At 75.7% G+C, this 55,575-nt stretch carries 57 protein-coding genes and 4 tRNA genes (2 of these 61 only partly in view); 15 read left to right on the top strand and 46 right to left on the bottom strand.

Annotation, left to right across the window (positions count from 1 at the left end):
* The 11 genes from aroB to ACI8AK_RS10755 all read right to left on the bottom strand — a co-directional run.
* Positions 1-664, bottom strand: the 5' portion of a protein-coding gene (aroB, locus tag ACI8AK_RS10805) for a 3-dehydroquinate synthase (RefSeq protein WP_456956212.1). 383 nt of this gene lie to the left of the window's left edge; 664 of the gene's 1,047 nt are visible here — the first part of the coding sequence; it begins with the start codon at positions 662-664; its stop codon lies off the left edge, out of view.
* A gap of 5 nt (positions 665-669) precedes the next feature.
* Positions 670-1,203, bottom strand: a complete 534-nt coding sequence (locus ACI8AK_RS10800; protein WP_387986820.1) for a shikimate kinase — start codon at positions 1,201-1,203, stop codon at positions 670-672.
* Positions 1,200-2,378 carry a chorismate synthase gene (gene aroC / locus ACI8AK_RS10795; protein ID WP_387986817.1) on the bottom strand — a complete coding sequence of 393 codons (1,179 nt, stop codon included), beginning with the start codon at positions 2,376-2,378 and terminating at the stop codon, positions 1,200-1,202. Before aroC ends, ACI8AK_RS10800 begins: the two co-directional genes overlap by 4 nt.
* A 26-nt stretch (positions 2,379-2,404) precedes the next feature.
* Positions 2,405-2,890, bottom strand: a complete 486-nt coding sequence (locus ACI8AK_RS10790; RefSeq protein WP_456956210.1) for a prepilin peptidase — start codon at positions 2,888-2,890, stop codon at positions 2,405-2,407.
* A gap of 176 nt (positions 2,891-3,066) precedes the next feature.
* Positions 3,067-3,879 (bottom strand): shikimate dehydrogenase, encoded by an 813-nt coding sequence (locus ACI8AK_RS10785; protein WP_387986812.1) that lies wholly within the window; start codon positions 3,877-3,879, stop codon positions 3,067-3,069.
* 7 nt (positions 3,880-3,886) lie between these two features.
* The gene (gene mltG, locus ACI8AK_RS10780) at positions 3,887-5,614 is read right to left on the bottom strand and encodes an endolytic transglycosylase MltG (protein WP_456956208.1); all 1,728 of its coding nucleotides are present in this window, start codon (positions 5,612-5,614) and stop codon (positions 3,887-3,889) included.
* Positions 5,615-5,687: 73 nt separating this feature from the next.
* The gene (ruvX, locus tag ACI8AK_RS10775; RefSeq protein WP_387986806.1) at positions 5,688-6,353 is read right to left on the bottom strand and encodes a Holliday junction resolvase RuvX; all 666 of its coding nucleotides are present in this window, start codon (positions 6,351-6,353) and stop codon (positions 5,688-5,690) included.
* A 5-nt stretch (positions 6,354-6,358) separates the two neighbouring features.
* Positions 6,359-9,049: an alanine--tRNA ligase gene (gene alaS / locus ACI8AK_RS10770; RefSeq protein ID WP_456956206.1), complete on the bottom strand. Its 2,691-nt coding sequence runs from the start codon at positions 9,047-9,049 to the stop codon at positions 6,359-6,361.
* 62 nt (positions 9,050-9,111) lie between these two features.
* Positions 9,112-9,405 carry a hypothetical protein gene (locus ACI8AK_RS10765; RefSeq protein WP_387986802.1) on the bottom strand — a complete coding sequence of 98 codons (294 nt, stop codon included), beginning with the start codon at positions 9,403-9,405 and terminating at the stop codon, positions 9,112-9,114.
* Entirely contained in the window at positions 9,405-9,830 is a 426-nt protein-coding gene (locus tag ACI8AK_RS10760) for a DUF948 domain-containing protein (RefSeq protein ID WP_387986799.1), read from the bottom strand. Before ACI8AK_RS10760 ends, ACI8AK_RS10765 begins: the two co-directional genes overlap by 1 nt.
* A gap of 110 nt (positions 9,831-9,940) precedes the next feature.
* A complete protein-coding gene (locus tag ACI8AK_RS10755) occupies positions 9,941-11,314 on the bottom strand; it encodes a replication-associated recombination protein A (RefSeq protein ID WP_456956204.1) in 1,374 nt (457 codons plus the stop codon).
* 35 nt (positions 11,315-11,349) lie between these two features.
* Here ACI8AK_RS10755 and ACI8AK_RS10750 point away from each other — a divergent pair, with 35 nt between their 5' ends.
* Positions 11,350-12,210: an aldo/keto reductase gene (locus tag ACI8AK_RS10750; protein WP_456956203.1), complete on the top strand. Its 861-nt coding sequence runs from the start codon at positions 11,350-11,352 to the stop codon at positions 12,208-12,210.
* A gap of 82 nt (positions 12,211-12,292) precedes the next feature.
* Here the strand turns inward: ACI8AK_RS10750 and ACI8AK_RS10745 are convergent, their stop codons facing one another.
* Complete coding sequence (locus ACI8AK_RS10745) at positions 12,293-13,168, bottom strand: endonuclease domain-containing protein (RefSeq protein ID WP_456956201.1); 876 nt, start codon at positions 13,166-13,168, stop codon at positions 12,293-12,295.
* A 155-nt stretch (positions 13,169-13,323) separates the two neighbouring features.
* On the bottom strand, positions 13,324-13,722 hold the full coding sequence (locus ACI8AK_RS10740; protein WP_456956199.1) for a hypothetical protein: 399 nt from the start codon (positions 13,720-13,722) through the stop codon (positions 13,324-13,326).
* Between the two features lie 35 nt (positions 13,723-13,757).
* On the opposite strand from ACI8AK_RS10740, the gene ACI8AK_RS10735 reads away from it, so the two are divergent.
* The gene (locus ACI8AK_RS10735; RefSeq protein ID WP_456956197.1) at positions 13,758-13,961 is read left to right on the top strand and encodes a hypothetical protein; all 204 of its coding nucleotides are present in this window, start codon (positions 13,758-13,760) and stop codon (positions 13,959-13,961) included.
* 80 nt (positions 13,962-14,041) lie between these two features.
* On the opposite strand, the gene ACI8AK_RS10730 is transcribed toward ACI8AK_RS10735, so the two are convergent.
* Positions 14,042-15,133, bottom strand: coding sequence for a pyridoxal-phosphate-dependent aminotransferase family protein (locus ACI8AK_RS10730; protein ID WP_456902773.1), 1,092 nt, complete (start codon positions 15,131-15,133; stop codon positions 14,042-14,044).
* Positions 15,134-15,143: 10 nt separating this feature from the next.
* Positions 15,144-16,469 carry a glycosyltransferase gene (locus ACI8AK_RS10725; protein ID WP_456956195.1) on the bottom strand — a complete coding sequence of 442 codons (1,326 nt, stop codon included), beginning with the start codon at positions 16,467-16,469 and terminating at the stop codon, positions 15,144-15,146.
* 65 nt (positions 16,470-16,534) lie between these two features.
* Between ACI8AK_RS10725 and ACI8AK_RS10720 the strand changes: the two genes are divergently transcribed.
* Complete coding sequence (locus ACI8AK_RS10720; protein WP_456902771.1) at positions 16,535-17,050, top strand: ASCH domain-containing protein; 516 nt, start codon at positions 16,535-16,537, stop codon at positions 17,048-17,050.
* A 21-nt stretch (positions 17,051-17,071) separates the two neighbouring features.
* On the opposite strand, the gene aspS is transcribed toward ACI8AK_RS10720, so the two are convergent.
* Genes aspS through ACI8AK_RS10700 form a run of 4 tightly spaced genes read right to left on the bottom strand, consistent with a single transcriptional unit; the run spans position 17,072 to position 21,813 of the window.
* Positions 17,072-18,847 carry an aspartate--tRNA ligase gene (aspS, locus tag ACI8AK_RS10715; protein ID WP_456956193.1) on the bottom strand — a complete coding sequence of 592 codons (1,776 nt, stop codon included), beginning with the start codon at positions 18,845-18,847 and terminating at the stop codon, positions 17,072-17,074.
* Positions 18,848-18,875: 28 nt separating this feature from the next.
* Positions 18,876-19,856 (bottom strand): aldo/keto reductase, encoded by a 981-nt coding sequence (locus ACI8AK_RS10710; protein ID WP_456902769.1) that lies wholly within the window; start codon positions 19,854-19,856, stop codon positions 18,876-18,878.
* The gene (gene hisS, locus ACI8AK_RS10705; protein ID WP_387986773.1) at positions 19,856-21,133 is read right to left on the bottom strand and encodes a histidine--tRNA ligase; all 1,278 of its coding nucleotides are present in this window, start codon (positions 21,131-21,133) and stop codon (positions 19,856-19,858) included. Before hisS ends, ACI8AK_RS10710 begins: the two co-directional genes overlap by 1 nt.
* Positions 21,130-21,813: an MBL fold metallo-hydrolase gene (locus tag ACI8AK_RS10700; protein WP_456956191.1), complete on the bottom strand. Its 684-nt coding sequence runs from the start codon at positions 21,811-21,813 to the stop codon at positions 21,130-21,132. Before ACI8AK_RS10700 ends, hisS begins: the two co-directional genes overlap by 4 nt.
* Positions 21,814-21,980: 167 nt before the next feature.
* Between ACI8AK_RS10700 and ACI8AK_RS10695 the strand changes: the two genes are divergently transcribed.
* The 3 genes from ACI8AK_RS10695 to ACI8AK_RS10685 all read left to right on the top strand — a co-directional run bounded on the left by ACI8AK_RS10695 (position 21,981) and on the right by ACI8AK_RS10685 (position 24,283).
* Positions 21,981-22,841, top strand: coding sequence for a peptidylprolyl isomerase (locus ACI8AK_RS10695; RefSeq protein WP_387986768.1), 861 nt, complete (start codon positions 21,981-21,983; stop codon positions 22,839-22,841).
* Entirely contained in the window at positions 22,838-23,554 is a 717-nt protein-coding gene (locus ACI8AK_RS10690; RefSeq protein ID WP_456956189.1) for a peptidylprolyl isomerase, read from the top strand. The genes ACI8AK_RS10695 and ACI8AK_RS10690 overlap by 4 nt, the downstream gene beginning before the upstream one ends.
* Positions 23,555-23,635: 81 nt before the next feature.
* A complete protein-coding gene (locus ACI8AK_RS10685; RefSeq protein ID WP_387986762.1) occupies positions 23,636-24,283 on the top strand; it encodes a class I SAM-dependent methyltransferase in 648 nt (215 codons plus the stop codon).
* On the opposite strand, the gene ACI8AK_RS10680 is transcribed toward ACI8AK_RS10685, so the two are convergent.
* The 19 genes from ACI8AK_RS10680 to ACI8AK_RS10590 all read right to left on the bottom strand — a co-directional run bounded on the left by ACI8AK_RS10680 (position 24,273) and on the right by ACI8AK_RS10590 (position 43,227).
* A complete protein-coding gene (locus ACI8AK_RS10680) occupies positions 24,273-26,696 on the bottom strand; it encodes a RelA/SpoT family protein (protein WP_387986759.1) in 2,424 nt (807 codons plus the stop codon). The genes ACI8AK_RS10685 and ACI8AK_RS10680 overlap by 11 nt on opposite strands.
* 90 nt (positions 26,697-26,786) lie before the next feature.
* Positions 26,787-27,383, bottom strand: a complete 597-nt coding sequence (locus ACI8AK_RS10675) for an adenine phosphoribosyltransferase (protein WP_387986756.1) — start codon at positions 27,381-27,383, stop codon at positions 26,787-26,789.
* Positions 27,380-28,765 carry a protein translocase subunit SecF gene (secF, locus tag ACI8AK_RS10670; RefSeq protein ID WP_456956187.1) on the bottom strand — a complete coding sequence of 462 codons (1,386 nt, stop codon included), beginning with the start codon at positions 28,763-28,765 and terminating at the stop codon, positions 27,380-27,382. The genes ACI8AK_RS10675 and secF overlap by 4 nt, the downstream gene beginning before the upstream one ends.
* The gene (secD, locus tag ACI8AK_RS10665) at positions 28,762-30,447 is read right to left on the bottom strand and encodes a protein translocase subunit SecD (protein WP_456956185.1); all 1,686 of its coding nucleotides are present in this window, start codon (positions 30,445-30,447) and stop codon (positions 28,762-28,764) included. The genes secF and secD overlap by 4 nt, the downstream gene beginning before the upstream one ends.
* Before the next feature lie 10 nt (positions 30,448-30,457).
* Positions 30,458-30,823, bottom strand: a complete 366-nt coding sequence (locus tag ACI8AK_RS10660) for a preprotein translocase subunit YajC (RefSeq protein ID WP_456956184.1) — start codon at positions 30,821-30,823, stop codon at positions 30,458-30,460.
* 172 nt (positions 30,824-30,995) lie between these two features.
* Positions 30,996-32,120, bottom strand: coding sequence for a Holliday junction branch migration DNA helicase RuvB (gene ruvB / locus ACI8AK_RS10655; RefSeq protein ID WP_456902765.1), 1,125 nt, complete (start codon positions 32,118-32,120; stop codon positions 30,996-30,998).
* Complete coding sequence (ruvA, locus tag ACI8AK_RS10650; RefSeq protein ID WP_387986746.1) at positions 32,117-32,755, bottom strand: Holliday junction branch migration protein RuvA; 639 nt, start codon at positions 32,753-32,755, stop codon at positions 32,117-32,119. Before ruvA ends, ruvB begins: the two co-directional genes overlap by 4 nt.
* Entirely contained in the window at positions 32,752-33,318 is a 567-nt protein-coding gene (gene ruvC / locus ACI8AK_RS10645; RefSeq protein ID WP_387986744.1) for a crossover junction endodeoxyribonuclease RuvC, read from the bottom strand. The genes ruvA and ruvC overlap by 4 nt, the downstream gene beginning before the upstream one ends.
* A gap of 382 nt (positions 33,319-33,700) precedes the next feature.
* Entirely contained in the window at positions 33,701-34,453 is a 753-nt protein-coding gene (locus ACI8AK_RS10640) for a YebC/PmpR family DNA-binding transcriptional regulator (RefSeq protein ID WP_387986741.1), read from the bottom strand.
* 88 nt (positions 34,454-34,541) lie between these two features.
* Complete coding sequence (locus ACI8AK_RS10635) at positions 34,542-35,663, bottom strand: heparan-alpha-glucosaminide N-acetyltransferase domain-containing protein (protein ID WP_456956182.1); 1,122 nt, start codon at positions 35,661-35,663, stop codon at positions 34,542-34,544.
* Positions 35,664-35,684: 21 nt separating this feature from the next.
* Positions 35,685-36,224, bottom strand: a complete 540-nt coding sequence (locus tag ACI8AK_RS10630) for a hypothetical protein (protein ID WP_456902762.1) — start codon at positions 36,222-36,224, stop codon at positions 35,685-35,687.
* Positions 36,225-36,235: 11 nt separating this feature from the next.
* A complete protein-coding gene (locus ACI8AK_RS10625; protein ID WP_387986734.1) occupies positions 36,236-37,447 on the bottom strand; it encodes a glycosyltransferase family 4 protein in 1,212 nt (403 codons plus the stop codon).
* Positions 37,447-38,382 (bottom strand): phosphatidylinositol mannoside acyltransferase, encoded by a 936-nt coding sequence (locus tag ACI8AK_RS10620; RefSeq protein ID WP_456956180.1) that lies wholly within the window; start codon positions 38,380-38,382, stop codon positions 37,447-37,449. The genes ACI8AK_RS10625 and ACI8AK_RS10620 overlap by 1 nt, the downstream gene beginning before the upstream one ends.
* Positions 38,379-39,011 (bottom strand): phosphatidylinositol phosphate synthase, encoded by a 633-nt coding sequence (gene pgsA / locus ACI8AK_RS10615; protein ID WP_387986728.1) that lies wholly within the window; start codon positions 39,009-39,011, stop codon positions 38,379-38,381. The genes ACI8AK_RS10620 and pgsA overlap by 4 nt, the downstream gene beginning before the upstream one ends.
* A gap of 2 nt (positions 39,012-39,013) precedes the next feature.
* Positions 39,014-39,604, bottom strand: a complete 591-nt coding sequence (locus tag ACI8AK_RS10610; RefSeq protein ID WP_387986726.1) for an HIT family protein — start codon at positions 39,602-39,604, stop codon at positions 39,014-39,016.
* Entirely contained in the window at positions 39,601-41,664 is a 2,064-nt protein-coding gene (gene thrS, locus ACI8AK_RS10605) for a threonine--tRNA ligase (protein ID WP_387986723.1), read from the bottom strand. Before thrS ends, ACI8AK_RS10610 begins: the two co-directional genes overlap by 4 nt.
* A 102-nt stretch (positions 41,665-41,766) precedes the next feature.
* The gene (locus ACI8AK_RS10600) at positions 41,767-42,306 is read right to left on the bottom strand and encodes an MOSC N-terminal beta barrel domain-containing protein (RefSeq protein ID WP_456956178.1); all 540 of its coding nucleotides are present in this window, start codon (positions 42,304-42,306) and stop codon (positions 41,767-41,769) included.
* 10 nt (positions 42,307-42,316) lie between these two features.
* Positions 42,317-42,721 carry an HNH endonuclease gene (locus ACI8AK_RS10595; RefSeq protein ID WP_456902759.1) on the bottom strand — a complete coding sequence of 135 codons (405 nt, stop codon included), beginning with the start codon at positions 42,719-42,721 and terminating at the stop codon, positions 42,317-42,319.
* Between the two features lie 74 nt (positions 42,722-42,795).
* Positions 42,796-43,227: a hypothetical protein gene (locus ACI8AK_RS10590; RefSeq protein ID WP_387986715.1), complete on the bottom strand. Its 432-nt coding sequence runs from the start codon at positions 43,225-43,227 to the stop codon at positions 42,796-42,798.
* 110 nt (positions 43,228-43,337) lie between these two features.
* On the opposite strand from ACI8AK_RS10590, the gene ACI8AK_RS10585 reads away from it, so the two are divergent.
* On the top strand, positions 43,338-43,883 hold the full coding sequence (locus ACI8AK_RS10585; RefSeq protein WP_387986712.1) for a dihydrofolate reductase family protein: 546 nt from the start codon (positions 43,338-43,340) through the stop codon (positions 43,881-43,883).
* Between the two features lie 245 nt (positions 43,884-44,128).
* Here ACI8AK_RS10585 and ACI8AK_RS10580 read toward each other — a convergent pair.
* The 4 genes from ACI8AK_RS10580 to ACI8AK_RS10565 form a co-directional block, all read right to left on the bottom strand.
* Positions 44,129-44,200, bottom strand: a tRNA-Val gene (locus ACI8AK_RS10580).
* A gap of 26 nt (positions 44,201-44,226) precedes the next feature.
* Positions 44,227-44,700: a TIGR02611 family protein gene (locus ACI8AK_RS10575; RefSeq protein ID WP_387986710.1), complete on the bottom strand. Its 474-nt coding sequence runs from the start codon at positions 44,698-44,700 to the stop codon at positions 44,227-44,229.
* A 14-nt stretch (positions 44,701-44,714) separates the two neighbouring features.
* Positions 44,715-45,608 carry an anti-sigma factor domain-containing protein gene (locus ACI8AK_RS10570; RefSeq protein WP_387986708.1) on the bottom strand — a complete coding sequence of 298 codons (894 nt, stop codon included), beginning with the start codon at positions 45,606-45,608 and terminating at the stop codon, positions 44,715-44,717.
* A complete protein-coding gene (locus tag ACI8AK_RS10565) occupies positions 45,605-46,255 on the bottom strand; it encodes a sigma-70 family RNA polymerase sigma factor (RefSeq protein WP_456950713.1) in 651 nt (216 codons plus the stop codon). The genes ACI8AK_RS10570 and ACI8AK_RS10565 overlap by 4 nt, the downstream gene beginning before the upstream one ends.
* A gap of 216 nt (positions 46,256-46,471) precedes the next feature.
* Here ACI8AK_RS10565 and ACI8AK_RS10560 point away from each other — a divergent pair, with 216 nt between their 5' ends.
* The 4 genes from ACI8AK_RS10560 (at position 46,472) to ACI8AK_RS10545 (ending at position 47,317) form a co-directional block, all read left to right on the top strand.
* A complete protein-coding gene (locus tag ACI8AK_RS10560; protein ID WP_387986704.1) occupies positions 46,472-46,921 on the top strand; it encodes an SsgA family sporulation/cell division regulator in 450 nt (149 codons plus the stop codon).
* Positions 46,922-47,006: 85 nt separating this feature from the next.
* Positions 47,007-47,079 (top strand) — tRNA-Gly (locus ACI8AK_RS10555).
* A 43-nt stretch (positions 47,080-47,122) separates the two neighbouring features.
* Positions 47,123-47,193, top strand: a tRNA-Cys gene (locus ACI8AK_RS10550).
* Between the two features lie 49 nt (positions 47,194-47,242).
* A tRNA-Val gene (locus ACI8AK_RS10545) sits at positions 47,243-47,317 on the top strand.
* 84 nt (positions 47,318-47,401) lie between these two features.
* On the opposite strand, the gene coaE is transcribed toward ACI8AK_RS10545, so the two are convergent.
* A complete protein-coding gene (gene coaE, locus ACI8AK_RS10540) occupies positions 47,402-48,007 on the bottom strand; it encodes a dephospho-CoA kinase (protein ID WP_387986701.1) in 606 nt (201 codons plus the stop codon).
* Between the two features lie 158 nt (positions 48,008-48,165).
* Between coaE and ACI8AK_RS10535 the strand changes: the two genes are divergently transcribed.
* The gene (locus tag ACI8AK_RS10535; protein WP_387986699.1) at positions 48,166-48,435 is read left to right on the top strand and encodes a hypothetical protein; all 270 of its coding nucleotides are present in this window, start codon (positions 48,166-48,168) and stop codon (positions 48,433-48,435) included.
* 233 nt (positions 48,436-48,668) lie between these two features.
* On the opposite strand, the gene rpsA is transcribed toward ACI8AK_RS10535, so the two are convergent.
* Positions 48,669-50,135 (bottom strand): 30S ribosomal protein S1, encoded by a 1,467-nt coding sequence (rpsA, locus tag ACI8AK_RS10530; RefSeq protein ID WP_387986697.1) that lies wholly within the window; start codon positions 50,133-50,135, stop codon positions 48,669-48,671.
* Positions 50,136-50,349: 214 nt separating this feature from the next.
* On the opposite strand from rpsA, the gene ACI8AK_RS10525 reads away from it, so the two are divergent.
* Complete coding sequence (locus ACI8AK_RS10525; RefSeq protein ID WP_456902751.1) at positions 50,350-51,192, top strand: class I SAM-dependent methyltransferase; 843 nt, start codon at positions 50,350-50,352, stop codon at positions 51,190-51,192.
* A gap of 95 nt (positions 51,193-51,287) precedes the next feature.
* Here ACI8AK_RS10525 and polA read toward each other — a convergent pair whose 3' ends face one another.
* Positions 51,288-54,038: a DNA polymerase I gene (polA, locus tag ACI8AK_RS10520; protein WP_387986693.1), complete on the bottom strand. Its 2,751-nt coding sequence runs from the start codon at positions 54,036-54,038 to the stop codon at positions 51,288-51,290.
* 82 nt (positions 54,039-54,120) lie between these two features.
* Here polA and ACI8AK_RS10515 point away from each other — a divergent pair, with 82 nt between their 5' ends.
* Complete coding sequence (locus ACI8AK_RS10515; RefSeq protein ID WP_456956176.1) at positions 54,121-54,525, top strand: PaaI family thioesterase; 405 nt, start codon at positions 54,121-54,123, stop codon at positions 54,523-54,525.
* A 43-nt stretch (positions 54,526-54,568) separates the two neighbouring features.
* Here ACI8AK_RS10515 and ACI8AK_RS10510 read toward each other — a convergent pair whose 3' ends face one another.
* Positions 54,569-55,180 carry a GNAT family N-acetyltransferase gene (locus tag ACI8AK_RS10510; RefSeq protein ID WP_456956174.1) on the bottom strand — a complete coding sequence of 204 codons (612 nt, stop codon included), beginning with the start codon at positions 55,178-55,180 and terminating at the stop codon, positions 54,569-54,571.
* 344 nt (positions 55,181-55,524) lie between these two features.
* Between ACI8AK_RS10510 and ACI8AK_RS10505 the strand changes: the two genes are divergently transcribed.
* A protein-coding gene (locus ACI8AK_RS10505) for a branched-chain amino acid ABC transporter permease (RefSeq protein ID WP_387986685.1) crosses the window boundary here: on the top strand, positions 55,525-55,575 show its start. 1,200 nt of this gene lie beyond the right edge of the window; 51 of the gene's 1,251 nt are visible here — the first part of the coding sequence; the start codon lies at positions 55,525-55,527; its stop codon lies off the right edge, out of view.

The following is a 55,575-nucleotide window of genomic DNA, read 5'->3' as shown; positions in this document are numbered from 1 at the left end:
GGTCCTGGCCCACCGCGTCGGCCTTGACCCGCACGGCCCGCTCCACGAGCTCCCCGGTGTCGCGCCGGCCCGTGGGGTCGGCGGCGAGCAGGTCGAGGATCGTGCCGTCGGCGATGAACCCGCACTTGACCACCTCGGCCATCCCGGCGCGGAACTCCGCCTCCGGGAGCCCGGCGAGCACGTCGGTGTCGGCGAGGACGCCGGCCGGCGGGTGGAACGCGCCGACGAGGTTCTTGCCGGCGCCGGTGTTGATGCCGGTCTTGCCGCCCACCGCGGCGTCGACCATGCCGAGCACGCTGGTCGGCAGGTGCACCACGCGGACGCCGCGGGTCCACGTGGCGGCGAGGAACCCGGCGAGGTCGGTGACCGCTCCCCCGCCGACGCCGACGACGGCGTCCGAGCGGGTCAGCCCGAGCCGGCCGAACTCCTCCCAGGCGGCCGCGGCGACCGCGGCGGTCTTCGCGGCCTCGCCGTCGGGCACGACGACGGCCTCGGCGGCCACCCCGGCGGTCTGCAGCGTCTCGACGGCGGCGCCGGCGAGCGCGGCCAGCGGCGGGCTGTGCACGACCGCGGCCTTGGGCGTCCCGGCGAGCAGCAGGCCCAGCTCGGCCTGCACGCCCGGCCCGATGACGACGTCGTAGGGCTTCTCGCCCGGGACGGTCACGCGCCTCACCGGGCGCTCCCGGCGGGCAGGGCGGACAGCACGTCCGCGACGACGTCCTCCGGCGTGCGGCCGGCGGTGGGCACGACCACGGTGGCGACCTCCGCGTAGAGCGGGGCGCGCTGCTCGAGCAGGGTGCGCAGCATCGCCCGCGGGTTGACCGCCAGCAGCGGGCGGTCCCGGGACAGGCCGGCCCGGCGGGCGGCCGAGGGGACGTCGACGTCGAGGTGGACGACGGTGCCGCCGGCGCGGCCGTAGCCGACCAGCGACTCGCGGGTGGCGGCGCTGAGCACCGCGCCGCCGCCGAGCGCGAGGACGCCGTCGTGCTCGCCGAGCGCGCGGGCGACCGCCTGCTCCTCCAGCGCCCGGAAGTGCGGCTCGCCGTGCGTGACGAACAGGTCGGCGACGCTGGTGCCGGCGGCGGCCTCGACGTCGGCGTCGGTGTCCCGGAACGGCAGTCCCAGCGCGGTCGCCACCGCCGTCCCGACGGTCGTCTTGCCCGACGCCGGCGGGCCGACGAGGACGAGGACGGGCCGCGTCACCGGTACGGGAGCGCGTCGAGGTAGGCCTGCGCGTTGCGGCGGGTCTCGGCCACCGAGTCGCCGCCGAACTTCTCCAGCGCGGCGTCGGCGAGCACCAGCGCGACCATCGCCTCCATCACCACCGCCCCGCGGGGCACCGCGCAGGCGTCGCTGCGCTGGTTGATCGCGACCGCGGCGTCCCCGGTGGCGACGTCGACGGTGGCCAGCGCCCGCGGCACCGTGGAGATCGGCTTCATCGCCGCGCGCACGCGCAGCGCCTCGCCGTTGGTCATGCCGCCCTCGATGCCGCCGGCGCGGTCGGTGACCCGGCGCAGCCGGCCGTCCTCGCTGACGATCTCGTCGTGGGCCACCGAGCCCCGGCGGCGGGCGGTCTCCAGGCCGTCGCCGACCTCCACCGCCTTGACCGACTGCACGCCCATGAGCGCCGCGGCCAGCCGGGCGTCGAGGCGGCGGTCCCAGTGCACGTGGCTGCCCAGGCCCGGCGGCAGCCCGTGGACGACCACCTCGACGACGCCGCCGAGCGTGTCGCCGTTCTTCCGGGCGTCGTCGACCTCGGCGACCATCGCCTCGCTGGTGGCCGGGTCGGCGCAGCGCACCGGGTCCTCGTCGATGCGCGGGTTGTCCTGCGGGCCGGGCAGCACGCCGTCGGGGACGGTGACCGGGCCGATCGCGACGACGTGACTGACCACCTCGACGCCGAGCGCCTGCCGCAGGAACGCCTTCGCGACGGCGCCGAGCGCCACCCGGGCGGCGGTCTCCCGGGCGCTGGCCCGCTCCAGCACCGGGCGGGCGTCGTCGAAGCCGTACTTCTGCATGCCGGCGAGGTCGGCGTGGCCGGGCCGCGGCCGGGTCAGCGGCGCGTTCCGGGCCTGCCCCTCGAGCACCGCGGGGTCGACCGGGTCGGCCGACATGACCGTCGTCCACTTGGGCCACTCGGTGTTGCCCACCTGGACCGCGATCGGCCCCCCCATGGTCAGCCCGTGCCGGACGCCCCCGGTGAGGGTGACGACGTCCTGCTCGAAGGACATCCGCGCGCCCCGGCCGTGGCCCAGCCGGCGGCGGGCCAGGTCGACGTCGAGGTCGGAGGTCTGCACCCGCACGCCGGCGGGCAGGCCCTCGAGGATGGCGGTGAGCTGCTGGCCGTGCGACTCACCGGCGGTCAGCCAGCGCAACATGGCGCCGATTCTGCCAGTCGGTGTCGTCACGCCAGCGGCCCCTCGACCACCAGGGCGAGGACCGCGCCGAGCAGCAGCGGCGGACCGAACGCGACGGGCGTGTCCCAGCCGGCCCGGCCGGTCCCCACCAGGACGAGCGAGGCGGCGGCACCGGCGAGCAGGCCGAGGAACACCCCCGCGAGCAGCACGCCCCAGCCGGCCCAGCCCAGCAGCAGCCCGAGCAGCGCGAGCAGCTTGACGTCGCCGAGGCCCAGCCCCGACGGCCCGGCCAGGGCGGCGAGCAGCGCGATCCCGCCGGCCGCGGCCGCGGCGAGCAGCGCCCGCAGCAGCGCGGGCCAGGTGCCGAGCAGGGCGGCGTCGGCGAGCAGGGCCGCGGCGCACACGGCCGCGGCCGGGAGCGTGACCCGGTCGGGCAGCCGGTGGACGGCGAGGTCGACCTGGGCGAGGACGACGGCGGCGCCGGCGGCCCAGGCGTAGGCGGCGGTCGCCGGGCGGGCGCCGGTGAGCAACACCGCGCCGCACAGCAGCAGGACGAGGACGAGCGCGCTGAGCAGGGCGCGGGCGGGCGTGGCCCGCGCCGCGGGGTCCCGGTCGGCCAGCCGGACGGCGGCGCGCGCCAGCGGCGGGCCGAGCGCCGCGGCGGCCAGGACGGCGGCCGCCAGCAGCAGCTCGCGCGGGACGGGAGGGCTCAGCGGGCGTCCAGCGCGGCGCGCATGGGGCCCAGCGGCGCGGGCAGCCCGGTCATCAGCTCGACCTGCACCGTGGCCTGCCAGAACAGCATCTCGATGCCGCTGACCACCGTGGCGCCGGCCCGGTCGGCCGCGGCGGCCACCGGCGTGGGCCACGGCGCGTAGAGCACGTCGAGCACCGTCTGCCCGGCGTGCCAGCCGAGGCCCGCGAGGTCCCGGTGCGCGCCGATCGGCACGGTGCTGACGACGACCGGTGCCTCGACCGGGCCGGGCTCCAGGACCCGGACCACGGCCTCCACCCCCAGGACCCCGAGCACCCGGGTGACGTCGGCGGCGCGGGACGGGTCGCGGACCAGCACGTCGACCGACTCCGCGCCGAGCTCGGCCAGCGCGACGGCGGCGGCCGCGGCCGTCCCGCCCGCGCCGACGATCGCCGCGTGGGAGACCCGCTCGACGCCGCCGGCCTGCAGCGCCATGCCGACGCCGTGTGCGTCGGTGTTCTCCGCCCGCCAGCCGGCGTCGGTGTGCACGAGGGTGTTCGCCGCGCCCAGCAGCCGGGGCAGCGGCTCGACGGCGTCGGCGACGGCGACCGCCGCCTGCTTGCACGGCATGGTCACCGAGAACCCCCGCCACTCCGGGCCGAGGCCGGCGACCAGGTCGGGCAGGTCCTCGGCGCCCACGTCGAGCGCGTCGTAGGTCCAGCCGGTCAGGCCGAGCGCGGCGTAGGCGGCGCGGTGCAGCAGCGGGGAGAGCGAGTGCCCGACCGGGCGGCCGACGACGGCCGCCCGGCCGGGCGGGGCCGGTGCGGGCACGGGCCGGTCAGCCACCACACCCGAGGCCGGCGTCGGCGCACCGCTGGCGGGCCGCCAGGAACTCGTCGTAGCTGGCGGTGAAGAAGTGCCGCCCGTCCGGGGACTCCAGCACGTAGTACAGGAGGTCCCCGGTCGTCGGCGCCAGCGCCGCCTCCAGGCTCGCCTCACCGGGCGCCGCGATCGGCGTCGGCGGGAGGCCGGCCCGGGTCCGCGTGTTGTACGGGCTGTCGGTCTGCAGGTCGGTGACGGTGAGGTCGTTGCCGTTCTTGCCGAGCCCGTAGGCCAGCGTCGCGTCGATCCCGAGCGGGATGCCCTGCGACAGGCGGTTGTAGACGACCTGCGCCACGTCCACCCGCTCGTCGTCGACCTTGGTCTCCCGCTCGATCATCGAGGCGACGACGACGACGTCGTACACCGAGCGCCCGGCCGCGGCGGCCCGCTGCTCGAGCTGCACGTCGGCCGCCATGTCGGTGAACCGGGAGACCATCGCGCGCAGCACGTCGACGGCGGTGTCGTCGGGCTCGACGTCGTAGGTGGCCGGGAACAGGAAGCCCTCGAGCTGCCCGTTCGCGTAGGCCGGCAGGCCCAGCGCGGCCGGATCGGCGGCCGCCGCCTGGAGTTCCTCGATCGGCGTGCCCGTCGCCTCGGAGATCCGCTGCAGCGTGCCCGCGAGCGTGGAGCCCTCGGGGACGGTGACCCGCGAGACCTGCCGGGCGGCCGGGTCGAGCAGCAGGTCGAGGGCGGCCTGGCCGCTCATCTGCGACCGCAGCTCGTAGACGCCGGGCTGGATGCCGGTCGCCGCCGCGTTCGCCTCGGCGGCGTCGACGAACGGCTCGGAGGAGGCGATGACGTCGGCGTCGACGAGGGTGCGGGCGATGTCGCTGAGGGTGTCGCCCTCGCCGACGCGCACCTCGACGCTGCCGGTGCCCGCGCCGGCGTAGTCCTCGGCCTCGGGGTTGACCAGGCCGATGAGGGCCCTGCCGCCGAAGACGATGCCGGCGACGAGCCCGGCGAGGACCAGCAGCGCCAGGACGTTGGCCAGCGGGCTGCGGCGGCGGCCGGAGCGCCGGCGGGGCGCGGGTGCGGCCTCGTGGTCGTCGTAGAGGTCGCCGTCGTGCAGGTCGCCGTCGTGCAGGTCGCCGTCGTGCAGGTCGCCGTCGTGGAGGTCGGCGGAGCCGGTCTCGTCGGGGTCGTCGCCGAAGACGGCGGCGTGCCCGTGCTCCTCGGCCTCGTCGCGGGCGCGCCGGCCGCGCCGGCGGGGGCGGTCCGCGCTGCCGGCGCCGAGGACCTCGAGGCCGCCGGTGGGGTCCTCGTCGTCGGCGGGCTCGTCGTGCGGGCCGACGGCGGCCGCGGCCACGGTGGGCGCCTCGTCGGGGTCGGTGGTCTCGTTGCGGCGGGCGAGCTTCGACCACGGGCCGGACGGCCGCGGCAGGACGCCGGGCAGCGGCGGCACGGGCTGGCTGTCGCCGGGCAGCGGGCCGGTGCGGTCGTCCTCGGGCGCGCCGCCCCCGGCGCCGGCGTCCGCGTCGTCCGGGGCGGCGTGCCGGCCGGCGGTCACCGGCCGGACGTCGCGGTCCAGCAGGCCGGCGCGGGACGGGGTGCCGGGACGGGCCGGGCCGGGGCCGAGGGGCAGCCGTGTCGTCTGCGGGCCGACCGGCCAGGCACCCGCGGGGGGCGCCGGGACGTCCGGCATGCCGGGGAGGCCCCGCCCGTACGGCGGGACCGGACCGGTCACCGGCACACCTCGCTGACGCTCGGCGTACCGGTGCCCACCGGTGCTGTGCCCTTGCACGACCTCGCGAGCTCGGTCATGAGCGCCCCCGCTGGGCGTCGAGGTACGCCTGGAGGATGACCACGGCGGCGGCCTGGTCGATCACGGGACGCTGGGCGCGGCTGTCGAGCCCGTTGGCCCGCAGGGAACCGGCTGCGGTCACGGTGGAGAGCCTCTCGTCGACGAGGTGCACGGGCACGCTGCCGATGCGCCCGGCGAGTGACCGAGAGTAGGCACGCGCTTCCCGGGCGGAGGCGCCCGACGCACCCGACAGGTGCCTCGGCTCCCCCACGATCACCTCTGTCACCTCGTGTTCCTCGACGAGGGCGGCGATCCGGTCGAGGTCGCCGCCGTCGCGGCGGCGCTCCACGGTCTCCAGCGGGCTGGCCAGCGTGCCGGTGGGGTCCGACAGCGCGACGCCGATCCGCACCGTGCCGACGTCGAGCCCGAGCCGGCGGCCCTGGCGGGACCGGCGCGGCGGCAGCGGCAGCCCCGCGGGCAGCCCCTGGGACAGGTCGATCTCGGTGGTCTCGTTGCGCACCGGCGGGAAGCCGGCACGCAGGTCGATCTGCTCGGTGCGGTGGTGCACCGGCTGCTGCGCCGGGGGCGGGGTCTGCCGGGGCCGCGACGGCGGCACCGCCGGGCGGCCCTGCACGCGCCGCTCCCCCACCGGACCGGTCTCGTCGGGGCGCTGCTCGGGCACTCCGCTCACCTCCCTGTGGCGGTCGCGACCGCCTCTTCGCCGGCCTGCAGGGCGGCGGGGATGCCGCCCGGGTCCGTGCCGCCGCCCTGGGCGACGTCGGGCTTGCCACCACCGCGGCCCCCGACCGGGGCCGCCGCGGCACGCAGCACGTCGCTGGCGGACAACCCGCGCTGCTGGGCGGCGGGGGTCAGTGCTGCGACCAGAGCCACCTTGCCCCCCGACTCCGAGGCCAGCAAGACGACCGCGGGGCGCTCGCCGAGCCGCCCGCGGACGTCCAGGGCGAGGGTGCGCAGGTCACCGCCGGACAGGCCGGCCGGCGCCGCGGTGACGACGGCGACCCCGCCGACGTCCGTCGCGCCCGCCGCCAGCTGACCGGCCGCGGCCTGGGTCTGCTGGGCGCGCAGGTCGGCGACCTCCCGCTCCACGTCGCGCAGCCGGGACAGGATGCCGCCGACCCGGTCGACCAGCCCGTCGGTGGGCGACTTGAGCAGCTCGCCGAGCTGGCGCACCAGGTCGCGCTCGCGGGCCAGGTAGCGGAAGCCCTCGAGGCCGACGACGGCCTCCACGCGCCGCGCGCCCGAGCCGACCGACGACTCGCCGGTCAGCGCGAGCGTGCCGATCTGCGCCGAGCCGGCGACGTGCGTGCCACCGCACAGCTCGCGCGACCAGGGGCCGCCGATCTCGACGACGCGCACCTGCTCGCCGTAGGTCTCGCCGAACAGCGCCAGCGCGCCGATCGCCTGGGCCTCGGGCAGCGTCATGTAGGTGGCGGTGACCCGGTGGTCGGCGCGCACGGCCGCGTTGGCGACGTCCTCGATGTCGTGCCGCTGCTGCAGGGTGAGCGCCCCCTGCCAGGCGAAGTCCAGCCGCAGGTAGCCCGGGCGGTTGTAGGAGCCCGACTGCAGCGCCTGCGGGCCGAGCACCTGGCGCAGCGCGGCGTGCACCACGTGCGTGCCCGAGTGCGCCTGGCAGGCCGACAGCCGCCACTCGCGGTCCACCTCGGCGGTGAGCTCCGCGCCCTCGGCCAGCTCGCCCTCGAGGACCCGGACCTGGTGCACGACCAGGCCCTTGACCGGCCGCTGCACGTCGAGCACCTCGGCGCGGCCGCCGTCCCAGGTCAGGGTGCCGGCGTCGGCGACCTGGCCGCCGGACTCGGCGTAGAACGGCGTCCGGTCCAGGACCACGCGGGTGACCTCGCCCGGCCCGGCCGGCGCGGCCGGGGCACCCTCCTCCGCGGCGAGGTCGGCGACCAGGCCGAGCACGCGGGAGTCGGTGCGCAGGGTGGAGTAGGCCCGCCAGTCGGTGGGGCCGTGGTCGGCCAGCAGCCGGCGGTAGGCCAGGACGTCGACCGAGCCGGTGCGCTTGGCGCGGGCGTCGGCGCGGGCCCGGTCGCGCTGCTGCTGCATGAGCGCCCGGAAGCCGTCCTCGTCGACGGTCACGCCCTGCTCGGCGGCCATCTCGAGGGTGACGTCGATCGGGAAGCCGTAGGTGTCGTGCAGGGAGAACGCCTGCTCCCCCGACAGCGACGGCGTCCCGGCGGCCTTGGCCCGCGCGACGGCGGTGTCGAACAGCGCGGTGCCCGAGGCGAGGGTGCGGCGGAACGCCTCCTCCTCGGCGTAGGCGACGGCGGAGATGCGGTCGAAGTCGGTGACCAGCTCGGGGTAGCTCGCGCCCATCGCGTCGCGGGAGACCGGCAGCAGCTCGGGCAGCGTGGCGGCGTCGACGCCGAGCAGCCGCATCGAGCGGACCGCGCGGCGCAGCAGCCGGCGGAGGATGTAGCCGCGGCCCTCGTTGCCGGGGGTGACGCCGTCGCCGATGAGCATCAGGCCGCTGCGGACGTGGTCGGCGACCACGCGCAGCCGGACGTCGGCGTCGTGGTCCTTGCCGTAGGTGACGCCGGCGAGGTCGGCGGCGCGGCGCAGCACCGGCGCCACCTCGTCGATCTCGTACATGTTGTCGACGCCCTGCAGCAGGAAGGCCACCCGCTCCAGGCCCATGCCGGTGTCGATGTTCTTCTTCGGCAGCTCCCCGACGATCCGGAAGTCCTCCTTGCTCCGGACGTCGGTGAGCTCGTACTGCATGAAGACGAGGTTCCAGATCTCCAGGAACCGGTCACCGGCCGTGTCGACCAGCGGGCCGCCGTCGGGGCCGTACGCGGGGCCGCGGTCGAAGTAGATCTCCGAGCACGGGCCGCCGGGGCCGTCGGCGCCGGTGTGCCAGTAGTTGTCCTTCTTGCCCAGCCGCTGGATGCGCTCGAGCGGCAGCCCGGCGATGCGGTGCCAGGCGTCGGCGGCCTCGTCGTCGTCGAGGTAGACGGTGACCCAGATGCGGTCGGGGTCGAAGCCCAGCCCGCCGTCCTCCACCCGCCCGGTGACCAGGTCCCAGGCGTGCTGGATCGCCCCCTCCTTGAAGTAGTCCCCGAAGGAGAAGTTGCCGTTCATCTGGAAGAACGTGCCGTGGCGGGTGGTCTTGCCCACCTCCTCGATGTCGAGGGTGCGCACGCACTTCTGCACGCTGGTGGCCCGCGGGAACGGCGCGGGCTCGCGGCCGGTCAGGTACGGGATGAACGGCACCATGCCGGCGACGGTGAACAGCAGGGAGGGGTCCGGCGACACCAGCGAGGCGCTGGGGACGACGGTGTGGCCGCGCTGCTCGAAGTGCTGCAGGAAGCGGCGGCGGATCTCGGCGGTCTGCATGGCCTACTCGGTCTCCGGCGACAGGGGCAGGGTGGCGGGGGCGGCCCCCGCGGGGTGGGTGCTCAGCGGTCGGCGGCGTGGGCGCCGCGTCGCCCGGGGAGCTGGAGCTGGGTCGTGTCGCGCTCGGGCAGCGGCGCGTCGAGCCCGGTGCCGGAGCGCAGCTCCTCCTCGCGGGCCGCGGCCGCGGCGCGCACGTCGGCGCCGAACTCGCCGATCGCGTCGGCGAGGTCGCGCAGGCCCTCGACCAGCGCGCCGGCGATGCCCTGCGGGGTGAGCTTCTCCGCGGCCCGGGACAGCTTGCGGACGACGAGCGCGCCGATGGTGATGCCCATCGCCAGCCAGAACAGCCGGCGCATCAGGCGGCCCGCCGGGCGGCGCGGCGCGCGCGGCGCTCGGCCTTGTCACGGGCGGCGGCCTCGGCGATCGCCTGGCCCTCGCGGCGCTTCCTCGTCGCGCTGCGGACGCCGTAGCTGAACGCGGCGACCTTGATCAGCGGGCTGCCCACGGTGGCGGCGACGACGCTGGTCAGCGCCGCGACGTTGCTCGACACGTTCGCCGCGTTGCCGGTGATGTCGTCGACCCGCTCGAGGTTGCTGTTGACCTGGGCGATCGTCGTCTGCGCCTGGGTGAGGATCGGCCGGCTCTCCTCCCGGGTCTGCCGGATGGTCAGCGTGGCCTCGTCCAGGGTGCGTCCCAGCTTCAGCAGCGGGACGGCCAGCAGCAGCACCAGCAGCACCAGCGCCAGGGCGGCGATCAGTCCGGCCCACTCTCCTGCGGACACGCGGCGTCTCCTCTTCTCCGTCGGCGGCCGGCGTGGTCGGCAACGACCGGCGTGGCAACAGTAGTCGCGGCCTCCGGCGCCCATCGGGTGCGCCGGACGACGCCGGCCCGTCAGGCGCCGCGGCCCGCCCGGTCCGCGCCCCGGCTCTCCCGCGGGTGCCGGCGGACGATCGCCCGGAGCTTGCCCAGGCGGGCGCCGATGCCCGCCTCCGCGCCGCGGGGTGTGGGCCGGTAGTAGTCGCGGCCGACCAGCCCGTCGGGCGGGTACTGCTGCGGCACGATCCCGTCGGGCGCGTCGTGCGGGTAGACGTAGGTCGACCCGTGGCCCAGCTTCTTGGCCCCGGCGTAGTGGGCGTCGCGCAGGCCGGCCGGGACCGGCCCGCCCAGGCCCGCGCGGACGTCGGCCACCGACTCGCCGATCGCCACCGTGACCGCGTTCGACTTGGGGGCGGTGGCCAGGTGGACGACGGCGTGCGCCAGCGGGAAGTGCCCCTCGGGCATGCCGATGAGCTGCACCGCCTGCGCGGCGGCGACCGCGGTCTGCAGCGCCGTCGGGTCGGCCATGCCGATGTCCTCGCTGGCGGAGATGACCAGCCGGCGGGCGATGAACCGCGGGTCCTCCCCCGCCACCACCATGCGGGCGAGGTAGTGCAGCGCGGCGTCGACGTCGCTGCCGCGGATCGACTTGATCAGCGCGCTGGCGACGTCGTAGTGCATGTCGCCCTGGCGGTCGTAGCGCACCGCCGCCTGCGCGACGGCGGTCTCCAGGGTGACCAGGTCGATCTCGGCCGCACCCGCGGCCCGCGCGGCACCCGCGCCGGACTCCAGCGCGGTCAGCGCCTTGCGCCCGTCGCCGCCGGCCACGCGCACGAGGTGCTCCTCGGCCTCGGGGCTCAGCGTGAGCGCCCCGCCGAGCCCGCGGTCGCTGGTCAGCGCCCGGTGCAGCAGCGTGCGGACGTCGTCGTCGGACAGCGGCTGCAGCGCGAGCACGAGGCTGCGGGACAGCAGCGGGCTGACGACGGAGAAGAACGGGTTCTCGGTGGTGGCGGCGATCAGGCTGACGATGCGGTCCTCGACGGCCGACAGCAGCGAGTCCTGCTGGGTCTTGGAGAACCGGTGCACCTCGTCGATGAACAGCACGGTGCGCCGGCCGGCGTAGGTGAGCTCCCGCTTGGCCGCGGTGATGACCGCCCGGACCTCCTTGACGCCGGCGTCGAGCGCCGACAGCTGCACGAACTGCCGCTTGGTGGCCAGCGAGATGACGTGCGCCAGCGTCGTCTTGCCGGTGCCCGGCGGGCCGTAGAGGACCAGCGACATCGGCTCGTCGGCCTCCACCAGGCGGCGCAGCGGCGCCCGCGGGCCGAGCAGGTGGGACTGGCCGACGACCTCGTCGAGGGAGCGCGGGCGCATGCGCACCGCCAGCGGCGCGCCCGGGTCGACGACGTCGCTCCCGGCCTCCGCCGGCTCGTCGAACAGGCTCGTCACGGGTAGCGACGCTACCCGTGGGGCACGACAGCCCCGTGCAGCAGCGACGCATCGGAGACCGCACCGTCAGCGCGATCGGCCTGGGGGCCATGCCCCTGTCGACCAAGACCGACCGGCCGACCCGCGAGGAGGCGGTCGCCGTCGTCCACGCGGCGCTGGACGCCGGCGTGACCCTGGTCGACACCGCCGACGCCTACGCCCGCGACGAGTCCGAGTTCGGGCACAACGAGACGCTCGTGGCCGAGGCGCTGGCCTCCTGGGGTGGCGATCCCTCGCAGGTGCTCGTGGCGACCAAGGGCGGGCACACCCGGCGGGGCACCGACTGGGAGCTCGACGGGTCGCCGGCCCACCTGCGGCGGGCGTGCGAGGCCTCGCTGCGGCGGCTGGGCGTGGACGCGATCGGGCTGTACCAGTACCACCGGCCCGACCCGGACACGCCGTGGGAGGACTCGATGGGCGCGCTGCGGCAGCTCGCCGACGACGGCCTGGTGCAGATGGTCGGCATCTCCAACGCCGACGTCGCGCAGATCGACGTCGCCCGCTCCATCGTCGGCCCGGCGCTGGCGGCCGTGCAGAACCAGTTCTCGCCGGGGTGGCGGTTCTCGGCCGACGAGGTGCAGCACTGCGCGGCGCACGGGCTCGCGTTCCTGCCGTGGAGCCCGTTCGGCGGTGTGACCGCGGCCGGGTCGCTGTCGGCCACCGCGCCGGCGTTCGCGGAGGTCGCGTCCGAGCTGGGCGTGTCGGTGTACCGGGTGACGCTGGCCTGGCACCTCGCCCAGGCCGACGTCGTCGTGCCCATCCCCGGCGCGTCGCGGCCGGCGTCCATCCAGGACTCGGCCGCCGCGGCCGACCTGGAGCTCACCCGGGACCAGCTGGCCCGCCTGAACGGCTCCTGAACGGGCCGACTCTGAGTCGACCATCGGCTGGTTGCCGTACGCGCCGGCGTGTCCGCGCGTGTCAGCGGCAACATCCCGGTGATCAACTCGGTGGGCGCCACCCGCGGCTGAGCAGCGCCCGCCGCGTGCGCTCGACGACGACGGCGGGCCCGCCCAGGTGCCGTCCGGCGAAGCGCAGCACCAACCACCCGCCAGCGGCCATCAGCGAGTACCGGTCGACGTCGCGGCCGAACTGCTCCGCCTCGGCGTGCTGCCGGCCCTCGTACTCGATCACCAGCCGGTGCTCGGCGTACCCGAGGTCGGCGTGCGCGACCACTCGGCCCCACCGGTCGAGGACCGGCACCTGCACCTGCGGCTCGGGCAGGTCGCTGGTCACCAGCCAGTAGCGCAGCAGCGACTCCGGACGGGACATCGCGCCCGGGGACAGCAGCGGCGCGCACTCCCGCGCACGGACGGCGCCCCGGGTCCGGCCGGCTCGGCCGAGGCGTCGATCGAGCGCCGCCGCGTCGAGGCGCCCGGCGCGGAGGAGCGCGTCACCCACGGCGACCAGTTCAGCCGGTGGGAGCCGTGGCGCCAGGTCGAGGAAGGTCTGCGCACCGGAGGTGACCCGCAGGCCCGCGACCTCGGTGACGTCCTCCGCGCGCAGGTCCCGGACGTGCACCGCCAGCCCGCGCCGCTGCGGCAGCACCGGCCAGGGCCGCAACACGACCTCGACCTCAGGTGGAGGGTCAGTGTGCCCGCCGAGCAGGGCCGCCGCGGTGCCCAGCCCGAAGGCGGCGTCCGGGGGGAGCAGCCGGGTCCAGGCGCGGCAGCGGGCTGGAAGGCCCTGCTCCGCGGCGGCGGAGAGGTGGAGCCCGCGGGTGAGCCGTCGCCCGTCCGTGGCCACCTGCCGCCGCCGCGCCCCGGCCGCGCGTGCCTCCGACCAGGTGTGGACCAACGGGAGTTCGACGTCGTCCATGGCGGGACCGTGCCGCCGGGGCCGGCGCCGGGCGGGCGGTGACGGACGGTTGTGGACACCGCGGCGCCTGTGGACGTCCCCGCCTGGAGTCGATCATCGTCTCGTTGCCGCTCCCGCCGGCGTGCCCGCACGTGTCAGCGGCAACGACCCGATGATCAACTCACGGGGACGGATCCCGCCTGGGCGCGGCGGTGGCCGTCGAGCAGCACCGCCACGAACACCGCCAGGACCACGGCGGCGACCCACGGTCCCCGGTCCCGGCCGAGAGGGGACGCCGCCAGGCCGAAGACCTGCCACGCCCCCGCGAGCGCGTCGCCGAGCGTCCGCGGCAGGCCCGTGCCGGGACGCAGCAGCGGTTCCCACCACGCCACCGCGGTCAGCGCCGGGCCGACCAGCCACGCGACCAGCACGACGACCGGCCACAGCACCAGCCGCGCTCCCGGCCGGACGCCGACAACGACCAGCGCCGTCGCCAGCAGGAGGGCCTGCAGCCAGACCAGCGCGGTGCCGAGGCCGGACACGTACACCGACGGCGGCAGCACCGACTGCAGCACGGTGACCGCGATCCCCGGGACGGCGTCGCCACCGGGTGGCCGTCGAGTACGAGGGCCGGCAGCACGCTGACACCGGCCAGTTCGGGCGCGACGTCGACCGCTACTCGCTCATGGCGACCGACGGCTGGCTGGTGCTGCGCTTCGCCGGACGGCACCTGTCCGGGCCGGCCGTGGTGGTCGAGCGGTCCCGCGGCGCGCTGCTCAGCCGCGGCTGGCGTCCCGGCACCGCGCCGTCGTGATCGTCGGAAGCGTGCACGCGACACGCGCCGGCACACCGCCCGCGCGTGCACGCACCCGATGGTCGACTCGCGGCGCCGGCTCAGCGGCCCAGGACCTCGCGCAGCGCGGCGAGCACCAGGGCGACCGTGTCGGGGCGGGCGTTGTGGCCCATGAGCCCGATCCGCCAGACCGTGGCCGCGTACGCGCCGACGCCGCCGCCGATCTCCAGGTCGTAGCGCTCGAGCAGCTCCTTGCGGACGGCCGCGGAGTCGACGCCGTCGGGCACCCGCACGGTGGTGAGCTCCGGCAGCCGGTGCCCCTCCGCGGCGAACAGCTCCAGGCCCATCTCCTGCAAGCCCTCGTGCAGCAGCCGGCCGGCCTCGGCGTGCCGGGCGTGCACCGCGTCCAGGCCCTCGTCGAGGATCCGGCCGAGCCCGGCGTGCAGCGACACGACCATCCCGGTCGGCGCGGTGTGGTGGTAGGTGCGGCCACCCGACCCGGCCGCCTCCCCCGCGTAGCCGCCGAGCATGCCGAGGTCGAGGTACCAGCTGCGCGGCTTCTCCACCCGCCGCTCCCACGCACGGTCGGAGATGGTGAACGGCGCCAGCCCGGGCGCGACGCCCAGGCACTTCTGCGAGCCGGCGTAGGCGAGGTCGACGCCCCAGTCGTCCAGCCGCACCGGGATGCCGCCCAGCGAGGTCACGCAGTCGGCGAGCAGCAGCGCGTCGCCCTTGCCGGCCGCGAGCGGCTCCAGGTCCGACAGCACGCCCGTCGAGGTCTCCGCGTGGACGGCCGCGATCAGCTTCGGCGCGGGGTGCGCCTCCAGGACCCGGGAGGCGTCCACGGGCGAGCCCCACTCGTGGTCGACCCGCACCACCTCGGCGCCGCACCGGGACGCGACGTCGACCATCCGCTCGCCGAAGAGCCCGTTGACCGCCACGACGACGACGTCGCCCGGCCCCACGGTGTTGACGAACGCCGCCTCCATCCCCGCCGACCCGGTCGCCGACAGCGGCAGCGTGCGCCGGTTGGCCGTGCCGAAGACGGTGCGCAGCCGCTCGGAGGTCTCGTCGAGGACGCCGAGGAACACCGGGTCGAGGTGGCCGAGCAGCGGCTGCCCGAGGGCGACCGTCGCCTCCGGGTAGGGGTTGGAGGGGCCGGGACCGAGCAGGGTGCGGGCGCGCAGCGGCATGCGCCGCACCCTAGGACCGGCCTCCCGCCACCGCTCCCCCGACACCCCACGGGTCGGCGTCGGCGCGCTCCACCGGACCGCCCTCGGCGACCAGCCGTTCCAGCAGGTCGGCGGCGGCGGCCGCCCCGCCGTGCCGGGCCAGGGACGCCGCCACGGCCGCCGCCCGCGCGCGGAAGGAGGGGGCGGCGAGCACCCGCTCCACCGCGGCGGCCACCTGCCGCGGCGCGGGTCGGCCGGTGCGCAGGTCGACGCCGGCGCCGGAGGCGGCCACCCGGCGGGCGATCTCCGGCTTGTCGAGCGTGCCGCCGGCCACTACCAGCGGCACCCCGGCCCCGAGCGCCGCCAGCACACCGCCCCAGCCGCCGTTGGTGACCACCACCGCCGTCCGCGGCAGCAGCAGGTCGTACGGGAGGAGCTCCGCCTGCTGCGCGTTCGGCGGCACGGCGTCCGCCGGCAGCGCCCCGGACCCGCTGGCGGCCGCGACCACGACGTCGGCGCCTGCCAGTCCGCGCAGGGCCGGGAGGAGCAGGTCGCGCGGGTCGACGTCGTAGGTGCCCTGGGTGACGTGCACGACCGGGCGGCCGTCGGCGAGCAGCCCCGGCCACCACGACGGCGGCTCGCGTCCGGCGGGTGGCGGCGCGAGCTGCCCGACGAAGTGCACCTGACGGGGCAGGTCGCTGCGCGGGTGCTCGAGCTCGGGGACGCCGTGGGCGAGCACCAGCTGCGGCGAGGCGAACGCCTCCAGCGCCGTGGACCGCGCCGGCGGCAGGCCGGCCTCGGCGCGCACCTCGGTGAGGACGGCGTCGATGCGGCGCACCAGCGTGCGCGCCACCAGCGCCCGCAGCGCGGCGTCGCGGGCCCGCCCGAGCCGGCCGCGCCCGGGCAGCAGGCCGGTGCCGAACGGCGGGAGGTCCCGCGACGGCATCGACAGCGGCACCAGCGACACCGACGCCCACGGGGTCCCGGTGCGCTCGGCGACCAGGCTGCAGCCCAGCGCCAGCTGGTCGCTGACCAGCAGGTCCACCGGCCCCGCGGCCTCGACGTCCCGCGCCTGGCCCGCGCCGGTGCGCAGGAACACGTGCTCGAGGTTCGTGGCCACCGCGCGCATGCCGCGGCCGTCGCCCACCTGCGGGAAGGTCGCGCGCAGGTCGGTGTCGTCGAAGTCCGGCGCCCGCTCCCACGGCAGCCAGGACGCCCCGACCGCGGTGAACCGCGCGGCGTACCGCCGGCCGGTGTAGGCGACCACCTCGTGCCCACGGGCGGTCAGCTCCCCGGCCAGCGCGGCCATGGGCGCCGCGTGGCCGGCGAAGGGCATCGCGGCGACCACCACGCGCATCGCAGACCTCCGTCCGTGCGCGCGCAGTCTCCCGCCGCGGCACCCGGCGCGTCGAGGATGGGCCGGTGAGCACCGACGACGCACCGGCCGCGCCGCGCCGCGAGGAGGCCGCCGCGATGTGGCGGGAGTACACCGCGAGCCGGCCGGGGGGCGGCCCGCCCGAGGACGAGCCGCCCGTCGAGCGCTTCGGCGACAGCCGCGCGCTCGCCGACGAGCTGGTCGGGCTGGTGCTCGCCGGCACCAAGCGGGCCACCGCGGCCCTGGTCGCGGACTTCGCGTACGAGGGCGTGCCGCTGCCCCGCATCGGCGGGCACTGGATCGCCTGCGACGGCGAGGGCCGCCCGCGCGTGGTCCTGCGCAGCACCGAGCTGCGCATCGGCCGTCTCGACAGCGTCGACGACGCCTTCGCGTGGGACGAGGGCGAGGACGACCGCACCCGCGCGAGCTGGCTCGAGGGCCACCTGCGCTACTTCACCCGCACGCAGCAGGCCCGGGGGCAGACCTGGGACGACGCGCTCGAGGTCGTGTTCGAGCGCTTCCGCGTCGTCTGGCCGCCCGAGGTGGCCGACCGGGCCGGCTGAGCAGCCGGCCCGGCCGGGCCCTCACCTGGTCGGGTCGCTCGGGCCGGGGGCGCCGGGCTCGCCGGGCAGCGCGGGCTCGTCGGCGACGGCGTCGATGCCCGCCTCCTTGCGCTGCGCGTCGGTGATCGGCGTCGGCGCGCCGGTCAGCGGGTCGTAGCCGGCGCCGGTCTTCGGGAACGCGATGACCTCGCGGATCGACTCGACCCCGGCCAGCAGCGCGGTCAGCCGGTCCCAGCCGAGCGCGGCGCCGGCGTGCGGCGGCGGGCCGTAGGCGAACGCCTCGAGGAAGAACCCGAAGCGCTCGCGGGCCTCCTCGCGGGACATCCCGAGGGTCTCGAACACCCGCTCCTGCAGCTCCGGGTCCGCGATCCGGACCGACCCGCTGGCCAGCTCGTTGCCGTTGACGACGAGGTCGTAGGCGTCCGACAGCGCGTCGGCCTTGTCCTCGGCGAACCGCTCCCGCCACTCCGGGGTGGGCGAGGTGAACGGGTGGTGCATGAACGTCCAGTCGCCGTCCTCGGTCTCCTCGAACATCGGGAAGTCGACGACGAACAGGAACGACCAGGAGCCGGGCTCGACGAGCTCCAGCCGCCGGGCGATCTCGTTGCGCGCGGCGCCGAGCAGCTCCTGGGAGGACCGGCGCGGGCCCGCGGCGAAGAACACGCAGTCCCCCGGGTTCGCGCCGACGGCGGCCACGAGGCCCTCGCGCTCGGCGTCGGAGACGTTCTTGGCCACCGGGCCGCCGAGCGTGCCGTCCTCGGCGACGGTCACGTACGCCAGGCCCCGGTAGCCCCGCGAGCGGGCCCAGTCCTGCCAGGCGTCGAACGCGCGCCGCGGCTGGGAGCCGCCGCCGGGCATGACCACCGCGCCGACGTAGGGCGCCTGGAACACCCGGAACGGCGTGTCGGCGAAGAACTCCGTCAGCTCCGTGAGCTCGACGCCGAAGCGCAGGTCGGGCTTGTCCGACCCGAACCGGTCCATCGCCTCGCGGTAGGTCATCCGCGGGATCTCGGGCACGTCGTAGGAGGCCAGCTCGCGCCACAGCGCCCGGACGACGTCCTCGACCACGGCCAGGACGTCGTCGCGCTCGACGAAGCTCATCTCGAAGTCGAGCTGGGTGAACTCCGGCTGCCGGTCGGCGCGGAAGTCCTCGTCCCGGAAGCAGCGGGCGATCTGGTAGTAGCGCTCCAGCCCGCCGATCATCAGCAGCTGCTTGAACAGCTGCGGGGACTGCGGCAGGGCGTACCACTTGCCCGGCTGCAGCCGCACCGGCACGAGGAAGTCGCGCGCGCCCTCGGGGGTCGAGCGGGTGAGGTCCGGCGTCTCCACCTCGGTGAAGCCGTGGCCGGCCATGACGCCACGGGCGATCCGGTTGACCTCGCTGCGCAGCCGCAGGATCCGGGCCGGGCCCTGCCGGCGCAGGTCCAGGTAGCGGTACTTGTAGCGGACGTCGTCGCTGGCTGCCTGGTCGGTCTCGATCGGGAACGGCAGCGGCGCCGCCGGCGACAGCACCCGCAGCTCGGCGGCGGCCACCTCGATCTCGCCGGTGGGCAGCTCGGGGTTCTCGTTGCCCGCCGGCCGCTGCCGGACCTCGCCGGTCACCAGCACGCAGAACTCGTTGCGGAGGGCGTGCGCCTCCTCCTCGCGGACGACGACCTGGACGTAGCCCGAGGCGTCGCGCAGGTCGACGAAGACGACGCCGCCGTGGTCGCGCCGGCGGGCCACCCAGCCGGCGAGGGTGACGGTGGAACCGGCGTCGGACGCGCGCAGCGTGCCGGCGTCGTGGGTGCGGAGCACGGTCAGGCCTCTCTCGGGGAAGGGTGGATCACCAGCGGTCGTGGACGTGCTGCCGGATGCGCTCGTCGTAGAGCCGCTCGAGGTCGGCGAGCTCGGCGTCGGTCAGCGGCGCGAGGTCGGCGGCGGCGACGTTCGACCGCACCTGCTCCACCGAGCGGGCGCCGGGGATGACGCAGGTGACGCCCGGCTGCTGGACCACCCAGCGCAGCGCCACCTGGGCCGGCGAGCGGTCACCGCAGACGGCCGTGAACTCGCGCGCGGCGGCCACGCCGACCTCGTAGGGCACGCCGGCGAAGGTCTCGCCGACGTCGAAGGCGTCGCCGTTGCGGTTGAAGTTCCGGTGGTCGTCGGCGCCGAACGTCGTCGACTCGTCGTACTTCCCGGACAGCAGGCCGCTGGCCAGCGGCACCCGCGCCAGGATGCCGACGCCGCGCGCGGCCGCGGCCGGCAGCAGCTCCTCCAGCGGCTTGCGGCGGAAGACGTTGAGGATCACCTGGATCGTCGCCACGCCGGGGTGCTCCAGGGCGGTCAGCCCCTCGGCGACGGTCTCCACCGAGACGCCGTAGGCCGCGATCGCGCCGTCCTCGACGAGGGAGTCGAGCGCGTCGTACACCCGCTGGTCGGAGTAGACCGCGGTCGGCGGGCAGTGCAGCTGCACCAGGTCGAGGGTGTCGACGCCGAGGTTGCGCCGCGACCGGTCGACCCAGGCCCGCAGGTTCTCCGGGGTGTACTGCGCGGCCTCGAACGGGTCGGCGCGGCGGCCGGCCTTGGTGGCCACGAACGGCCGCTCCGACCGGGCGGCCAGCGCCTTGCGGATGCGCTCCTCGCTGCGGCCGTCGCCGTAGACGTCGGCGGTGTCGAGCAGGGTCACGCCGTCGTCGAGCGCCGCCTCCAGGACGGCGAGGGCGCGCTCGTCGTCGACGTCGCCCCAGTCACCGCCCAGCTGCCAGGTGCCCAGGCCGACGACGCCGACCTCCGCGCCGGTCCGTCCGAGGGGTCGGGTCTCCATCACTCGCTCACCACTCCCGTAGCAACCGCAGCTCTCAGCGCCTCGAACAGGTCACCCACGGGGACGGCGCGCTGCTCCCCCGTGCGCAGGTCCTTCAGCTGGCCGACGCCCTCGGCCAGGTCCCGCTCGCCGACGACGACCGCGTGCGAGGCACCCGACCGGTCGGCGGCCTTCATCGCGCCCTTGAGCCCGCGGTCGCCGTAGACGGTGTCCGCGGACACACCGGCCTCGCGCAGCTGCCCGACCAGCCGGACCGCCAGCCGCTTGGCGTCGGCGCCCAGCGGCACGACGAACGCCCGCACGCCGGACGCGGCGGCGACGTCGAGCCCCTCGGCCTGCACGGCCAGCAGCGTCCGGTCGACGCCGACGGCGTACCCGATGCCGCTGACGTCCGGGCCGCCGAGCGCCGCGGACAGCCCGTCGTAGCGCCCACCGCCCCCGATCGCCGACTGCGCGCCCAGCCCGTGGTGGACGAACTCGAACGTCGTCTTCGTGTAGTAGTCCAGCCCGCGCACCAGCCGGGGCGCCTCGGTCCAGGTCACGCCGAGGTCGGTCAGGTGCTGGCGGACGGCGTCGTAGTGCGCCTTCGTGGAGTCCGACAGGTGGTCGACCATCAGCGGGGCGTCGTCGAGCTGGGCCTGCACCTCGGGCCGCTTGTCGTCGAGCACCCGCAGTGGGTTGATCTCCGCCCGGCGCCGGGTCTCCTCGTCGAGGTCCAGCTTCTCCAGGTAGGCGACGAGCAGCTCGCGGTACTGCGGCCGGCAGGTGGAGTCACCGAGCGAGGTGAGCAGCAGCTCGAAGTCCCGCAGGCCGAGGTCGCGGAACCCCTGCACGCCCAGCGCCACGACCTCGGCGTCCAGCGCGGGGTCGTCGACGCCGAGGGCCTCCATGTCCACCTGCGTGAAGTGGCGGTAGCGGCCGGCCTGCGGGCGCTCGTAGCGGAACGCCGAGCCGACGGTCCACAGCTTCACCGGCAGCGGCCCGGTGTGCAGCCGGTGCTCGATGAACGCGCGCATGAGCCCGGCGGTGAGCTCGGGGCGCAGCGTGAGCGAGCGGCCGCCGCGGTCGTCGAAGGTGTACATCTCCTTCGTCACGACGTCGGTGGACTCACCCACGCCGCGGGAGAACACCGCGGTCTCCTCGAACACCGGCGTCTCGACGTAGCCGTAGCCGGCCCGCCGCAGCGGCGCGGTGAGCGTCTCGCGGACGGCGAGGAAGCGCGCCGAGTCCGGCGGCAGGACGTCGAAGGTGCCCTTGGGCGCGCTCAGCCCGCTCACAGTCCGCGTCCCCTCGGAGCCGACGCGGCCTCGGCCAGGTACGGGTTGGTCGCCCGCTCGCGCCCGATCGTCGTCGCCGGGCCGTGGCCGGGCAGCACGACGGTCTCGTCGTCCAGCGGCAGGACCACCTCGCGCAGCGAGGTGAGCATCGCCTCCCAGGAGCCGCCGGGCAGGTCCACCCGGCCGACCGACCCGGCGAACAGCACGTCGCCGGCCAGCAGGCCGGGGGCCTCCCCGAGGTCGAGGGAGAAGACCACCGATCCCCGCGTGTGGCCGGGCGCGTGGCGGACGGTCAGCTCGACGCCGGCCAGAGAGAGGACCGCGCCGTCGGCGAGCGGCTCGACCTCGGTGGGGTCGGGCAGCCGGACGCCGGTGATCAGCGGCGCCAGCGCCGGCCCGTGCCAGCGCGCGGGGTCGGCGAGCATGCCCGAGTCGTCGGGGTGCAGGTAGGCCGGGATGTCGTAGCCCTCGCAGACGGGCAGCACGGAGAAGGTGTGGTCGAGGTGGCCGTGGGTGAGGACGACGGCGACCGGCTTGAGGCCGTCGTCGGCGAGCACCCGGGCCAGCGGCTCGACCGCGTCCATGCCCGGGTCGACGACGACGCACTCCTGGCCGGGCCCGGGGGCGACGGCGTAGCAGTTGGTGCCGAAGGCGCCGGCCGGGAACGAGCGGATGAGCACCCGTGCAGGTTACGCGGGGGATCGGGGCCGCTCCGGTCCGGCAACCGAGGGTCCACAGGAGCGGCACCTACACTCGCGGATCGACCAGCGGGGAGACCGCGGAGCGCGGCCGAGGCCGGGTCCGGACCCCGCGGAACGTCTCGTCCGTCCGAGGAGTGTCCCGACCCGTGCCGACCAACAAGCAGCGGCGGGTTGCCGCCCAGCGCCGCCTGCAGCGCCAGCTCGAGCGGCGCGCCGAGCTCGCCCGCAAGCGCCGTCGCAACCTGCTCGTCGTGGTGACCGTGATGGCCGTCGTGCTCGTCGCCGGGGCGGTGGCCCTGGTGGCCGGGCTCGGCGGGGACGACGACGACAGCGCCCAGGCCGCCGCCAGCAGCAGCTCGGCCGCCGCCACCGAGGGCACCGAGGCGACCGCGGCCCCGGCGGTCACCAACGCCGACGGAACCGTCACCTGCACCTACGCGCCCGACACGTCGGGCAACCCGAACCTGACCGACGTCGGCACCCCGCCGGACCCGGCCTCCACCCCGGCCAGCGGCACCGTGCAGCTGCTCATGAGCACCGACCAGGGCGACGTCCCCCTGACCCTCGACCGCGCCAAGGCCCCCTGCGCCGCGGCGAGCTTCGCCTTCCTCGCCTCGCAGCGGTTCTTCGACGGCAGCACCTGCCACCGCGAGGTCAACCAGCCGACCTTCGGCGTCCTGCAGTGCGGCGACCCGACCGGCACCGGCTCCGGCGGCCCGACCTACAAGTTCGCCGAGGAGGTCACGCCGGAGACGACCTACCCCCGCGGCACGATCGCCATGGCCAACAGCGGCACGCCCGGCTCCACGGGCAGCCAGTTCTTCCTCTGCTTCGTCGACACCGACCTGCCCCCGGACTACACGGCGGTCGGCACCGTGGACGAGGCGGGCCTCGCGGTGCTCGACACCATCGCCGCGGCGGGCAACGACGGCTCGTTCGAGCCGAGCCCCGGCGGCGGCGCCCCGAACCTGCCGGTGACCATCACCTCGATGACCGTCGTCGCGTGAGGCCGGCGCGGGCGGGCGCCGGTGTCACCGGCGCCCTGCTGGCGCTGTCGGCCTGCACGGGCACGGTCCCCGGCTCGGCGTCGCCGGTCCCCGAGGGGACCGGCGACGCCGCGGGCGGCGGTGCGGGCGCCGCGACGGTGGCCTGCGAGTGGGTGGCCGCCCGGTCGGGCAACCCCTACGCCGTGGAGGTGGCCCCGCCCGACGACGAGGTGCCCGCCGAGGGCACCGCGGCGCTGCGGATGACCACCAGCCTGGGCGAGCTGACGCTCACCCTGGACCGGGCCGGCGCCCCGTGCGCGGCGGCGAGCATGCTCCACCTGGCCGCGCAGGGCTTCTTCGACGGCTCCTCCTGCCACCGGCAGGTCGACAGCGAGGGCCTGCAGGTGCTGCAGTGCGGCGATCCGACCGGCACCGGCGCCGGCGGGCCCACCTACGCCTTCCCCACCGACGTCGACGGTGACGAGACCTACCCCCGGGGCACGGTCGCGATGGCCAACAGCGGGCAGGGCCTCGACGGCAGCCAGTTCTTCCTCGTCTGGGGCGACAGCTCGCTGCCGCCGGACTACACCGTCGTCGGCACCGTCGACGACGGCGGCCTCGCCTTCCTCGACGTGGTCGCGGCCAACGGCAACGACGGCTCGCTGGACCCCTCGCCCGGCGGCGGCGCCCCCACCGTCGCGGTGACGGTCACCTCGATGGCCCCCGTGGGATGACGGACGAAGGGCCCCGTCCTCCCCTCCCCTCGCAGGCCCGGGGCGGGGCCCGGGACGGGGCCGGAGGGCACACTCGTGGCGGTGACCGCCCGACCTGATGCCTACGCGGGGTTCCCGCCCGGGTTCTTCGCGCGTGACGACGAGCGGCCCGACGCGGAGTTCTACGGCCCGCCGCGGCTGGTCACCCACATCGACGACGCCGCGATCGCCGCGGTCGGCGACCTCTACGCGGAGCTCGGCATCGACGGCTCGGCGCCGGTCCCCCGCCGGGTGCTGGACCTCATGTCCTCGTGGGTCTCGCACTTCCGCACCCCGCCGGCCGAGCTGGTGGTGCTCGGCATGAACGCCCGCGAGCTCGCCGCCAACCCCGCGGCCACCGGGCGGGTGGTGCAGGACCTCAACGCCGACCCGCGGCTGCCGCTGCCCGACGGCGACGTCGACGCCGCGGTGTGCTGCGTGTCGATCGACTACCTGACCCGGCCGATCGAGGTGCTCGCCGAGGCCGGGCGGGTGCTGCGCCCGGGTGGGCCGCTGGTGGTCACCTTCTCGAACCGCTGCTTCCCCACCAAGGCCGTGCACGGCTGGCTGGCGACGACCGACGAGCAGCACGGCGCGCTGGTCGCCGAGCTGGTGCGGCGCGCCGGCGCCTTCACCGAGCCGGAGGTGTCGCTGCGCACCCCGCCCGGCGCCGGGGACCCGCTGTACGCGGTGGTGGCGTTCAGGCGGTGACGCGCTCGACGTCGAAGACGCCCTCGACGTTGCGCACCGTCTGCAGCACCGCGCCCAGGTGCGCGGGGTCGGCCAGCTCGAAGGTGAACCGGCTGACCGCCACCCGGTCGCGGCTGGTCTGCACCGACGCCGACAGGATGTTGACCCGCTCGTCGGCCAGCGCCTTGGTGACGTCGGACAGCAGCCGGTGCCGGTCCAGCGCCTCGACCTGGATCGAGACGAGGAACACCGAGCCGGGCTGGCTGGCCCACTCGACCTCGACCAGCCGCTCGCTCTTGCGCCGCAGGTCCGCGGCGTTGGTGCAGTCGGTGCGGTGCACGCTCACCCCGCCGCCGCGGGTGACGAAGCCGAGGACGTCGTCGCCGGGCACCGGGGTGCAGCACTTGGCGAGCTTGGCCCAGACGTCGCTCATCCCGTGGACGACGATCCCGGGGTCGCCGCTGGCCGGCCGGCGGTGCAGCGGCCGCCGCGTGGGGATCGCGGTCTCGGCGATGTCCTCGACCGCGCCCTCGGCGCCGCCGAGCGCGGTGATCAGCTTGTCGACCACCGACGCCGCGGAGATCTGGTTCTCCCCCACCGCCGCGTACAGCGCGGTGACGTCGGCGTAGCGGAGGTCCTTGGCCAGCGTGACCAGCGCCTCGCCGCCGAGCAGCCGCTGCAGCGGCAGGCCCGCCTTGCGCATGGCGCGGGTCAGGGCCTCCTTGCCGGCCTCGACGGCGTCGTCGCGGCGCTCCTTGGTGAACCACTGGCGGATCTTGGTCCGCGCGCGGGAGGAGCCGACGAAGGACAGCCAGTCCTTCGAGGGGCCGGCCGTGGGCGAGCGGGAGGTGAAGATCTCGACGACGTCGCCGTTGGACAGCTTGCTGTCCAGGCTGACCAGCGTGCCGTTGACCCGGGCGCCGATGCAGCGGTGGCCGACCTCGGTGTGCACCGCGTAGGCGAAGTCCACCGGCGTCGACCCGCCGGGCAGGCTCATGACGTCGCCCTTGGGCGTGAAGACGAAGACCTCCTGCGGACCCAGGTCGTAGCGCAGGGTCTCGAGGAACTCGCCGGGCTCCTGGGCCTCGCGCTGCCAGTCCAGCAGCTGGCGCAGCCACAGCATGTCGTCGGGCGTGCCGGCCTTCGCGGCGCCGAACTCCCCCGGGCCGGGCTTGCCGCCCTGCCGCGCCTTCTCCTTGTACTTCCAGTGCGCGGCGATGCCGTACTCGGCGGTGCGGTGCATGTCGTGCGTGCGGATCTGCAGCTCGACCGGCTTGCCCTGCGGCCCGATGACCGTCGTGTGCAGCGACTGGTACATGTTGAACTTCGGCATCGCGACGAAGTCCTTGAAGCGCCCGGGCACCGGCTGCCAGTGCGCGTGCATGATGCCCAGCGCCGCGTAGCAGTCGCGGACGGTGTCCACCAGGATCCGGATGCCGACCAGGTCCCAGATGTCGGTGAAGTCCCGGCCGCGGACGATCATCTTCTGGTAGATCGAGTAGTAGTGCTTGGGCCGGCCGGTGACGACGGCCTGGATGCCGGCCGCCTTGAGCTGCTCGGTGACCGCCGCGGTCACCTCGGCGAGGTAGGTGTCGCGGGAGGGCGCCCGCTCGGCGACCAGCCGGACGATCTCGTCGTAGCGCTTGGGGTAGAGCGTGGCGAACGCGAGGTCCTCGAGCTCCCACTTGATCGTGTTCATGCCCAGGCGGTGGGCCAGCGGGGCGAGGATCTCCAGCGTCTCGCGCGCCTTCTTCTCCTGCTTCTCCGGCGGGAGGAAGCGCAGCGTGCGCATGTTGTGCAGCCGGTCGGCGAGCTTGATGACCAGCACCCGGGGGTCGCGGGCCATCGCGACGATCATCTTGCGGATCGTCTCGGCCTGGGCGGCGTCGCCCAGCTTCACCTTGTCGATCTTGGTGACGCCGTCGACGAGGTGGGCGACCTCGGGGCCGAAGTCCGCGCTGATGGCCTCGAGGGTCTTGCCGGTGTCCTCGACGGTGTCGTGCAGCAGCGCGGCGACCAGCGTCGTGGTGTCCATCCCGAGCCCGGCGAGCACGGTGGCCACGGCCAGCGGGTGGGTGATGTAGGGGTCGCCGCTCTTGCGCTTCTGGGTGGCGTGCGCGGCCTCGGCGACGTCGTAGGCCCGCTGCAGCAGCGCGAGGTCGGCCTTGGGGTGGCTCTGCCGGTGCAGCGCGGCCAGCGGCTCGAGCACCGGGCGGACCTCGCTGCGCTGGCCGGCGACGATGCGGCGGGCCAGCCGGTCGCGCACCCGGCGCGGGCGGGCGGGGGCGCCCTCCTCCGGCGGCTCGCTGCCGACGTCGTCGGGCCGGCGGACCAGCGGCCGGGACGGCAGCGGGGCGCGCTGGTCCTGCGGCGGGGCCGGGTCCTCCTCGGGCCGCGCGCCAGCCACGCGGGTGGCGGGCGCGTCGGGTGCCACGGCGACTCCTGCGGAGGCTGAGGAGGAACGACCGGCACCATGCTAGCCGCGCCCGCCAGGGGTGCGGCGCCACCGGGCCGGGGCTCCTCCTCAGGTGGTCCAGAGGGTGTGCACGGCGTGCGGGGCGAGGCGCTCGCGGCCGCCGAGGGCGGCCAGCTCGACGACCACCGACACCGCGGTGACCACGCCTCCGAGCTCCTCGACCAGCGCGACGGAGGCCGCCAGCGTGCCGCCGGTGGCGAGCACGTCGTCGACCAGCAGCACCCGCTGCCCGCGGCGCAGCGAGTCGGTGTGCATCTCGACGGTCGCGGTGCCGTACTCGAGCACGTACTCGGCGGCGATCCGCTCCCGGGGCAGCTTGCCGGCCTTGCGCACCGGCACGACGCCGACGCCGGCGTGCAGCGCGACCGCCGCGGCCAGCAGGAACCCGCGGGCCTCGACGCCGACGACGACGTCGAAGCCCGGGTCGCCGGGGCGGCCGTCGTCGGTGTGCGCGACCGCCGCCGCCCGCGGGTCCACCAGCACCGGCGCGGCCAGGCCCTCCACCATGCGGCGGAAGGCCGGGCCGTCGGCGAACACCGGCGTGAGGTCGCGGAAGACGACCCCGGGCTCGGGGAAGTCCGGGACGTCGACGGCCAGCGAGGCGATGAGCTCGTCGAGGGGCGGCAGCGCCTCGGCGGTGCTCACCGGCGCTTCTTCGCCCCGCCCGGCCGCTGCGGCCGGACGCCCGGGCGCGGCGCCGCGGTGGCGCCGCGCGGCCGGCCGGCGTCGGGACCGACCGAGGCCGGCGACTCGACGACGACGTCGGCCTCCGCCGGGCCCAGCGACCCGGCGTCCCGCTCGGCGAGGGCCACCCCGCCGCGGGGGGCGCCGCCGCGGGCCCGGCGGGCGCTGGCGACCGGCCCGGCCGCGGCGCGGGCGCCCTGGCGGGCGGCGGCCGAGCGGCGGGCGAGCACCCGCTTGCGCAGCGCGACCACCTCGGGCTCGCGCTCCTTGAGGTCGGCGACGATCGGCGTGGCCAGGAAGATCGACGAGTAGGCGCCCGCCGCGAGACCGACGAACAGCACCAGCGCGAGGTCCTTGAGCGTGCCGACGCCGAGCAGGCCCGCCCCGACGAACAGCAGCCCGGCCACCGGCAGCAGCGCGATCACCGAGGTGTTGATCGAGCGCATGAGGGTCTGGTTGACCGCGAGGTTGGCCGCCTCGCCCCAGGTCATGCGCGCGCTCTGCGCCAGGCCGCGGGTGTTCTCGTCGACCTTGTCGAAGACGACGACGGTGTCGTAGAGGGAGAACCCGAGGATGGTCAGCAGGCCGATGATCGTCGACGGCGTGACCTCGAAGCCGACGAGCGAGTAGACGCCCGCGGTGACCACGAGGTCGTGCAGCAGCGCGGCGATGGCGCCGACGGCCATCTTCGGCTGGAACCGGATGGCCAGGAACGCGATGACCGCGGCGAGGAACACCGCCAGCGCGATGAGCGCCTGGTCGGTGATGTCCTGGCCCCACTCGGCGCTCACCGACTCGGGGCTGACGGCACCCGCGTCGACGCCGGCGGCGTCCGCCACCGCCTCGACGACCGCCCGCTCGCCCTCGTTGTCCAGCGCGCCGGTGCGCAGCAGGATCTCGTCGCCGCCGACCACCTGCGCCGAGGCGACGTCGGCGCCGGCGTCGGTGGCGGCCTCGCGCACCTGCTCCAGCTGCTCCGTGCCGCCGGGCAGCCGGAAGCTGTTGCCGCCGGCGAAGTCGATGCCGAAGTTGAAGCCGCGGAACACCATCGAGGCGATGCAGACCAGCACGATCACCGCGGTGACCTTGTAGATGAGCCGGCTGCGGCCGACGACGTCGAGGCCGGCCTCGCCGTTGTAGAGGCGGTGCGCCAGGGAGGCCCGCCGTCCGGGGCGGCGGGCCGCGCTGCCCTCCGCCGGCAGGCCGGCGTCGGCGAGCGCGGCGTCGTCGGCGGCCGCGGCGGCGTCCTCGGCCGCCGCCGCGCCGGCCGCGCGGGCCTCGTCGGCCTCGGTGCCCACCGGCACCGGGGTGTCCTGCCCGGTGTCGTCCCTGCGGCCGGTCATGCCCTGCTCCTGTCCTGCGACGCGCGGGCACCCGACCCGGCGCCGACCAGTTCGCGCTCCGCGCGCACGGCCGGGGCGGCCGAGCGCAGGGACCGGTCGACCTGGCCGAGGCCCGAGAACCGGCTCGAGCCGAACGACCGGAACCGGGCGAGCACGGCCATCAGCGGGTGGGTGAAGAGGAAGACGACGACCAGGTCCAGGACCGTGGACAGGCCGAGGGTGAACGCGAAGCCCTTCACGTCGCCGATGGCCAGCCAGTAGAGGATGGCCGCGGCGAGGAAGCTGACCGCGTCGGCCGAGAGGATCGTGCGGCGGGCGCGGACCCAGGCGCGCGGCACCGCCGAGCGCAGCGTCCGGCCCTCGCGGATCTCGTCCTTGAGGCGCTCGAAGTAGACGACGAACGAGTCCGCCGTGATGCCGATCGAGACGATGAACCCGGCGATGCCGGCGAGGCTCAGCGTGAACCCGATCTCCCGGCCCAGCAGCACGAGGCTGGCGTAGACCACGACCGCCGACAGCAGCAGGCTGACGATCATGACCAGGCCCAGCAGCCGGTAGTAGACCAGCGCGTAGACGAACACGAGCGCGATGCCGATGGCGCCGGCGATGAGCCCGGCCTTGAGCTGCTCGGCGCCGAGCTCGGTGGAGATCGACTGGGCGGTGGCCTGCTCGAAGGTCAGCGGCAGCGCGCCGTAGCGCAGCTGGTTGGCCAGCTCCTCGGCGCCGGCCTGGTCGAACGAGCCGGTGATCGTCGTCTGGCCGTTGATGGCGCCCTGGATGGAGGGCGCGGAGACGACCCGGCCGTCGAGGGTGAAGGCGACGTTGGTGCCGACGTTGGCGGCGGTGTACTCCGCCCAGGTGGCGCGGCCCTCGGAGTTGAAGTCCAGCAGCACGACCCACTCGCCGGTGGTCTGCTGCGTGCCGGCGCTGGCGTCGGCGATCTCGGTGCCCTCGATGATCGTCGGGCCGAGCAGGTACTTCTGCGTGCCGTCCTCGCTGCACGCGGCGACGTAGTCGTCGGGGCGGGCGACCTCGCTGGTGGTGTCCTCGGGGGCGCAGGTCAGCGTCGCGTACTGCGCCGCGGCCTCCTCCTGGGTCACCGCGGGCCGGTCCGGGTCGAGCGCGGGGTCGCTCACCGCGCCGTCGCTCGGGGTGGCGGAGTCCGTCGTCGCGGCGTCGGTCGGGGTGGCCGCGTCGGTCGGGGCCGCGCTGTCGGTGGGTGCCGCGGAGTCCGTCGGCGTGGCGCCGTCGGTCGGCGTCGCGGAGTCGCTCGGCGTCGCGCCGTCGGTGCTCTCGGCGGGCGCGGCCGCCTCGGGGCCGGTGACCACCGGGCGGAAGCGCAGCTGGGCGGTCTGGCCGAGCTCGCGGGCCTGCTCGCCGTCGTCGCCGGGCACCGAGATGACGATGTTGGCCTCGCCCTCGGTGACCACCTCGGCCTCGGCCACGCCGAGGCCGTTGACCCGCTGCTCGATGATCTGGCGGGCGAGCTCGAGGTCCTCGGGTGCCGGCGCCTGCCCGTCGGGCGTGCGCGCGGTCAGCGTGACCGTGGTCCCGCCGCGCAGGTCCAGGCCGAGCTGGGGGGTGCGGTCGGAGCCGGTGAGGAAGATCAGGCCGTACATGACGGCCACGATCAGGACCAGCGCGCCGAAGTAGCGGCGTGCCGGCAGGGCGCGGTTGGCCACGGGTCCTCCGTCAGAGGGTCTTGCCGGTGGAGCCGTCGCCCGGCCGGTCGTCCCGGGGCGTGGTCTCGTCCGGGGCGGGCTCGACCACGGTCTCCCCCGACACCACCGGGCCGGGCACCTCGCCGGCCACCGGGCGGACCTGGAGGACCGCCTGCCGGGCGTAGGTCACGACGACGCCCGGGGCGATCTGGACCTGGATGGTGGCCGGGTCGTCGAGACCGGCCACCGTGCCGTACACGCCGCCGGCCATGGTGACCGGCACGCCGATCGCCAGCGCCGACTGGGTCTGGGTCTGCTGGCGCTTGCGGGCCCGCGCGGGGAGCACGACCAGCGCCACGAACGCCAGGACGAGCAGGAGCAGGGGGAACAGTCTCACGACGGGAGTGCCTCTCTACCGCGTCGGCTGCACGCGGTCGGTGCGGCCCGGGTCGGGACCGCTCGGGTACGTCGGTCGTGGCGCGCGGGGCACCGTCCGCGCCGACACGGGATCGCACGGCCGGGACCGGTCGGCCCGGGGAGGGCCGAGTTGCGCGCCAGCGCCGATGAGTCTAGGCGTCGAAGAGCGGTTCCGACGACGCGCCCGGGTCACGCGGGACGGCTGTGACACCCCCGAGGGGGATGCCGCCGCGCGGCACCGGGTGGCCGAGGTGCCGCCAGGCCGCCTCGGTGGCCACCCGCCCGCGGGGGGTGCGGGCGAGCAGGCCGGCGCGGACGAGGAAGGGCTCGCACACCTCCTCGACGGTGGTGGGCTCCTCCCCCACCGCGACCGCCAGCGTGGAGACGCCGACCGGGCCGCCGGAGAAGCGCACGACCAGCGCCTCGAGCACCGCCCGGTCCAGCCGGTCCAGCCCCAGGTCGTCGACGTCGTAGAGCGCCAGCGCGGCCTGCGCCACGGCACGGGTGACCCGGCCGTCGGCCTCGACCTCGGCGTAGTCGCGCACCCGGCGCAGCAGCCGGTTGGCGATGCGCGGCGTCCCGCGGGAGCGGCCGGCGATCTCGGCCGAGCCGTCGTCGGTGAGCTCGACGCCGAGCAGGTCGGCGCTGCGGGCGAGCACCTGCTGCAGCTCGGCCGGCTCGTAGAACTCCATCTGCCCGACGAAGCCGAACCGGTCGCGCAGCGGCCCGGTCAGCAGCCCGGCACGGGTGGTCGCGCCGACCAGGGTGAACGGGTTGATCTCCAGCGGGATCGCGGTGGCGCCGGGCCCCTTGCCGACGACGACGTCGACCCGGAAGTCCTCCATCGCCATGTACAGCAGTTCCTCGGCGGGCCGCGCGATGCGGTGGATCTCGTCGATGAACAGCACGTCGCCGGGGCCGAGGTTGGACAGCATCGCGGCGAGGTCGCCGGAGCGCTCGATCGCCGGGCCGCTGGTGATCTTGACCGAGGTGCCGAGCTCCGAGCCGATGATCAGCGCGAGGCTGGTCTTGCCGAGCCCGGGCGGGCCGGACAGCAGCACGTGGTCCGGCGGGCGGCCCCGGCGCTTGGCGCCCTCGAGGACCAGCGCGAGCTGGCGGGCGACCTTGGGCTGGCCGATGAAGTCGGTGAGCGAGTGCGGCCGCAGCGCGGACTCGACCACCCGCTCCTCGTCCCCGGCCTGCGGGGAGACGGCGAAGTCGCGGCTGATGCCGGACTCCACCTCGCCGGTCAGCGACCGGTCGAACGGGGCGCTCACGACCGGCCCAGCAGCTGCAGCGCCTGGCGCAGCAGCAGCGCGACGTCGACCCGGCCGGTGCCGGCGAGCTGCTCGTCGGCGACCGGGGCGAGGGCGGTGAGCGCGGTGTCGGCCTCCTTGGTGGACCAGCCGAGCCCGACCAGGGCCGAGGACAGCTGGTCGCGCCAGGGCGCCACCGGGGTGACCGGCGCGAGGCCGGCCGGGGCGGGGCCGTCCAGCTGGGTGTCGGTGGTGGTGGCGCCGAGCCGGTCGCGCAGCTCGAGGATCAGCCGCTCGGCGCCCTTCTTGCCGATGCCGGGCACCTGCATGAGCGCCTTGACGTCGGCCGTGGACACCGCGCGGCGGACCTCGCGCGGCGGGTGGATGGCCAGCACCGCCTGCGCCAGCCGCGGGCCGACGCCGTTGGCGGTCTGCAGCAGCTCGAACAGCTGCCGCTCGTCGTCGTCGGCGAAGCCGTAGAGGGTGAGGGAGTCCTCGCGCACGACCAGGCTGGTGGCCAGGCGGGCGTCCTCCCCCACCGCGAGCCGGGCGATGGTGCCGGGCGTGCACTGCACGGCCAGGCCGATGCCGCCGACCTCGACGACCGCGCCCTCGGGGCCGACCGCGGCGACCCGGCCGCTCACCGAGGCGATCACCGGGACACCCCCCGCCAGCGCGGCAGCGTCCGCTGCACCACCGGCGCGCCGATGCCGCCGGCGATCGCCGCGACCCGCAGCCGGTCCTGGGCCGGGCCGCGCCACACGTGGCAGACCGCCAGCGCCAGCGCGTCGGCGGCGTCGGCCGGCTTGGGGGCCGACGTCAGCCCCAGCACCCGGGTGACCATGAGGGTGACCTGCTCCTTGTCCGCGCGGCCGTTGCCGGAGATGGCCGCCTTGACCTCGCTGGGCGTGTGCCAGGCGACCGGCCGGTCTGCCTGCGCCGCGGCCAGCGCCGCGACCCCGGCCGCCTGCGCGGTCCCGGTGGCGGTGCCCTTGTTGTTCTGGGTGAAGACCCGCTCGATGGCCACGACGTCGGGCCGGTGCTCGCGCAGCAGCGCGGTGACCTGGGTGTGCAGCTCCAGCAGCCGCAGCTCCAGGTCCAGGTCCGCGGAGCTGCGGATCACGCCGACGCCCACGGCGGCCGGGCGCGCGCCGGGACGGCCGTCGACCACACCCCAGCCGCACCGGGTCAGCCCCGGGTCGATGCCGAGCACCCGCATGCCCGCTCCCCCTCTCACCGAACGCGTGTTCGACCGCAACCGTAACCGTCCCCGACGACGGCCCCGGGACGCAACACGCGGCACGGTCCGGGGAGCGACACGCGGGCGCTCAGCCGACCCCGGCGGCCACCAGCGGCGCCGCGCCCGGGTCCGGCCACCTGGGCGGAGCCGCCGGTGTCGATGTCCAGCGGCAGGGCGGCGAGCGGGCTCCGGCGCGGCGGTTCCCCGCGGCACCGGCCCCACCGGGGCGCGGCGCCCCACCGGGCCGCCGTCGGCCGGCGCGGCCCGGACCGCCGGCGGGTGGACCGTCGCCGCGGCGCCGGCGGACCGGATCGGGCCGCTGGGGTGTGGTGTCCGGGGCGGCCGGTGCGCCGGTGGCGCCTCAGCCGACCTTCTCGAGCACCTCGTCGGAGACGTCGTAGTTGGCGTAGACGTTCTGGACGTCGTCGAGGTCCTCGAGCGCGTCGATGAGGCGGAACACCTTGCCGGCGCCCTCCTCGTCGAGCTCGACGGTGACGCTGGGCACGAACCCGGCCTCGGCCGAGTCGTAGTCGATGCCGGCGTCCTGCAGCGCGGTGCGGACGGCGACCAGGTCACCGGGCTCGCAGACGACCTCGAAGGTGTCGCCGAGGTCGCGGACCTCCTCGGCGCCGGCGTCGAGGACCGCCATGAGGACGGTGTCCTCGTCGACGCCGTCGGCCTGCGGGACGACGATGACGCCCTTGCGCGTGAACAGGTAGGACACCGAGCCGGGGTCGGCCATCGAGCCGCCGTTGCGGGTCATCGCGGTGCGCACCTCGGAGGCCGACCGGTTGCGGTTGTCGGTGAGGCACTCGACGAGCACCGCGACGCCGCCGGAGGCGTAGCCCTCGTAGGTGATCGACTGGTACTCGACGCCACCGGCCTCGGCGCCCGAGCCGCGCTTGACCGCGCGGTCGATGTTGTCGTTGGGGACCGAGGACTTCTTCGCCTTCTGGATGGCGTCGTAGAGCGTCGGGTTGCCCGCCGGGTCACCGCCACCGGTCCGGGCGGCGACCTCGATGTTCTTGATCAGCTTGGCGAACAGCTTGCCGCGCTTGGCGTCGATCGCGGCCTTCTTGTGCTTGGTGGTCGCCCACTTGGAATGGCCGCTCACGACTGTCCTCCCTCGTCCCGACGCCCGGCACCGGCGCCCGGACGCACCGGTCGATCCTACCGGCGGCGCGCCGGTGCCCGTTCCCGCCTCAGGAGCCGGCCGCCCGCCGCGAGCTCCAGGCCAGCAACCCCTCCAGCGGTCCGCGACCCAGCCGGGAGCGCCACGCCGACGCCAGCAGCAGGGCGGTCAGGCTGAAGCGCGCCCACAGCCCCCAGTCCCGCCCGTACTCGACGTCGAGCACGGCGATGGCGACGATCTGGGCGGTGTAGACCGACAGCGCCAGCGCACCCACCGAGGCGACCGGGTGGGTCAGCCGCGGCAGCAGGTCGGCGACGACCAGGCACACCCCGAGGACCGCGACGGCGACCCCGCCGGACCCGACCACCTCGAACGGCGTGCTGCTGTGCGGCTCGGCGCCGGCGAACCAGGCCGGGTCCCAGCCGCCGGCGGCGCCGAAGCCCTCCTCGATCCCGGCCGGCCGCTCCCCCGGCGCGAACGCCCGGGTGGTCAGCCGGCCGCCGAGGTAGCCGAGCACCGCCGTGACCGCCCCGCCGGCGACCAGGCACGCGCGCACCCGGGCGGCGCCGAGGTCCAGCCGCCCCACCGCGAGCCCCACGAGCACGAAGGCGAGCCACACCGCCGCCGGGTAGTAGCCGGTGAACAGCAGGAAGGCGAACGCGCCGTCCTCCTCGCCCTGCCCGGTCGCGTACCGCCCGGCCGCCAGCGTGAGCGGCGGCCCGGCCAGGGCGACGACGGCCGCGGCGGCCAGCAGCCGCGCCGGGGACCAGCGCAGGAACGGCAGCGCGAGCACGAACAGGACCGCGTAGACGCCGAGGATGATCGCGACGAAGGTGTCCAGCAGCTCCAGGACGCCGCCGATCGCGAACACCCAGGCGGCGCGGACGAGGACCCGGGTCCGGGCCCGCGCGAGCTCGTCGTCCGCGGGCGGGGTGCGCCCCCCGGACAGCAGCGCGATGGACACCCCGGCCAGCGTGGCGAACAGGATCGACGAGCGACCGTCGACCACCGCGCGCCAGGTGGCCGGGTCCCAGCCGAGGTCGCCGGTGTCGCCGAGGTGCGCACCGAACATGCCGAGGACGGCGAGCCCGCGGGCGAGGTCGACACCGCGCAGCCGCCGGCCCGCCGGCCGCTCCCGCACCGGGCCCGCGGCGGGACGCGCGTCCCCGGCCTCGTCCTGTCCCGTCGTCATGCGGTCGTCCGCCGCGGGCGCTCAGGCGCGGGGCGTCCCGGCGCCGGTCGGGACGGCGTCCAGGCCGTCCTCGACGTCGAAGAAGCGCGGCAGCGGCCGGTCGGCGTGCAGCCGCAGCAGCCGGGGCAGCCGGCGCTGCCGCAGCAGCGCGGTGTCCCGGACGGCGTCGTTGTAGAAGCGCCGGGCCAGGGCCATGCGGGCCTCGGCCTCGGCCAGCTCGGCGAGCAGCTCCGCGGGGACCCCCGGCAGCTCCGCCGGGAGGGCGCGCAGCTCCCGGCCCAGGGTGTTCTCGGCCAGCTCCCGGTCGCCGGCCGGGGTCCGGCGTGCCTCGTAGGCGGCGGTCTTCAGCCGGGACGCGCGGTCCTCACCGAGCGCGGCGCTGTACCCGGAGGACAGGTCCTCGGCCAGGGCGGCGCGGGCGCGCAGCCGGTCCTCGAGCACCGTCCGCGCGCGGGCGACCCGGGCCTCCAGCCGCCGCAGCCGGGTGAGCGTCCAGGCGGTCCAGGCCAGGAGGAGGACGACGACGACCGCGGCGACGAGCAACCAGGCGGCGGGCGTCACGTCGGCCAACGCTAGCGGCGGACGCGCCTCAGCAGGGAGGGGAACACCCCGTCGGTGGCTCCCGTCACCTCCGGCCACGCCTCGTCGTCGCCGGCCGTGACCTCCCCTGCGCCGGGGAGCACCACGGTCTCGTAGACGGCGAGCACCCGGCGGGCCACCACCTGCCAGTCGTAGCCCGCGGCCACCTCGCTCCCGGTGGCCGACAGCGCCGCGCGCCGGGCGGGGTCGGCGAGCAGGTCCGACAGCGCCCGGGCCAGCGCCGCGCCGTCCCCGCGGCGCACCAGCACCCCGGCCGCGCCGTCCTCGAGCACCCGCGCGAACGCGTCGAGGTCGCTGGCCACGATCGGCGCACCCGCGGCCATGGCCTCGATGAGCACCACGCCGAAGGACTCCCCGAGCAGGTTGGGCGCGCAGTAGACGTCCACCGAGCGCAGGAACGCGGCCTTGTCGGCCTCGGGGAGCTCGCCGAGCAGGGCCACGTGCGGGCGCAGGTCCTCCCCCACCGCGTCCCGCAGGGCGTCGGGGTCGCCGCGGCCGGCCACCAGCAGCCGGGCGCCGGGGTGCTCGCGGACGACGGTCCGCATCGCCTCCAGCAGCACCGGCAGGCCCTTGCGCGGCTCGTCGTAGCGGCCGAGGAACCCGATCGTCGGCCCGTCGACGCCGCGCGCGGCCCCGGGCAGGGTCGGCCCCTCGGCGAAGAACCCCACGTGGACGCCGTTGGGGATGATCACCGCGTCGCCGCCGAGGTGCTCGACCTGCACGCGCCGGGCGAAGTCGGAGACGGCGATCCGGCCGGTGATCCTCTCCAGCCACGGGCGCACGACCGGGCCCCAGGCGGCCAGCCACTTCGACCGCACGGTGGCGGCGTGGAAGGTGGCCACGATCGGGCCGGTGGCGATCATGCAGACCAGCAGGCCGATCGACGGTGGCGCCGGGTCGTGCACGTGGACGACGTCGAAGTGGCCCTCGCGCAGCCAGCGGCGCACCCGCGCCGCGGACACCGGCCCGAACTGCACGCTGGCCATCGAGCCGTTGTACGGGATCGGCACGGTGCGCCCGGCCCAGGTGAGCCAGGGGTCGGTGAGCGACTCCTCGTGCTCGGCCGGGGTGAGCACCTCGACGTGGTGGCCGAGCCCGCGCAGCGTCTCGGCGAGGTCGCGCACGTGGTACTGGACGCCCCCGGGCACGTCCCACTGGTAGGGGCAGACCAGGCCGATCCGCATCAGCGACGCTCCCCCGCCGGCGGGTCGGGCGGCACGTCGGCCCAGACGCGCCCGAGCACGTGCCAGTCCTCCGGCTGCCGCGCGATGTCGGCGGTGAACGCGTCGGCCACGCCCTGCATCGCCGTCGCCACCCGGTCCCTCAGCCGGGTCCCGCCGTCGAGCGGCACCTCCTCGCCGACCTGCAGCACCCACCCGCGCTCGCTGAACCGGCAGGTGACCGGGTGCAGCGAGGCGCCGGTCTGCGCGGCCAGCAGCGCGGGCCCGCCGGGCATGGTGGCCGGCCGGCCGAGGAACTCCACGGGGACGCCGCCGGAGCCGAGGTCGCGGTCGACCAGCAGGCACACCGAGCGCCCGGCCTCCAGCCACTCGCGCAGCACCGCCGAGCTCGGCCGCTCCCCGCCCGTCAGGGGCACCACCCGCATGCCGAGGGTCTCCCGGTAGGCGAGGAACCGCTCGTACAGCGACTCCGGCCGCAGCCGCTCGGCGACGGTCATGAACGGCTCACCCAGCCAGTCGAGGAACCACACGCCGGCCGCGTCCCAGTTGCCGCTGTGCGGCAGCGCCAGGATCACCGGCCGGCCCTGCGCGCGGGCGCGGGCGAGGTGGTCGATCCCGGGGACGACGGTGTCGCGCAGCACCCGCGCGGTGCCCAGGCGGGGCAGCCGGAAGGCCTCCTGCCAGTAGCGGGCGTAGGAGCGCAGCGCGCGGGCGGTGAGCGCGTCGAGCTCGTCCTCGGCGAGCTTGCCGCCGGTGGCCACGCGCAGGTTGGCCCGCAGCTGTCGGGTGCCCCGGCCCTCGCGGCCGGCGGCGAAGCGGGCCACCGCGTCGAACGCGCCGCGGGCCACCGGCTCGGGCAGCCACTGCACCGCCTGCCAGCCCGCGGCGTAGCCGAGGTCCGTGGCCCGCGCGGCCGCCCGCGCCCGGAGGCCGCTCACGGGGCCGGCGCCGACGGCGTCAGCGACTTCCCCCGGGCGCCACGGTGGACGGCGGCCACCCGCTGCGCGACGGTCACCGCGCCGCCCACCACCAGCAGCCACAGCCCCACGTCGACGGCGTACGGCAGGCCCAGGCCGGTCAGGCCGGTGCCGGTGAGCACCAGGATCAGCCGCTCGGTGCGCTCGACCAGGCCGACGTCGCACGGGATGCCGACGCCCTCGGCCCGCGCCTTGATGTAGCTGGTCAGCACGCCGAGGACGAGCCCCACCATCGCCAGCAGCGCGAGCAGCCGGTCGTCGCCCTCGCCGGTGTACCACCACACCAGCGCCCCGAAGACGGCGGCGTCGACGGCGCGGTCGCAGGTCGAGTCCAGCACCGCGCCGAACGCCGACCCGCCGCCGCGGGCCCGCGCGAGCGCGCCGTCGAGCATGTCGAGCAGGACGAACAGCGTGACGGTGAACGCGCCCCAGAACAGGACGCCGTGGGCCACGAGCGCCACCGCCGCGACGATCGCGCCGACGGTCCCGGTGACCGTGATCGCGTCCGGCGTCACCCCCGCCCGCGCCAGCCGGGTGACCACCGGCGCCCAGAACCGGCCGACGGCCGCCCGGGCGCCCGACCCCAGCACGGTCAGTCCCCCGTCTGCGCGGACGGGGCCGACGACGCAGCCCCCGGCCAGGCCGCGGCCAGCAGCGTGCGGGTCTCGGCCAGCACCTGCGGCAGCACCCGGGTGAGGCCGATGACCGGCATGAAGTTCGTGTCGCCGCCCCAGCGCGGCACCGCGTGCTGGTGCAGGTGGTCGGCGATCCCGGCCCCCGCCACCGACCCCTGGTTCATCCCGATGTTGAAACCGTGTGCTCCGGTCACCTGCCGCACCACCCGCATCGCCGTCTGCGTGAACGCGCCCAGCTCGGCGACCTCGGCCTCGGTCAGGTCGGTGTAGTCGGGCACGTGCCGGTAAGGGACCACCATGAGGTGCCCGGCGTTGTAGGGGTAGAGGTTCAGCACCGCGAACACGGTCGCGCCGCGCGCCACCACCAGCCCCTGCTCGTCCGGCATCGCCGGGATGAGGCAGAACGGGCAGTCGTGCTCGCCGGTCGGCTTGCCCGATCCCCGGATGTACGCCATCCGGTAGGGCGTCCACAGGTGCTCGAAGACGGCGGCCGGCCCGCCGTCGTCGGCGGAGACGGGGACCGTGAAGCCGTCGGGCCCCACGGTCACCGCGACTCCAGCGGCGCGTCCGCCGTCGGGTCGGCGTTGTGCCGCGCGGCCACCCAGGCGACGACGGCGTCGACGGCCTCGTCGACCGGCACGCCGTTGCGCTGGCTGCCGTCGCGGTAGCGGAAGGAGACCGCACCCGCGTCGGCGTCGGTGGCCCCGGCGATCAGCACGAAGGGCACCTTCTGCTTGCTGGCGTTGCGGATCTTCTTCTGCATGCGGTCGTCGGAGTCGTCGACCTCGACCCGGATGCCGCGGGCGCGCAGCTTCAGCGCGACGTCGGTCAGGTACCCGACCTGGTCGTCGGTGACCGGGATGCCGACCACCTGCACCGGCGCCAGCCACGCGGGGAACGCGCCGGCGTAGTGCTCGGTGAGGACGGCGAAGAAGCGCTCGATCGAGCCGAACAGCGCGCGGTGCAGCATCACCGGCCGCTGGCGGGACCCGTCGGCGGCGGTGTACTCCAGGCCGAACCGCTCGGGCAGGTTGAAGTCGACCTGGATGGTCGACATCTGCCAGCTGCGGCCGATGGCGTCGCGGGCCTGCACGGAGATCTTCGGGCCGTAGAACGCCGCGCCGCCCGGGTCGGGGACGAGTTCGAGGCCGGAGTCCAGCGCCGCCTGTCGCAGCGCCTCGGTGGCGACCTCCCAGCTCTCGTCCGACCCCACGGACTTGTCCGGGTTGCGGGTGGACAGCTCGAGGTAGAAGTCGCTGAGGCCGTAGTCGGCGAGCAGGCCGAGCACGAAGTCGAGCAGCCCGCGCAGCTCCCCGGCCATCTGCTCGGGGGTGCAGTAGATGTGGGCGTCGTCCTGGGTGAAGCCGCGGGCGCGGGTGAGCCCGTGGATGACGCCGGACTTCTCGTACCGGTAGACGGTGCCGAACTCGAACAGCCGCAGCGGCAGCTCGCGGTAGGAGCGGCCGCGGGCCCCGAACACCAGGTTGTGCATCGGGCAGTTCATCGGCTTGAGGTAGTAGTCCTGCCCCTGCCGGCGGACGGTGCCGTCGGCGTCGCGCTCCTCGTCGAGCTGCATGGGCGGGTACATGCCCTCGGCGTACCAGTCGAGGTGGCCGGAGATCTCGAACAGCCGGCCCTTGGTGATGTGCGGGGTGTTGACGAAGGAGTAGCCACCCTCCTCGTGCCGCCGGCGGCTGTAGGCCTCCAGCTCCCGCCGGACGACGCCGCCCTTCGGGTGGAACACCGCCAGGCCCGACCCGATCTCGTCGGGGAAGCTGAACAGGTCCAGCTCGGCGCCGAGGCGGCGGTGGTCGCGGCGCTCGGCCTCGGCGACCTGCTCCAGGTACGCCTTGTGCGCCTCGCGGCTCTCCCACGCGGTGCCGTAGACCCGCTGCAGCTGCGGGTTCTTCTCGCTGCCCCGCCAGTAGGCGGCGGCCGAGCGGGTGAGGCTGAACGCCGGGATGTTCGAGGTGCGCGGCAGGTGCGGGCCGCGGCACAGGTCGGTCCACAGCCGCTCGCCGGTGCGCGGGTCGAGGTTGTCGTACATGGTCAGCTGCGCGCCGCCGACCTCGACGGAGGCGCCGTCATCGGAGGACGCAGCCTCGCCGCCCTTCAGGCCGATCAGCTCGAGCTTGTACGGCTCGTGCGCGAGCTCCGCGCGGGCGTCGTCGTCGCTGATCTCCCGGCGGGCGAAGCGCTGCCCGGCCTTGACGATCTGCTGCATGCGCTTCTCCAGCGCCTGCAGGTCCTCCGGGGTGAACGGCTTCTCGGGGTCGAAGTCGTAGTAGAAGCCGTTCTCGACCGGCGGGCCGATGCCCAGCCGGGTGCCGGGGAACAGGTCCTGCACGGCCTGGGCGAGCACGTGCGCGGTCGAGTGCCGGATGACCGCCCGGCCCTCGGGGCTGGCCGCGACGACGGGCTCGACCTCGGCGTCGGCGTCGGGGGCCCAGGCGAGGTCGCGCAGGTCGCCGGTGGCCAGGTCGCGGACGACGACGGCGCCGTCGGGGCCCTTGAGCGCGACCCCGGCCTCCTTGAGCGCCTGCTCGGCCGTCGTCCCGGCCGGCACCCGGATCGGGGTGGTTGCGGCAGGGGGAAGCGCGGCGGACACGGGGGCTCCTGGGGGGTCGCGAGGTGCTCGGACGGCGCCCGGCCGGAGGCGGACGCGCACCGGCCAGCCTAACGAGCGTCCGCGCCGGCCCCGGGGACCCGACTACGCGGGGAGGACCTCGTCGCCGACCGTGACCGTCCCCGGTTCGGCCACCTCGGCGTAGACGCCCAGGCAGTGCTTCGGCAGCCGCGTGACCTGCAGCACGGCCGAGCCCAGCCGCAGCCGGCGGCCCACCCAGGTCCGCTCGTCGTCGGCGGGCAGGTCGAGGAGCAGGTTGGCCCGCGGGTCCTCGGCGCCGCAGCCGTCCGGGACGACGCCGGCCGAGGCCCGGTCCAGCGCCTGCCGGGAGACCAGGTGCACCGCCGCGGCGCCCTCGGGGCGGCCGGTCAGCGGCTCGAGCCGCACCGGCCGGCCCAGCGCCGCGGCGACGGCGGCGGCGTCGAGGTCGGGGGAACCGGTGGGGACGACGCCGGCGAGTCCCGGGGCGTCCTTGCCGCGCAGCACCCGCCCGTCGAGGTCGACGACGGCCGACCCACGGTCCCCCGCCAGCCCGGCGGGGCCGACCTCGGCCTGCTGCAGCGGCGTCCCGGCGCACCCGCGGACGGGGTAGACCGAGATGCCGACGACCGTCCCCGCGCTCACGCGGGCCAGGCTAGGCGGACCGGGCGGCGACGACACCGCGGCGGCGCAGCCGGCGCAGCTGGGACTCCAGGTACGGCCGGGCCCGGCGCTGCCCGCCGCGGACGGCGATCGCCTCGGCCAGCCCGGTCAGGACGCGGGCCAGCCGCTGCTCGTCGGCGGGCCAGCCGCGGCGCAGGCACTCCTCCAGCCACTCGACCGGTGCGGTGTGCCCGCGCTCGCCGTTGCACCGCCGGCAGGCGGCCACCTCGTTCTCCAGCCACGACGGGCCGCCCTTGACCCGCGGCACGACGTGCTCGGTGGTGGGGGGGACGTGCCCAGTGAGCGCGCGGCCGCACCAGATGCAGGTGGGTCCGTCGCGCTCCACGGCCGCGTCCAGCCGGGCGACCCTGTCCAGTGCCCTCCGGTCCGGTGCCATCGCCCCCATGGTGCGCCCGATCCGGGCGGAGGCGGCGGGTGCGCCCGGTCCCGGTGCGCCCGGTCCCCGTGCGCTCAGTCCCGGCGGCCGCGCCCGGCCACCCGCGGGGGCCGCGGCAGCAGCGCCGCCGTCAGGGCGGCCTGCCGGCGCCGGCGGACCGCCCGCCGGAACCGCTCGTGGCCGGAGCCGGCACCGGGCGGGTACGCCGACCACACGAGGTCGCCCGCCGCGGCGCCGTCGTCGCCGGCGCGGTCCCGCAGGTGCGCGAGGACGCGGCCGGCGAGGTCGTCGTCGGCGAGCAGCGCCGCCCAGTCCTCGGGGTCCCGGTCCTCGTCGGCCAGCGCCTCGCCGATCCAGCCGAACACCCCGGGGCCGAAGGACCGCACCGCCAGGTCCCCGACGACGGCGTGCGCGGCGTCGACCGCCGCCCCCGCCTCGAGCGCCACCTCCAGCTCGACGACGGCACGCAGGGTGTACGCATCGGGCACCGGCGGGGTCGGCTCCATCCCCGCATCGTGCAGCACGGCGGGTCCGCCACCGATGAGAAACGGGATCCGCCAGTGTCTGACCCGACGAGACCGGCCGACAGGGCCGGCCGACCGACCGAGGAGCAGGCATGGGCGTCATCCGGGTGCACGAGTTCACCACCGTCGACGGGGTCGTCGACGCACCGATGTGGACGGTCGACTACGGCTTCCCCGACGACCTGGCCGCCTCGATCGGGTCCCTCACGGCGCCGGCGGAGGGGATCCTGCTCGGCCGCACGACCTTCGAGATGTTCGCGCCGGCGTGGTCCACCCGGACCGTCGAGGAGGACCCCGGCGCGCCGTTCTTCAACGACACGACCAAGTACGTCGTCTCCTCGACGCTGTCCGACGCCGAGGGCGTGTGGCGCAACTCCACCTCCCTCGGCGGCTACGACGCCGACCGGATCCGGGAGCTCAAGGCCGACCGGGACCTCTACGTCAGCGGCAGCGCCACCCTCGTGCGGGCGCTGGTGGCCGACGGCCTGGTCGACGAGCTGCACCTGTACGTGTACCCGGTCGCCGTCGGCGAGGGCATCCACCTGTTCCCCGAGGGCACGAAGCAGAAGCTGTCGCTGGTCGGCGTCGAGGCGCTGAGCAACGGCGTCGCGCACCTCACCTACGGCCCGGCCGCCTGAGCCGCCGGGCACTGCGCGAGGGGGCCGGGCTCCCCGTCGTCGGGAGCCCGGCCCTCCCGTCCCCGGGGACGGCAGCCCGCGGGAGTCGTTGCCGTCGTGGTCGGCCGACACCACCGGCCGACACCACCGGCCGACACCACCGGCCGACGTCGCCCCGAGCGGCGTCGGCCCGGGCGACGACGGGGTCCCCCCGTGGACGCGGAGAGGGCCGGGCCCCCGTCGGGAGCCCGGCCCTCTCGTGCCGGTGGGCGATACTGGGTTCGAACCAGTGACCTCTTCGGTGTGAACGAAGCGCTCTACCACTGAGCCAATCGCCCGTTGCGCCGTCCATGATGCCAGACGGTCAGCGCCACAGGGGCACCCACCCCGGCACCCAGTCCGGAACGCCGGTGAGGTGCAGCGTGACGACCAGGACGCCGTAGACGAACGCCGCCGTCAGCACGCCGATGCCCAGGCGCACCCACACCGGCTGGCGGCCCAGCCAGTCGGTCCAGGCCTTGACGTGCCGCTTGGTGAACTCCAGCAGCCGCTCGGCCCACATGAACTCGGTGGCCAGCACGAACAGGCCGGCGATGACGGTGAGCCAGCCGGGCCCCGGCAGCGGGATGGTGACCAGGCCGACGGCGACGACCAGGCTGCCGACGATGCCGACGGCCATCCGGTAGGTGTGGTCGACCGAGCGGCGGGCGGCCAGACGCCGCCGCCACCGGGACTCCGCGACCCGCTCGCGCAGGCTGTGGTAGCCGTCCTGCGCGAAGTGCTCCCGCCGCTGCTCCGCGGTCGGTCGTGCCCGCCGCTGCCGCGGGGGCGGCGGCACCGTGTCCTGTCCGCTCAGCTGGTCACCTGCCCGTTCGCCACCACGTCCGACGGTTGCGCCGGAGCCTGCCGGCCGGGCTCGATGCTGATCGCGTAGGCCGCGTAGTCGTCGAGACCGGTCGAGGCGGAGCCTACGGTCCGGAGGTCGGTCTGTGGGGAGACGACGTCGAAGGTGCCGAGCGCCACGGGCGCGTCGTCGACCACACCCCACAGCACGTAGACGCTGTCGCTGCTGTCGTTGACCCGCAGGCCGTGCGCGACGACCTCCAGCTGCGCGTCGCGGGCGACGACGGTGGCCACCGGGTCCCCGTCGCCGTCCTGGACGGGGGCGATGGTCGCCCGGCCCGGCTGCAGCAGCGCCTCGAGGACCTGCTGCTGCTCCACGGCGGCGGCGCGGGCGTCGTCCCGGGCGGAGCTCAGGACGACGTTCCAGGTGCCGAGCGCCAGGATCGCCGCGACGGCCGCGGCGACCAGGGCGTTGGGCAGCACCCGCCGCCACACCGGGCGCGGGTCCGGCGCGGGCTCCTCCGGCGCGGGCACGTAGCCGGGGAAACCGGTCGCGACGGGACCGTCGGTGCGGCGGCGCCCGCCGGGGGTGCCCGGGACCGGCGGCGGCACGGGCGCCGCGGTCGGGGCGGCGGGGTCGACGCCGGCCGGCGGCGGGAGCTGCTCGGTCTCCTCGACCGCGGCCCGCAGCCGCTCGCGCAGCCGGTCGTCCGGCTCGGCCGGCGGCAGGTCCGCGGCCAGCGCCGCCATCACCTCGGAGGTCTCGGCGACGGTCCGGGTGCACCGCGGGCAGGTGGGCAGGTGGGCGCCGAACAGCGCCTCGTCCTCGGGCTCGAGCGCGTGCAGCGCCCAGCCGACGGCGAGCTCGTCGAAGGGCTCGTGGGAGTCGGGGCGCGGACTCACCGGGCGCCTCCGTCGACCGCGGCGGGACCGCTGAGCGCACCACCGGCGGTGGGCCCGGCGACCCCGCCGAGCTCCTCCTTCAGCCGGCGCATGCCGGCCAGCATGCGGGTCTTCACCGTCCCCAGCGGGGCGCGGGTCAGGGCCGCGACCTCCCGCTGGGTGTACCCGCCGTAGTAGGCGAGGGTGAGCGCCTCCCGCTGGGCGTCGGGCAGCGCCCCGAGCGCGGTGCGCACGCGCTCGGACACCACCCGGTCCCACGCCTCGTCCTCGACGTCGCGGGCGCCGGTGGGGGCGCTCAGCGCGAGGTCGTCCTCGGCGCGGGCCCGGCGGCGGCGGTGCGACTCCTCCCGGCGGACGGCGTCGACGGCCTTGTGGTGGACCATCGCCATCAGCCAGGCCGAGAAGCTGCCGCGGGCGCCGTCGTAGGCGTGCGGGTCCCGCCAGACGGCGAGGAACACGTCCTGGACGACGTCCTCGGCGAGGGTGTCGTCGGCGAGCACCCGCCGGGCCAGTGCGAACGCCGGCCGGCGGAACCGGTCGTAGAGGTCGTCCACGGCACCCCGGTCGCCCGCCCGTACGCGCGCCACGAGGTCCAGGTCACCGGGGTCGCCCTCCGGACGTCGTGCCGGACGCGTCACGGTTCCCATGGTCACACGTCGCATTCGCGACAGCGCGCTTCGCGGTTCACCACGCCGGGTAGGGAGGTCCCCGGACGGTCTCCGCCCCTGAACCCGGTGGGACCGCGCGGACCGGTCGGGACGATGACCGCCCGCGGCCGGCCCGGCCGCGGCGACACGCCCGGCAGCAGGTCGGCGCAACATCCGGCTCCGCTCGTCGTTACACGTGACATGGATCGAGGCGACATGGCACACCGCTCCCCCTCCGGGTACTCCGTCCCGACGACGCTGCACCTGGTCGGACCCACCTCGTGGACCGAGGTGCCGGCCGCCCTCTCCTACGCGGTGCGCGACCCCTTCGCGGTGCGGATCGGCTTCGGCGAGGGCGGGGAGGTCGCCGCCGACGGCATCACCTGGCTGGTCGGCCGCGAACTGCTCGCCGCGGGGCTCGAGCGGCCGGCCGGCGACGGCGACGTGCGCATCTGGCCGGCCCGCACCACCGGTGACGTGCTGTACCTGCACCTGCGGGCCCCGTCCGGGGAGGCGCTGTTCGAGCTGTCCCGCGCCACGGTGGCCGCGTTCCTGCAGCGGACCGAGGAGCTCGTGCCCTCCGGGCAGGAGACGGCGGCGCTCGACGTCGACGACGCGCTGGCCGCGCTGCTGTCCGGCGGCGGAGCCGATCCCGGGGCCCGGTGAGCCCGGGGGGACCCCCCGTGAAACCCCCTCCGCGAGTCGGGTATGGTTCTCCCTGCACGACAGCGACACAACAGAACACAGCAACGCGGACGTGGCTCAGTTGGTAGAGCATCACCTTGCCAAGGTGAGGGTCGCGGGTTCGAATCCCGTCGTCCGCTCGGGACCTCGGGCGCTGGTCGCGAGACCGGCGCCCGTGTGTGCGGTGGAGTGGCCGAGAGGCGAGGCAACGGCCTGCAAAGCCGTCTACACGGGTTCAAATCCCGTCTCCACCTCGCCTCCTCGCCGAGCGCGGTGGAGCGGGCCGGTCGGCAGACCGGACTCGGGCGATTGGCTCAGTGGTAGAGCGCTACCTTGACACGGTAGAGGTCACTGGTTCGAACCCAGTATCGCCCACCAGCACGCGGAGCCCCGGACCCCAGCGGTCCGGGGCTCCCGTCGTCTCCGGGCCCTCACCCCCGGCGCGGCCGGCCGGGCGGGCGCTCACCGCCGTTCCCCCACCGCCGGCGCCACCCGCTCCTCCCAGAACCGCTCCACCTGGGCGGCGAGTGCCTCGGGGGCGCCGCTGTTGTCGAGGACGACGTCGGCCACCGCCCGGCGCTGCTCGTCGGTGGCCTGGGCGGCGATGCGGGCGCGCGCGTCGTCCTCGGTGAGCCCGCGCAGCACCAGCCGGGCGACGCGGGTGTCCAGGTCGGCCTCGACGACCAGCACGAGGTCGTACGCGCCGGCCTGGCCGGTCTCCACCAGCAGCGGGACGTCCTGGACCACGACGGCGTCCTCCGGGGCGGACTGGACGACCTCCAGGGCCCGCGCGCGCACCAGGGGGTGCACGATGCCGTCCAGCCGTGCCCGCGCCTGCGGGTCGGCGAAGACGACGGCGGCCAGCGCCGGGCGGTCCAGCGCCCCGTCGGGGGTGAGCACGTCCGGCCCGAAGGCCTCGACGACGGCGGCCAGCCCCGCCGTGCCGGGCTCCACGACCTCCCGGGCGATGCGGTCGGCGTCCACGACCAGCGCCCCGCGGGCCGCCAGCAGCGCGGCCACCGTGCTCTTCCCCGACCCGATCCCGCCGGTCAACCCGATGCGCAGCACGGACGGACGGTAACCAGCGCGCGGACGGCGGTCACGGACGGGTAACACCCGCCCCCTGCGCCCGGCGCGTCGCACCAGTCACACCCGTCACTCCCCATAACGTCCGCCCCGTCGGTTCCCCACGGAGGGGGACGCAGCCGAGGAAGGCAGGCAGCCCGATGTCGCAGCCCCGTACCGCCGTCGCGACGGTCCCCGCCGGTCCCCGCACCCCGGGCCGGCACCGGGCGGAGCGTGCGGGCGGGATCCGGGTGGCCGACATCCCCGCCGTGCGCACGCGCATGGCGATGCAGCAGGCGGAGCCCCCGCGCCGCGGGGCGTTCCTCCGCTGGCTGCTCGACGCCGCCCCGGCCGGCCGCCACACCTGGCAGTCGCTGGCCGCGGCCGGCGGCCGCCCGCGCTCCGCCTTCGCGATCATCCTCAGCCTCTGACCAAGGACCTCCTCGCCCCCCACTGCTCGCACGCTCGCAGCGGGCCCCTGCGAGGAGGCCGGTCCGGCGCTCGCTCTGGAGCGGCGCCCGACGAGACCGGGTGCCCGCCCGGACGGGGACGGCGGGCGGGCACCCCCCCTCTGCGCCACCCGGTGCGCGCACGACGGAGGCCCAGGACCTCGCGGGTCCTGGGCCTCCGTCGTTCGTCAGACCGTCAGCGCACGGTCAGCGGGTCACTCCCCGCCGGCGAGCTTGGCCCGCAGCGCGGCGAGCGCCTCGTCGCTGGCCAGGGTGCCGCCACCGGTGGTGGTGTCCGCGGTGGTGTCGGCGCCGGAGGAGTAGTTGCCCCCGGCAGCGGCCTCCGCGTCGGCCGCGCGGGCCTCGGCGATCTGCTTCCGGTGCGCCTCGAAGCGGGCCTGGGCCTCGGCGTACTGCCGCTCCCAGGTCTCCCGGGCCTCCTCGTAGCCCTCGAGCCACTCGCCGGTCTCCGGGTCGAAGCCCTCGGGGTAGATGTAGTTGCCCTGCTCGTCGTACGAGGCGGCCATGCCGTAGGCGGCCGGGTCGAACTGCTCCTCGTCGCCGATGACGCCCTCGTTGGCCTGCTTGAGCGACAGCGAGATGCGGCGCCGGTCGAGGTCGATGTCGATGACCTTGACGAGGATCTCGTCGCCGACCTGCACGACCTGCTCCGGGATCTCCACGTGGCGCTCGGCCAGCTCGGAGATGTGGACCAGACCCTCGATGCCCTCGTCGACCCGGACGAACGCACCGAAGGGCACCAGCTTGGTGACCTTGCCCGGCACGACCTGGCCGATCTGGTGGGTGCGGGCGAACTGGCGCCACGGGTCCTCCTGCGTCGCCTTCAGCGACAGGGAGACCCGCTCGCGGTCGAGGTCGACGTCGAGGACCTCGACGGTGACCTCCTGGCCCACCTCGACGACCTCGGAGGGGTGGTCGATGTGCTTCCAGGACAGCTCGGAGACGTGCACGAGGCCGTCCACGCCGCCGAGGTCGACGAACGCGCCGAAGTTGACGATCGAGGAGACGACGCCGGTGCGCACCTGGCCGCGGGCGAGCTTGTTGAGGAACTCGCTGCGGACCTCGGACTGCGTCTGCTCCAGCCACTGCCGGCGGGACAGGACGACGTTGTTGCGGTTCTTGTCGAGCTCGATGATCTTGGCCTCGAGCTCGCGGCCCACGTAGGGCTGCAGGTCGCGGACGCGGCGCATCTCGACCAGCGACGCGGGGAGGAAGCCGCGCAGGCCGATGTCGAGGATGAGACCGCCCTTGACGACCTCGATGACGGTGCCGGTGACGACCTCGTCGGCTTCCTTCTTGGCCTCGATCGTGCCCCAGGCGCGCTCGTACTGGGCGCGCTTCTTGGACAGGATCAGGCGGCCTTCCTTGTCCTCCTTCTGGAGGACGAGAGCTTCCACCTCGTCGCCGACCTTGACGACCTCGTTGGGGTCGACGTCGTGCTTGATGGACAGCTCGCGCGAGGGGATGACGCCCTCGGTCTTGTAGCCGATGTCCAGCAGCACCTCGTCCCGGTCGACCTTGACGATGACGCCTTCGACGATGTCGCCGTCGTTGAAGTACTTGATCGTCTGGTCGATCGCGGCGAGGAAGTCCTCGGCGGTGCCGATGTCGTTCACCGCGATCTGGGGGGTGCTGTCGGGACGGACCTGGGTGGAGGTCATGTGGTCGAGTGCTCCGGACGGGGGATGCGTAGGGACAGGGGGACCGCGGCCGGGTGACCGCGGGAGCGGGGAGAGCCGGCGCGCGCCGATCCCTTGCGGGTAACAGCACTGACAGACCTCTGGCGCATCCCCATGGTACGGACGCGCGCGCACCGGGGTCCACCGGGTGGGCGACCTCTGCCGATCCGGCCCGGCGTGTCACGCTGGGCGTGTCATGGTGCCGCCGCCCACGCTCCCCCTCGGGCCCGACGGCTACCCCGCCGCCGGGGGTGTCGAGCGGCGGCCGGCCGGGTCCGCCGAGTCGGTCCGCGCCAACCGCGGCTGGTGGGACGCCGCCGCGCCGGCCTACCTCGCCGAGCACGGCGACGACCTCGGCGACGTCGACTTCCTGTGGTGCCCGGAGGGCCTGCGCGAGGCCGACGCGCACCTGCTCGGCGACGTCGCCGGCCGCCGGGTGCTCGAGGTCGGCTGCGGGTCGGCGCCGTGCGCGCGGTGGTTGCGCCGGGCCGGGGCCGACGTCGTCGCGCTGGACCTGTCGGCCGGGATGCTCGCCCGCGCGGCGGAGCTGGGCCGGACCACCGGCGTCGTCGTGCCGCTGCTGCAGGCCGACGTGGGCGCGCTCCCGCTGGCCGGCGCGTCGTTCGACGTCGTCTGCTCGGCGTTCGGAGGGCTGCCGTTCGTGGCCGACGTCGAGGGGGCGCTGGCCGAGGTGGCGCGGGTGCTGCGCCCGGGCGGGCGGTTCGCCGCGTCGGTCAACCACCCGTTCCGCTGGCCGCTGCCGGACTCCCCCGACCCCGAGGACCTGCGGGTCGTCTCGTCCTACTTCGACCGCCGGCCCTACGTGGAGACCGACGGCGAGGGCCGGACGGTGTACGTCGAGCACCACCGCACGGTCGGCGACTGGGTGCGCGCCGTCGTCGGGGCGGGCCTGGTCCTCGACGACCTGGTCGAGCCGGAGTGGACGCCGGGCCGCACGCAGGAGTGGGGCCAGTGGTCGCCGGCCCGCGGCGCGCTCGTCCCCGGCACGCTCGTCCTGGTCGCCCACCGGCCCTGCTGAAGGACCCCGGTGCCCCCCACGCCTCGCAGGCTCGGCGCGGGCCCCTGCACCGGGGCCGCCCGTGTCGACACCTGACCTCTGCTCGAGGTCGAGGCTCAGTGGGCGGCGGCGTCCCAGCTGCGGCCCACGCCGACGGAGACCTCCAGCGGCACCGACAGCTGCGCGGCCCCGGACATCTCGCGGCGGACCAGCTCCTCCAGCGCCTCCCGCTCCCCCGGCGCCACCTCGAGCACGAGCTCGTCGTGCACCTGCAGCAGCATCCGCGAGCGGAGCCCCTCGGCCCCGATCGCCCGCTCGACCCCGAGCATGGCGACCTTGATGACGTCGGCCGCCGAGCCCTGGATCGGGGCGTTGAGCGCCATCCGCTCGGCCATCTGCCGGCGCTGCCCGTTGTCGCTGGTGAGGTCGGGCAGGTAGCGGCGCCGGCCGAGGGTGGTCTCGGTGTAGCCGCGCAGCCGGGCCTCCTCGACGACGCCGTCGAGGTACTCGCGGATCCCGCCGAAGCGCTCGAAGTAGGCGTGCATCTGCTCGCGCGCCTCCTCGGTGGAGATGCGCAGCTGCTGTGCCAGCCCGTAGGCGCTCAGTCCGTAGGCCAGGCCGTAGCTCATCGCCTTGATCCGGCGCCGCATCTCCGGGTCGACGTCCTCGATGGGGATGTCGTAGGCCCGCGAGGCGACGAAGGAGTGCAGGTCCTCCCCCGAGGTGAAGGCCTCGATCAGCCCCTCGTCCCCGGACAGGTGGGCCATGATCCGCATCTCGATCTGGCTGTAGTCGGCCGTCATCAGCGACTCGAAGCCCGGGCCGACGACGAACGCCTGCCGGATGCGGCGGCCCTCGGCGCTGCGGATCGGGATGTTCTGCAGGTTCGGGTCGATCGAGGACAGCCGGCCGGTGGCGGCGATCGTCTGCTGGAACGTCGTGTGGATGCGGCCGGCGTCGTCGACCATCGGGATCAGCCCGTCGATGACCGTGCGCAGCCGGGTGACGTCGCGGTGGCGCAGCAGGTGCTCGAGGAAGGGGTGCCCGGTCTGCGCCAGCAGCCAGGTGAGCGCGTCGGCGTCGGTGGTGTAGCCGCTCTTGATCTTCTTGGTCTTCGGCAGGCCCAGCTCGTCGAACAGCACCGCCTGGAGCTGCTTGGGCGACCCGAGGTTGATCTCCCGGCCGATGACGGCGTACGCCTCGGCGGCCGCGGCGGCCACGCCCTCGGCGAACTCGCGCTGCAGCTCGGCGAGCAGGTCCGTGTCGACGGCGATGCCGCGGTGCTCCATCCGGGCGAGCACCCGGGTCAGCGGCAGCTCCATCCCCTGCAGCAGGTGGTCGCCGCCCTTCTGCGCGAGGACCTGCTCGAGGGCGTCGGAGAGGTCGTTGACGGCGACCGCCTTGAGGACGTCGGCGTGCGCGGCCTCGGCGGCGAGGTCGGCCTCGCTCGGCCCCATCCCGTCGAGGGTCATCTGGCCCTCGGGCTCGGCGGCGTCCTTGAGCTCGCGCTTGAGGTAGCGCACCGAGAGGTCACCGAGGTCGAAGGAGCGCTGCCCCGGCGTCGCCAGGTAGGCGGCCAGCGCGGTGTCGCTGGCCAGGCCCTGCAGGTCCCAGCCGCGCGACCACACCGCCAGCAGCGGGCCCTTGACGTCGTGCGCCACCTTCTCGGCGGCCGGGTCGGCCAGCCAGTCGGCCAGCGCCTGCTCGTCGGCGACGTCGAGGTCGGGACCGAGGTCGACGAACACGGCGTGGTCGTCGGCGGCGGCCAGCGCCAGCCCGGTCAGCTCACCGGTCCCCCGGCCCCAGGTGCCGCGGAAGACGACGCCGGTCCGCCCGGTGCGGGCGTGCGCGTCCAGCCACGCGGACAGCCCGCCGGCCGGCACGTCGTCGGCGGTGACGTCGAAGCCGCCCTCGACCTCGGGCTCGGCGCTGCTCAGCGTGGCGAACAGCCGCTCGCGCAGCACCCGGAACTGCAGGTTGTCGAAGAGGGTGTGCACCTCGTTGCGGTCCCAGGCGCGGACGGCGAGGTCCTGCGGGCCGAGGTCGAGGGCGACCTGCCGGTCGAGCTCGGTGAGCCGCCGGTTCTGCAGCACCGAGGACAGGTGCTCGCGCAGCTTCTCGCCGACCTTGCCCTTGACCGTGTCCACGCGGTCGACCAGCTCGTCGAGGGAGCCGTACTCGCGCACCCACTTGGCCGCGGTCTTCTCCCCCACGCTCGGGATGCTGGGCAGGTTGTCGCTCGGGTCCCCGCGCAGCGCGGCGAAGTCCGGGTACTGCTGCGGGGTCAGGCCGTACTTCGCCTCGACCTCCTCCGGCGTGAACCGGGTGAGGTCCGAGACGCCCTTGCGCGGGTAGAGCACGGTCACGTGCTCGTTCACCAGCTGCAGCGCGTCGCGGTCGCCGGTGCAGATGAGCACGTCCATGCCCTGCTCCACGGCCTGCACGGTGAGCGTGGCGATGACGTCGTCGGCCTCGTAGCCCGGCGCGGTGATCACCGGGATCCGCAGCGCGGCGAGCACCTCCTGGATGAGGCTGACCTGCCCGCGGAAGTCGGTGGGGCTCTCGGTGCGGTTGGCCTTGTACTCCGCGTAGATCTCGCTGCGGAACGTCTGCCGGCCGACGTCGAAGGCCACCGCGAGGTGGGTGGGCTGCTCGTCGCGCAGCACGTTGATGAGCATCGACGTGAAGCCGTAGACGGCGTTGGTCGGCTGGCCCGTCGTCGTGGAGAAGTTCTCCACCGGCAGGGCGAAGAAGGCGCGGTAGGCCAGCGAGTGCCCGTCGAGGAGGAGCAGCCGCGGCCGCTGGGCGGCGGGCTGAGCCGTCGCCGAGGGGGCGGTGGGCGCGGGGGTGGTCACCGGAGCGGACATCGCGCACGATCCTAGGTGCGCTCACCCACGCTTCCGAGGCCCCGCACGGAGGGCCGGCCCGCCCGCGGTTACGGTGCCCGGCGTGACCTCCGCTCCCCCGGACTGGCTGGCGCCCGGCGCGGCCAGCCCGCTCGACGACAAGCTCGGCATCACGATCGTCGACTACGACCCGGCCCGGCTGGTGGCGACGATGCCGGTCGAGGGCAACCAGCAGCCCTTCGGCCTGCTGCACGGCGGGGCCACGTGCTCGCTGGTCGAGACGATCGGCTCCTGGGCGGCCATGCTCAACGCCGGCCCGGGGAAGAAGGCCGTCGGGGTGGAGCTGAACACCAGCTACCTGCGCGCGGCGACGTCGGGCACGGTCACCGCCGTGTGCACCCCGGCCCGCGTCGGCCGCACGCTGTCGACGTTCCTCGTCGAGGTCACCGACGACCGGGGGCGGACCACCGCCACCGCGCGGCTGACCTGCGCGATCCTCCCGGCCTAGGCGAGGACCCCGCGGCTCCCACCGCTCGCGAGCCCGCGGCGGCTCAGGCGGGCAGCGCCCGGGACACCGGGCGGCGGCGCGGGGGCCGGGGCAGCGGGACGCCGCCGCGCTGCCAGGCGGCCAGCGACCGGGCCAGCGTCTCCCGCGGCACGATGCGGCGGGTGGTGAGCGGCGCGAAGCCCATCCGCGCGAAGAACCGCTGCCGCTCGGCCTCGTGCCCGCCGACCGCGGCGACGACGTGCTCGACGCCGACCTCCGCGGCGTGGTCGGCGGCCGCGGCCAGCAGCGCCGCCCCGGCCCCGCACCGGCGGTGGTCCCGGTGCACGACGAGGTTGTCCACGGTGACCTGCGGGACGCCGAGCACCGCCGACAGCGGGTCCAGCCCCAGCACGGCCAGCCCGACGGCGACCTCGCCCGCGGTGGCCGCGGTCGCGGCGTTGGCGCCGGGCAGCACGGCGAGCACCACCCGGTGCGCGGGGTCGGCCAGCAGCCGGCGGAAGCCGGCCGCCGCGGCCGCCCCCGGTGTCTGCCCGGTGAGGACGCCCTCCGCGTGCGCCTCGGCGCGGTGCTGGCGCACCAGGGCGAGGACGGCGGGCAGGTCGTCGGGGCGCGCCGTTCGCGTGACGACGCGGGACCGCTGGCCGGTAGCAGACACGTGAGCCCTCCCTGGACGGCGCCGCCGAGCGTGCACCTCCCGCGACCCGCGGCCACGCAGACGCGCCGGTCCTGGGACGGGAGTGATCACCAGGACGGGTGCGTCGGCGCGTCGCGCTTCGGTCACAGTGCAGCGACGAGGGAACGGGGACGCAACACGCCTGGGTTACCGTCACGCCTCCACTGCCCGCGTTGTGTCGCGCGACACCCACCGTGCCGATCGACGCCACGCCCCCAGAGCAGTGCCACGAACAGGGAGGTTGTGTGAGGCACCCGTCAGCCACTGCCGGGCCACCTCGGCCACACCGGAGCGCGATCCGCCCGGGCCCGGGGACCGCCCGGAGGGTGCTGCTCCGGCTCCTGCTGGTGCTCGTCGCCGCCACCGGGCTCGCCGTG

The sequence above is a fragment of the Geodermatophilus sp. SYSU D00867 genome (assembly GCF_054050315.1).
Note: the sequence above shows the minus strand (reverse complement) of the source record. Positions and strands in the feature narration are given on the sequence as shown.

What these genes read in the sequence shown, in the direction of transcription:
- aroC (WP_387986817.1), bottom strand. Translation starts at nt 2,378, where the DNA reads ATGTTGCGCTGGCTGACCGCCGGTGAGTCGCACGGCCAGCAGCTCACC.
- alaS (WP_456956206.1), bottom strand. Translation starts at nt 9,049, where the DNA reads ATGCAGACCGCCGAGATCCGCCGCCGCTTCCTGCAGCACTTCGAGCAG.
- ACI8AK_RS10765 (WP_387986802.1), bottom strand. Translation starts at nt 9,405, where the DNA reads ATGCGCCGGCTGTTCTGGCTGGCGATGGGCATCACCATCGGCGCGCTC.
- ACI8AK_RS10745 (WP_456956201.1), bottom strand. Translation starts at nt 13,168, where the DNA reads ATGGACGACGTCGAACTCCCGTTGGTCCACACCTGGTCGGAGGCACGC.
- ACI8AK_RS10730 (WP_456902773.1), bottom strand. Translation starts at nt 15,133, where the DNA reads ATGCCGCTGCGCGCCCGCACCCTGCTCGGTCCCGGCCCCTCCAACCCC.
- ACI8AK_RS10725 (WP_456956195.1), bottom strand. Translation starts at nt 16,469, where the DNA reads ATGCGCGTGGTGGTCGCCGCGATGCCCTTCGCCGGCCACGCGGCGCCC.
- ACI8AK_RS10710 (WP_456902769.1), bottom strand. Translation starts at nt 19,856, where the DNA reads ATGGAGACCCGACCCCTCGGACGGACCGGCGCGGAGGTCGGCGTCGTC.
- secF (WP_456956187.1), bottom strand. Translation starts at nt 28,765, where the DNA reads ATGACCGGCCGCAGGGACGACACCGGGCAGGACACCCCGGTGCCGGTG.
- ruvC (WP_387986744.1), bottom strand. Translation starts at nt 33,318, where the DNA reads ATGCGGGTGCTCGGCATCGACCCGGGGCTGACCCGGTGCGGCTGGGGT.
- ACI8AK_RS10635 (WP_456956182.1), bottom strand. Translation starts at nt 35,663, where the DNA reads ATGACGACGGGACAGGACGAGGCCGGGGACGCGCGTCCCGCCGCGGGC.
- ACI8AK_RS10625 (WP_387986734.1), bottom strand. Translation starts at nt 37,447, where the DNA reads ATGCGGATCGGCCTGGTCTGCCCCTACCAGTGGGACGTGCCCGGGGGC.
- ACI8AK_RS10595 (WP_456902759.1), bottom strand. Translation starts at nt 42,721, where the DNA reads ATGGCACCGGACCGGAGGGCACTGGACAGGGTCGCCCGGCTGGACGCG.
- ACI8AK_RS10590 (WP_387986715.1), bottom strand. Translation starts at nt 43,227, where the DNA reads ATGGAGCCGACCCCGCCGGTGCCCGATGCGTACACCCTGCGTGCCGTC.
- ACI8AK_RS10585 (WP_387986712.1), top strand. Translation starts at nt 43,338, where the DNA reads ATGGGCGTCATCCGGGTGCACGAGTTCACCACCGTCGACGGGGTCGTC.
- ACI8AK_RS10565 (WP_456950713.1), bottom strand. Translation starts at nt 46,255, where the DNA reads ATGGGAACCGTGACGCGTCCGGCACGACGTCCGGAGGGCGACCCCGGT.
- ACI8AK_RS10560 (WP_387986704.1), top strand. Translation starts at nt 46,472, where the DNA reads ATGGCACACCGCTCCCCCTCCGGGTACTCCGTCCCGACGACGCTGCAC.
- ACI8AK_RS10535 (WP_387986699.1), top strand. Translation starts at nt 48,166, where the DNA reads ATGTCGCAGCCCCGTACCGCCGTCGCGACGGTCCCCGCCGGTCCCCGC.
- rpsA (WP_387986697.1), bottom strand. Translation starts at nt 50,135, where the DNA reads ATGACCTCCACCCAGGTCCGTCCCGACAGCACCCCCCAGATCGCGGTG.
- ACI8AK_RS10525 (WP_456902751.1), top strand. Translation starts at nt 50,350, where the DNA reads ATGGTGCCGCCGCCCACGCTCCCCCTCGGGCCCGACGGCTACCCCGCC.
- polA (WP_387986693.1), bottom strand. Translation starts at nt 54,038, where the DNA reads ATGTCCGCTCCGGTGACCACCCCCGCGCCCACCGCCCCCTCGGCGACG.